We start from the raw sequence: 56,028 nt of genomic DNA, 5'->3' as shown, positions 1-56,028 counted from the left end.
ACCTGCGGCGGCCCCCGTACCGGCGACGGCTATCTGGACAACGTGATCGTCTTCGCCGCGTCGCACACCACGCGTCGCTGACCGGTCGTCACCCGCCTCGGTCCCGGGCCGACGGAACGTACGCCGTGGAGCGTACGGCCTCGGTCCGGGGTCTTCCCCACGGGTAGCCTCGCGCAGCCGGGCGCCAGTAGTACCCCCACCCCCAGGAGAGTGTTGAAACGGTCCCGTGAGAAGGCGGCAGCAGAACTGTTCGCCGCTCTCTACCCGCGCCTGGCCGGCTGGTGCCGCCGTCTGGTTGACGACGACGAGACCGCCCACGAGATCGCCTCGGAGGCGTTCACCCGCCTCTGGGCCCGCTGGACGTCAGTGTCGGAGCCCCGGGGCTTCCTCTACGTCACGGCCGCCAACATCGTCCGCGACCACTGGCGCCGCCTGGAGCGCGAACGCAGGGCCATGCGCCGCGCCACCGTGGAGGCATCCGTCCTCCCGCCCACCGAGCAGAACGACCCGTCGGTCCGTCTGCTCGTCCAGGCGCTCCCCGAACGACTGCGCATACCGACCCTCCTGCACTACTACGCTGACTTGCCGATCCGGGAGGTGGCCGTGCTGACCGGGCGCAAGGAAGGGACCGTCAAGGCCGACCTGCACGCGGCCCGTGAACTGCTCCGCGCCCACCTGAGGAGAAGCCTTGATCGCATTCAGTGACGAGGGTCCGGACTTCGAACCCGAAGACCCCCTCCTCGTCATGCGGCCCCCGCACGAACACCTCGCACCCCCGCCGGGCCGGTACGAGGAGATCCGCCGCGGCGCGACCCGCCGCCGCATCCTGCGCACGGCTGTCGTAGCCAGTGCGACCTGCGCGGTCGCCGCCCTACTCGCCGTGCCCTTCCTGCGCGGCGCACTTCAGGACCCCGCCCCTCGGACGGTCCCCCTCGCTCCGCCCCCCGCGAGCAGCCCCACGACCCGGCCGACCCCGGCCGAGTCCGCCCCCGTGCCTCTCTCCCCACGCCCCGACGCCCGCTCCTCGGCCAGTACGCCGACCGCGCCGGCCCGTCCGCCGGCAGCCACCGCCTCGCCCTCGGCCGTCCCCTCGTCCACTCCTACGGAGCGCCGGCCGTTGCTCCCCACCACCCGCCCGCCCACGGCGGCACCGTCGACCAACCCGACGCGCTCCCGAGCCACGACGTCCGCTGCGAGGTGACCTGCTACTACGGCGCGGGGCGGAGGCTGCCCCACTGTCCGTCACGTCTCACGACGGGCCGGCCGTGACGACCGTGCGCCCCACCGAAACCGTCAGGCCGCTGCGTTCGGCCGAGGTGCCGCGGACAGGCTCTGCTTGACGTACCGGCTGGTCTCGTCCGCGAGGATCTCGGGCCGGCCGGTCTCGATGCCGTGCAGGGCCTAGGCCGCGACGTCGGCGGCGGCGACCTTCTGATCGGCGGGCACACCGGAGGCCATGTCCGTGTCCATGTAGCCGACGTGCAGCGCCGAGACCGCGATGCCGCGGGGCGCCAACTCGTCGCGAACGGCGTCGGTCAGCGCCCAGGAGGCGGCCTTGGACGCGGCGTAGGAGCCGAGCGCTGCCGGGTGGAGCCAGGACAGGACGGACAGGACGTTGAGCACGGCGCCGCCGCCGTTGCCCTCGATGACGGGGACGAAGGACCGGGTCGCGGCGAGCAGGCCGAAGAAGTTGGTCTCCATCTCCCGGCGGACCTCAGCCGTCTCGCCCCCGATCAGCGACGCGCCGGTGGAGATGCCCGCGTTGTTGATCAGCAGTGTCGTGTCGGACGCCGTGCGCGCGGCCTCCCGTATCGAGGCCTCGTCCGTGACGTCCAGCCGCAGCGGGACGGCGCCCGGCACGTCGACCGTCTCGGGGCGTCGGGCCGCGGCGTACACCTTCGCGCCGCGCTCGACGAGCTGGGCCGCCAGGTGTCGCCCCAAGCCTCGGTTGGCGCCGGTGACGACCGCGACCGCGTTCTTCAGTTCCATGCTCGCTCCTGGGTGCGGAGGGCGCCGTCGGCACCCGTTCCGGCAATAGATTATGAGTGAAATCTAAGCACGGGTCTATGATAGATGCCAGTCGACATCCAAACGGGAGGTGTTCATGGGTCGCGTATCGCAGGCGCAGGCGGAGGAGAACCGCAGACGGGTGGTGGAGACCGCGTCCCGGCTGTTCCGGGAGCGGGGTACGCAGGTCAGCGTCGCCGACGTGATGGCGGCGGCCGGTCTGACACACGGCGCCTTCTACAAGCAGTTCGCCTCCAAAGAGGCGCTCGTCGACGAGGTCACCGCCTACGCCTTCGCCGAGCTGGCCCAACGCCACAGTGCTGGGGTTGACCGGTCCGACGGTCAGCGCGCCGCCGCCCAGCAGTCGCTGATCGACACCTACCTCTCCGTCGAGCACCGCGACGATCCGGCGGACGGCTGCCCGGTCGCCGCGCTCGCCACCGACATCGCGCGGGACGGCGGTGGGGACGATGCTCGTCGCGTCTACGCGGAGGGGGTGGCCGAGTTCGCCGATTTCCTGGACGGTCCCGACCAGGATGGCATCCTCCGGCTCTGCACGCTGTTCGGCGCGTTGGTCCTGTCCCGGGCCACCAAGGGTTTCCCGCTCTCCGAGGACATCCTCGCCGCCGCGCACGCGGCCCTGACCGAACCACGCTGATCAAGACGGGAGGCAGGGGTTCTTCGCTTTCGCACAGGTTGGCGTCCCGTTCAGGTGTCGCCCCGGGCGACGGTGTCGGCCGGCCAGTTGGCTGCGCGTCGTCGAGGCGCGGGCCACCCGCGCGGACTGATCGGTCGATGGGCTGGGCGTCATGCCTGCCGGCCCGAACGGCCGGGCCCGTTCTGATGACCGCTCACCGAAGCCGTCCGACTCTCTGCCGGTCACCCGTGTCGCCAGGCCCTACCGCCTTGCGGTTAGCTTGTGCGGACAGGTGGTCAGGTCCGTGGTGGCAGAGGTGTTCGTGGAGAGCGGGAAGTCGGGAGCGGTGTCGCTGCGCGAAAGTGATCCGGCCGAGATCGGCGGTTACCCCCTGGAGGCGCGGCTCGGCTCGGGTGGCATGGGCACGGTCTTCCTGGCCCGTACCGCCTCGGGGCGGCCGGTCGCCGTCAAGCTGATCCACCGGCACTTCGCGGAGGACGACGAGTTCCGCATCCGTTTCCGGCAGGAGGTGGCGGCGGCGCGGCGGGTGAGCGGCGCGTTCACCGCCGCCGTGGTCGACGCCGATCCCGAGGCCGAGCAGCCGTGGATGGCGACGGCCTACATCGAAGGGCGCACGCTCGCCCAGCACTGCGCCGCAGAGGGCCCGTTGAGCGGGGCGAAGCTGCGGAATCTCGCCATCGGGCTGGCCGAGGCGCTGCGCGACATCCACCGGGCCGGTGTCGTCCACCGCGACCTGAAGCCCTCCAACGTCGTCCTCTCACCCGAAGGCCCGCGCGTCATCGACTTCGGCATCTCGCGTGCCGTGGACCAGGAGACGCTCACGATGACGGGGCGGATCATAGGTACGCCGCCCTTCATGTCGCCGGAGCAGTTGCAGTCGCCGCGCGACGTGGGGCCGCGGTCGGACGTCTTCTCGGTGGGCACCCTGCTGGTGTACGCCGCGACGGGCCGCGGGCCCTTCGAAGCCGACAGCCCCTACCTGATGGCCTATCAGGTGGTGCACGAGGAGCCGTCGCTCGGCGCCGTGCCGGAGGCGCTGCGCGCGGTCGTCGAGCCCTGTCTGCACAAGGAACCGGGGGAGCGCCCCTCCTCGGACGAACTCCTCGTGCTGCTGCGGAACCTGCCGGTCGACCTCGGCGGGACCGAGGCGGACGGATTCGGCGCCGTCCGGCCCGGTGACATGGTCACCCAGCACCTCTCCCCGACGCCGGCCACGGCTGCCCCGACCGTCGAACCTGCCGGTCCCGGCGCGGGGAAGACCCTCAGCGGTCGCCGCCTGCGTCACCGATGGCGGCCCGCCCTCGCGGTCGCCGTCGCGGTGGCCGCCATCGGCGGGGCTGTCGCCGCGCTGAACGCGGTCCGCTCCGGGAGCGACGGCGACCAGGGCAGGAGTGTCGCGGCGCCGGGTGCCGCCCTCCCGTACGGCTTCAAGCCCTGGCACAAGGCCGTGCTGGGCGGCCGGGAGGACATCCCGGACGAACTGCGCTGCGTCGCGCGCGGGGACGCGGTGTACTGCGGGGGCGGCGGTGTCGTCGCGGCCCGTCTGCGGGCCCGCGACGGCTCGCGGGTGTGGACCGTGAAGAGTCCGGGCGTCCCTGCCCAGGGCGTGCACCTGGTGGGCGCGACCAGCAACACGGTGCTCGGCTACCGCATCGCCGCCCAGGACGACCCGAAGTCCCCTCTCACCGAGGTGGTGGCCGTCGACGCCAGGACGGGCCGCGAGCTGTGGTCGGTGCCGTCCGGCGCGCAGTCGCAGGCCGTCACGGGCCGGACCCGGGACGCCGTCGTGTTCGGCTCCGACGTGGTGACGGTCGACGGGTCCGACTCCCGCCTGGAGGCGCGGGACACACGCAGCGGTGCGGTCCGCTGGACGACGCCGTTTCCCGCGGGCGCGCAGTGCGCTCCCGTCCCCGCCGGTCCGCGCCTCTTCGCGATGTGCGCGACCGACGAGGAGGTGGACGCCGTGGTGGTGCTGCACCCCACGCTGTACGAGGTCGACCGGGCTACGGGGCGACTGGGCGCGCCTCTCGCGGTCGACGGCCCCGCCGTGCCGATGGGCGTCGCGGGCGGCAGGCTCGTCCTTCTCCGGGAGCACCTGGAGGGAGTCGCGTCGGACGGGTACGACGGGGTGGTGCGGGTCGACCCGGCGGCGCGGAAGGTCACGTACTCCCGGTTGGCCAGGACGTACGCGGGGACACCGGGCATGGCGGACGGCACCGTCTATGTGAGCGGGCAGACCGGTCTGATCACGGCGATCGACCCCTCGACCGGCCGGAGGAGGTGGTCACGCCAGACCGCCGTGGAGGGCACGTCGGGGCCGGTGGCGGGAGGCGGAGCGCTGTACTTCAGCTCGGCCACCGGCCGGGTCGTCGCCCTGTCACCGCACGACGGCACACCCCTGTGGACGACCGGGCCGCACGCCGACGGGCTGACCGGTGAGCAGGGGGCGAGCCCGCGCGTGACCGTCGCCGGACGTGCGGTGATCGTGGCCGCGGCGAACAACACGCTCTTCGCCTTCGACACGCACAAGCCGCCGAAGACGGGCTGACAGCCTGGCCCGCACCGCCTTACGACGCCGGGCGGAGGACGAGCAGCGTGATCTCGCTCGGGGCGAAGACGCGGAACGGCGGGCCCCAGAAGCCCGTGCCACGGCTCGTGTAGAGGCGGGTGCGGGCGCCGTGGTGGGTGAGGCCGGCGAGGGCGGGCTGGTCGAGGCGGACCAGATAATGGAAGGGCCAGATCTGGCCGCCGTGGGTGTGGCCGGAGAGCTGGAGGTCGACGCCGTGGGCCGCCGCGCGGTCGATGAACTTGGGCTGGTGGGCGAGGAGCAGGACGGGGAGGCCGGGGTCGGCGCCGTCCAGGGCTTCGGCGAGGTCCGCGCCATGGCCCGCCAGGCCGGAGGAGTCGGCGGTGACGTCGTCCACGCCCGCCACCACGAGGGTGTCGCCCCCGCGTTCCAGCAGCACATGGCGGTTGCGCAGCGGCTCCCAGCCCAGCTCGTCCATCAGGTCGACCCAACCCTGGGCCTCGCTGTAGTACTCGTGGTTGCCGGTGACGTAGACGCGGGCCCCTGTCGCCTCGACGGTGCCCAGCGGAGCCGCCTGGGCGCGGCGGCGTTCGGCCGTGCCGTCCGCGATGTCGCCGGTGTGGCAGACCAGGTCGGCCTCCAGGGTGTTCACCCTCTCGCAGACCCGTTCCGACCAGCGGGCGCGGTCGAGCGGCCCGTAGTGGGTGTCGGTGATCAGGACCACTCGGGTGCCGTCCAACCCGGCTCCCAGGCGCGGGAGTTCCACGTCCACCCGGCGCACCCGCGGCACACGCCGGGCCTCGGCGTACCCCCAGGCGAGCAGCATGGCGGTCACCCCGAGGACGGCCCAGGTGACGATGCGCGCCCGGTCCTGTCCGTCGCCCACCCCGGCCACGGTCAGGGCGAGCCGCAGCAGGACGCCGAACAGAACGGACCAGGTGAACAGCACCCACATGCTGCCCAGCAGCGTGTCTCCGACGATCGCCGCCCAGTCCTGCTGGCGGCGGCCATGGCCGCGCGCCATCGCCAGCGGCATGCCGATCAGGCCGAGGACGAACAGCGCGGTGCCGGTCAGGGTCACGGGAAGCGGCCAGTGCTGGCCGGTGTACAGGAGCACCCCGCACGGCACGGCCCACAGCAGGACGGGGGCGACCAGGGGGAGGTAGCGCATCATGCGTTGCAGCCGGCCGCGTGGCGCCTCTTGCGCGTCACCGGCGGTGGATGGGGTGCTGCTGGTCTCGGTCACGCTTCCCCTTCGCTCAAGTCTCCCCGTGGAACCCATTGTCCGCCGCCGCGGAACGGGCCGCCCTCCGGGGCTCGGCCGGTCCGTTCCGGGCGATGGCAAGTGAATCAGCGCTTGGCCGGCAGCGACTTCCAGGCCACCGGGAAGTCGAAGTACGTGTTCGGGTACGGCTCCGGCTTGTACGTGTAGTGCCACCACTCCTCGGCCAGGTTCACGAAGCCGAGCTTCTCCAGGGTGTTCTTCAACAGCAGCCGGTTCACACGCTGTTGGCCCTGGATACGCGGGTCCAGGGTGTGGGCGAGCGGGTCGAAGCAGTCGAAGCCGGTGCCCATGTCCAGGGAGTTGTCGGGGAAGCGCTGCTGCTTGGGGGCGAAACAGGGGACGAGGGGCTGGCCGGGGGTGTACGGGCGGGTCGGCCGCGCCGGGAGCCGGACGATCGTCAGGTCCATGGTCGAGCCCCGGCTGTGGCCGGACTTCTCCGCGATGTAGCCGTCGGCGAAGAGCCGGGTCTTGTCGACATTCGGATAGAACTCGGCCTTCATGGCCTCGTCGCCCAAGTCCTCGGCCCAGCGCACGAAGTGGTCGACGGCGCGCTGCGGCCGGTAACAGTCGTACACCTTCAAGCTGTAGCCGTGGCGCAGGAGTTGGCGCTGCGCCTGGTGCAGCGCCTCGGCGGCGGGGCGGGTGAGCACGCAGATCGGCTGGCGGTAGCCGTCGATGCGCTCGCCGACGAAGTTGTGCGGGGTGAAGTAGCGCATCTCCTGGATGATCGTCGGGTCCACCGTACTCAGGGCCACGAAGTCCTTCGGTGCCTTCTGCTCCGGCGTGGCGTGGGCAGTGGCGGAGGCGGCGGTGACGGTCAGCAGGGCGGCTACGGCGGTGATGACACCGCGTGCGGCGCGGGAGAGTTGTGTCATGCCTCCTGCGTCTATCAGGTGTGGACCATGGCGGGGAAGTACCGGTGACCCGCTCGGAGCGGCTTCCGCCAGACCGAGATGTGCTTGGCCGAGGCGTCCGTGAACGGGGTGCCGGTCCAGTCCGCCACCCGCCGCTCCAGGTCCAGCCCGGCGATGCGGGCCATCAGGTCCAGCTCCGCCGGCCAGGCGTAGCGGTGGCGGGAGGCGGAACGGCGGTACCGGCCGTCCTCGCCGTCCCGCGTGAGGTGGTGCGAGACGAGGATCTGGTCCACCAGGTCGAAGGTGTCGAAGCCGATATGGTGCGCCGACACATCGAACGGCACCGCCACCTGTGTGGGCGGCAGCAGCCGCAGCGGAGGCACCCCCAGCTCGATGACGAAGCGGCCACCGGGCGCCAGATGCCGGGCGGCGTTACGGAAGCACTCCACCTGCTCGTCCTGCGTGAGCAGGTTGGAGATCGTGTTGTAGACGAGGTAGACCAGGCTGAACTCGCCCGGCACCACCGTCGTGGCCATGTCCCCGAGCGTGACCGGCAGCGTCTCCTCGTCCACCTTCCGGCGCAGCACCGCCGCCATGTGCGCGGAGAACTCGATCCCCGCCACCGGCACCCCGCGTTCCCGCAACGGCACCGCCACCCGCCCGGTACCGACGGCGAACTCCAGCGCCCGCCCTTCACCGGCAAGTCCGGCGAGGAAGTCGAGGGTCGGACCGAGCACCTCCGCCGAGGACATCTCCGTCTCCTCGGCGTCGTAGCGCTCGGCACTGGCGCGGTCCCACAGCTCGCTGCTCGTCACGGGCGGCCACTCTGCCGGGGGCGGCGGGGGATTGTCGACGCAATAAACAACGCGGCCGCACCCCAGGGGTGCGGCCGCGTCATCAGCGCAGGAGCGTCAGCTCTCCTTGGCTTCCTTCTTCTCGTGCAGCTTCTTGACGCGCGCGGTCTCCTTGCGGACCTCGGCCTGGGTGGCACGCTCCTTCTCCAGCCACTCGGGGCTCTCCTCGCGGAGGTCCTCGATCTGTGCGGTGGTCAGGGGCTCGGTGACGCCGCCGCGAGCGAGGCCCGCGATCGAGATGCCGAGGCGGGCCGCGACCACCGGACGGGGGTGGGGGCCGTTCTGACGCAGCTCGCGCAGCCACTCGGGCGGGTTCGTCTGGAGCTCGTTCAGCTCGGCGCGCGAGACCACACCCTCCTGGAAGGCGGCGGGGGTGGCGGGGAGGTACACACCCAGCTTCTTCGCCGCGGTGGCGGGCTTCATCGTCTGGGGGCTCTGCTGCGAACTCATGAGGTCAAGGGTATCGGCCGTGTGCGTGGCAGCCGACCACGGCCGGTAGCCTGGCCTGGTGACAGGCTCGGAAGAATCACCGTCGTTCCGGCTCGCGTACGTCCCCGGAGTGACGCCCGCCAAATGGGTGCGGATCTGGAACGAGCGCCTGCCCGGCACCCCCCTCGTCCTCACCCAGGTCCCGGCCGCCGAGGCCGACGCCCTGCTGCGCGCGGGAGAGGCGGACGCGGGCTTCGTACGGCTGCCCGTCGACCGCGACTTCTTCAGCGCGATCCCCCTGTACACCGAGGACACGGTGGTCGTCGTTCCCAAGGACCACGTGATCACCGCGGCCGAGGAGGTCACGCTCGCCGACCTCGCCGACGAGGTGCTCTTCCACCCGCTGGACGACGTCTTCGACTGGGACGCCCCGCCCGGTGAGCCCGGCTTCGAGCGGCCCGCCACCACCCCGGACGCCCTGGAACTGGTCGCCGCCGACGTCGGCCTGCTGATCGTCCCGCAGTCCCTCGCGCGTCTCTACCACCGCAAGGACCTCACCTACCGCACGGTCGTCGACGCCCCGCAGTCCCGGATCGCCCTCGCCTGGCCGGAGGAGGCCACCACCGACCGGGTGGAGGACTTCATCGGCATCGTCCGGGGCCGCACCGTCAACAGCACCCGGGGCCGCGCCACGCCCCCGGAGCCCAAGCAGGAGAAGAAGAAGCCCGCCCAGGGCGCCTCCAGGCAGAAGAGCGGCAAGCCCACCGGGCGGCCCGTCCGCGGGCGCTCCGGCGGGCGTCCCGGGAAGCCGCGCCGCAAGTCCTGAGCGCTCACGCCCTGGACGGGGTGCGCTCCGCGGGCTCCGGCGCCGGGCCGTCGCCCATCGGCGGCTCCGGGTGCGCATGCCGTTCCCGCAGGTCGGCGATGGCCAGCACCAGCGCGACCAGGATGATCCCGACCGCCGTGAGCAGGCCCAGCTGCAGCGCCCGCGTGAAGGTGCCGTGATTGGCCAGGTGGGCGAAGTACACCGCGCCCACGGCCGCGATCCCGGCCGCCGAGCCGATGCGCTGGGCCGTCACCAGGATGCCGCCCGCCGCCCCGGCCCGCCGGACGGGGACGCGAGTGAGGGTCAGCGTGGTGTTGGGGGAGATCGTCACCCCGGAGCCCACCCCCGCGAGCAGCAGCGGCAGCGCCGCCACCCAGGCCGCGCCGGGCCCCTGGACGAGTTGTACGGCGCCGATCACGGCGAGCAGGCCCACCGCCACCCCGACCAGCCCGACGACCACCAGCTTGCGGCCGTGCCGCACCACCAGCCGGCCGCCCAGCGCCGCCCCGGCCGCCGAACCGATCGCGAACGGCAGCGAGGCCAGACCCGCCGCGAGCGCGCCGTAGCCGAGGCCGTTCTGCAAGTAGAGGGTGTAGACGAAGAACACCGTGGTGAAGCCGCCGAAGTACACCACGTTCAGCAGCACGCCCAGGGTGAAGGAGCGCAGGGAGAACAGCTCGAGGTCGATCAGCGGATCGTTTCCGCGCTTGCCCTGACGCCGTTCCCACCGCCAGAACGCGGCCAGCAGCAGCGCCGCCACCGGCATCAGGGCCCACTTCGTCCGGCCCGTCCACTGCTGCTCCTGCACCAGCGGCAGCATCAGCGCCAGCACCCCCGCGCCGAGCAGCAGGACGCCCGTGAGGTCCGCGCCCTCCCGCCGCTTCTCCGCCACCGGGGTGCGCGGCAGCAGCCGCAGCGCCGCGCAGAACGCGGCCACGCCGATGGGCAGGTTCACGTAGAACACCCAGCGCCAGCCGTCGTGGACGCCGAACGCCTGGATCAGCAGGCCGCCCGCCGGCGGTCCGACCGCCGTGGAGATCCCGACCACGCTGCCCAGCATGCCGAACGCGCGCGCCCGGTCGGCGCCCTGGAACATCTGCTGGATCAGCCCCGTCGTCTGCGGAGCGACGATGCCCGAGGCCGCGCCCTGCAGCAGCCGGAAGACCACCAGCCAGCCCGAACTCGGTGCCAGCCCGCACGCCACCGAGGTGACCGTGAACAGCGCGAGCCCGAGCAGGAACGCCGCCCGGCGCCCGCGTACGTCGCCGAGCCGGCCCGCCGGGACGAGGACGAGGCCGAAGGTGAGCGCGTAGCCCGACACCACCCAGGACACGTCGGCCGCGTCGGCGCCGAGGCCGCGTTCCATCGAGGGCAGCGCGACGTTCACGATCGAGCTGTCGAGCAGCGTCATGAAGCCCGCCACGAGACAGACCGCGAGCGCCTGCCACCGCCGTCGGTCACCGGCGGCGGCAGGGCGGGTCTGGACTGTAGTCATGGGGTCACGCTATGCAGTGACCGTCACCGCCGCACCACGGGAAACGGGCCGCGTGGGCGCTCAGGGCTTCGCCGCCGACCGGCCCACCGACTCCACCAGGGGCAGCAGCCGGTACGGCACCCGCTCCCGCAGGGCCACCTCGGTCCGGGTGCGCACCACGCCGGGCACGCTGATCAGCTTCTGGATCACGTCCTCCAGATGGGCGTTGTCCCGGCCCACCACCCGCGCCAGCAGGTCCCCGCCGCCCGTGGTCGAGAACGCCTCGACGATCTCAGGAACGGCCGCCAGCGCCTCCCCGACATCGTCCATGTGGCCCTGTGTGACCTCGATGTGCACGAACGCCAGCACGGGGTGGCCGAGCGCGGCGGGGGAGAGGGAGGGGCCCGTGCCGGTGATCACGCCGTCCCGTTCCATCCGGTCCAGCCGGGCCTGGAGGGTGCCGCGCGCGATGCCGAGGAGGCGGGCGTACTCGCGCACGCTGGTGCGCGGCTGCTCCAGCAGCAGGCGCAGGATGCGGGTGTCCAGCTCGTCCACGGCCATCGTGGTTCGGCCTCCTCGCGGTTCGTCGAACAGCGTGACTGTACCAATGGCTCAGTGTCTTCCGGTTCCCGGATGCCGTGCGACCTGGGCCGTTGGTCCGTGAGGTGGCCGGAGCGGTTCGGTTCGTGAGGGCCAATGGCTCAGTGAAAAGGGAGGCAGTTGAGCCAAACGGACTTGGGGTGCTGTCATAGAGGTGTCGATGGCGCTGCGGATTCCGCGGCGCCTTTTTCGTGCGAACGGCCACCAGGGGGCGGACGAGCAGTGCTGAAGAAGGTGTTCATGGCGCCGGACCCGGGGCGGGTGCGGCTGCGCTTCGCCGCGCGGGCCGTGCTCGGTATCGGGCTGGCCGTCCTGGTGTGCGGGCTCGCGGGGCAGTCGCTGCCCGGCATGGTCGCGGGTGGTCTCGCCGCGCTGCTCGCCCTGTTCACCGTCGCCGACGCCACCGTGCGCGGGCAGGCCGTCACCACGGCTCTGCTTCCCGGGGTGGGTGTGCTGGTACTGGCGGGCGCCGCCGAGCTGCACACCTATCCGGTCGCGCGTGACCTGGCGTTCCTCGCGGTCGTCGGCGCGGGGGTGTACGCGCGCCGGTGGGGGCCGCGTGGGCACAGCATCGGGGTGTTCGCCTTCATGATGTTCTTCGTCGGGCAGTTCCTGCACGTCACCCCGGTGCAACTGCCCGAGCTGTACGCCGCCGTCCTGCTGTCCGTGCTCAGCGCTGCCGCGGTGCGCTTCGGGGTCTGGTGTTACGAGCGGGGGCTGCCGGTGCCCGCGGTGCCGGCCCCTCCGGGGGGTACGGGGCTGGCCCGCGTGACCACCCGGCAGGCCGCGCAGGCGGTCGCGGGCGCCGGGTTCGCGCTGGTCCTCGGGCAGGTGCTGTCCGGGCAGCGCTGGTACTGGGCCGTCGGGGCGACCTGGTGGGTCTTCGTCAACACCGCCTCGCGCGGGGAGACGCTGGTACGGGGGTTCCGGCGCGTGCTCGGGACGGTGCTCGGGATCGGGCTGGGGCTGCTGGTGGCGCTGCCGGTGCACGGGGCTGTCGTGCCGTCCGTGGTGCTGGTCGCGGTCGCGGTGTTCGGGATCTTCTACTCGGCCGCGGTTTCCTACACCTGGATGATGCTCTGGGTGACCTTGCTGGCCGAGGTTCTGTACGGGTTGCTCGGCGTGCTCACGCCTTCGCTGCTGGCGCTGCGGGTGGCCGAGACGGCTGTCGGGGCGGTGGGGGCGATGCTGGCCGTGCTGGTGGTGCTGCCGGTGACCACGCATGCCACCACCGATGCGTGGATTCAGCGGGCCTTGCGGTGTGTGCACGCGTGCACTGCTGAGGCGGCGGCGCGGCTTGCGGGTTCCGCTACGGCTGACCCCGCTCCGCGGGTGGCCGAGCTGGAGCAGTTGCTCGGGCGGGTGCGGATGTCGGTCGCGCCGTTGGTGCATCCGTTGAATCCGCTCGTGGGGCGTAAGGGGCGGGCTCTGCGGGTGCTGGCGCTTCTGGACGAGTGCGCGCGGGAGGTTCGGGGGTTGGTGGCTGTCGCCGCTGATCCTGAGGCGTCGCATGATGCTCGGCTGGCTGCTGCCTGCTGGCGGGTGGAGGCGGCTGTCGAGGCGCTCACGGAAGGGGGCTCCGAGCCATTGCACCGGCCCGGTGAGGCTCCGGTGGAGCCGGCGCTGGTCCATCTGCACGGGCTTGAGCACGCGCTGGCCGATCTGGCGGAGCCGCTTCGGGGGGCCGCGGGGGCGGGTCGGCTGGTGGGGGCTTGAGGGTGCGGGCCCGTGGGGCCTGGTCGCGCGGTTCCCCGCGCCCCTGGGTAGGTGCGGCCGGGGGTTACTGGGGTAGTGCGGGTCGGCTGTGGCTTGTCGCGGGGTTCCCCGTGCCCCTGGCTGGGTAGCGCGCAGGGCCCGCTCCGGGGTTGCCGGGGCGGGCCCTTCTCGGTGCTTGGCCTTGTCAGAAGGCTGGGGCGCCCTGGGGCTGCTGGGCGATGCCCAGGGAGGCCGTGTACTTGGCCAGGGCCAGCTTGCCGATGGCCGGGTAGGCGCCGAGGGCCTCGGAGGTGGCGCAGTCGACCTCGGCCGCCGCGGCCGTGAGGAGCGCGGTGTCGATCTCCGGGCCGATCAGGTACGGCGCGAGCGCGAGCTGCTGCGAACCCGAGGCGCGGAGCTGCTCGGCGATGGAGGCGATGGAGCCCTCCTGGTCGAGCGCGGCCGCCATCACCGGCACGGCGAGGCGCGCGGCGAGCAGCATGCCCGTGATGCCGGCGGCCTGCACGGCCTCCTCGCCGCCCACCGACGCCAGGATGATGCCGTCGGCCGCGGTCGCCACCGTGAAGAGGCGGGCGCGGTCGGCACGGGCGAGGCCCGCCTCCGACAGCCGCACGTGCAGCCCCTCCGCGAGCAGCGGGTGCGGGCCGAGGACGTCGGTCAGCTCGGCGGCGACCCGGCTGTCCATCACGGCCTGGCGGGTCTGCCGCAGCAGGGCGTTGTCGGGACCGGCCAGCAGCGGCACGACCACGGCCACCGGCCCGTCCGGCGCCTTCGCGTCGGAACCGGCGGCGACGGCCTGCTCGTGGCGGGCCGTGCGCTCCTCGGCGGCGCGCGCCAGGACGGCGCTCAGGGTCGGGAATTCGTTGTCGTCCCCGTCCAGGTAACCGATCCGCGCGTCGAGGCCGGGCAGCTCGGAGCGGGCGATGCTCACGACCTCCTCGGCGAGGCTGCGCGTGGCGGCGCTGGGCGCACCGGGCACCGCGAGGACGAACGCGGGCGCGTCCTCGGGAGCCACCAGCGGCTCCGGACGGCGGTGCCGTCCGGGCTGGCGGGGTCGCGGCATTCGTACTGGCAGGCCGGACTCGGGTCCAGTGGGGGAGCTCATGGCGCCGCATGTTACTGGTTTCCCGAGCGCCCCTGTTCGGGGAGGGTGCAGGTGAGCGGTATCCGTCCGGTTTTGTCGGATGAGTTGCGTACATGGGGCGGCTGATCCGGTCCCCTATCGGGTAGTTGAGGGATCGGTGGGACGGATTTCCCTTATGTCGCTCTCTTGCGTGCGCCGGATACGCAGAGCAGGCGGGGGTCCTCGGGCCAGATGGCGTCTCCGGCAGCGAGTGCGGCCGCGAGCCGGGCCGAACCGTGCAGGGGATCGCCCTGGGGTGCGGTCTGCCGGGCGTGGGGTGCCTTTTGTGCCAACTCGGCGTGCAGGAAGGAGAGAAGCGGCTCTCCCAACTTCAGGAGGCCGCCGGTGCAGGCGACTTCGGGCTCACCGGCTTCTGGGCACACGGCGGCGACGGACTCGGCCATGTGGCGGGCGGCCGCGCGCAGGATGCCGGTGGCCACGGGGTCGTGCGGGGCGCAGGCGGCGACCTCCGGGGCGAAGGAGGCGAGCACGGCGGCCCGGTCCGGGCGGGGGTAGATGAGGCCCGGTAGCTCCGGCGGCCGCCCGAACCGCTCCCGCGCGCGCTCCAGCAGCGGGGCGGAGCCGCCCGCGCGGTCGTCGTACGCCCGTAGCGCCGCTTCCAGACCTGCGCGCCCGATCCAGGCGCCGCCGCCACAGTCGCCCAGCAGATGACCCCAGCCGTCCGCGCGGCGCCAGGTGGTGAGGTCCGTACCGATGGCGATCAGGCCGGTGCCGGCCGCGAGTACGGCACCCGGACGTGGTCCCAGGGCGCCGATGTACGCGGTGACCGCGTCTGCGGCCAGGGCCACGGTCCGTACGCCCAGCGCGCGGGTCAGCGCGTCGGGCAACTCGGCGCGGAGGGCGTCGCCCAGGGTGGCGAAGCCGGCGGCGCCGATCACGGCCGTGGTCAGCTGGTCCACACCGGCCTTGGCCGCGACGGCGCGTGCCAACGGCAGGACCAGCTCCAGCAGATGGGCCGGGTCGATGCCTCGCTCCCCGGTCCGTACCGGCTGTCCGGACCTGCCCTCCACGGGGGGCGCTCCGTCGTACGACCCTACGGCCACGCGCAGGCCGGAGCCTCCGGAGTCGACCGCGAGGTAGCCGGGGGCGGCCGGGTGAACCGCCTTGCCCTCTGCGAACAATGGGATTCCCCTCTCCTGGCCCAGGCGCGTACGACGGAGGCAGGGTAGCGGGGGAGGGGGCCTGCGCGGGGGCTGATCCACAGCCGTTCGGGTGATGTCGGTGGTGGCCACTAGAGTGACTTGACGTGGCACGACGACCGTTGAACGAACTTGTAGAGGCCGGCTGGGCGAAGGCCCTGGACCCGGTGGCCGACCGCATCACGGCCATGGGGGACTTCCTGCGTGCCGAGGTGGCTGCGGGGCGGACCTATCTGCCGTCCGGGGCGAACGTCCTGCGGGCCTTCCAGCAGCCCTTCGACGATGTGCGGGTCCTGATCGTGGGTCAGGACCCGTATCCCACGCCGGGCATGGCGATCGGGCTGAGCTTCGCGGTGGCGCCGGAGGTGCGGTCGCTGCCGGGCAGCCTGGAGAACATATACCGGGAGCTGAACACCGACCTGGGCCTGCCCCGGCCCTCCAACGGTGACCTGACCCCGTGGACCTCGCAGGGTGTCCTGCTGCTCAACAGGGCCCTCACCACCGCGCCCCGCAAGCCCGGCGCCCATCGCGGCAAGGGCTGGGAAGAGGTCACCGAGCAGGCCATCCGCGCGCTCGCCGCCCGCGGCAAGCCCCTGGTCTCCATCCTCTGGGGCCGCGACGCCCGCAACCTCCGCCCTCTCCTCGGCGACTACCCGGCCATCGAGTCCGCCCACCCCTCACCCATGTCGGCCGACCGCGGCTTCTTCGGCTCGCGTCCGTTCAGCCGGGCCAACGAACTGCTGGCGGACCAGGGCGCGGAGCCGGTGGACTGGCGCCTGCCGTAGGGCGCCGCGAGGTGGGCCGAGGCATCCGCGTCGGCCCACCGGACTTGCTCAAGCGTGGCCCCGCCCGCGGCGCACGCGCTCCTCAGCCCACCACCGCCGCCCGTACGCACAGCACGTCCGGCAGATGGGACGCCAGCTGCTCCCACGTGTCCCCGTCGTCCGCGGACGCGTACACCTCGCCGTTGCGGTTGCCGAAGTACACGCCCGCCGGGTCCGCGTCGTCGGTGCAGAGGGCGTCGCGGAGGACGGTGCCGTAGTGGTCGTCCTGGGGGAGGCCCTGCGAGAGGGGTTCCCAGGACTTGCCGGCGTCGGGGGTGCGGAAGACCCGGCAGCGGCGCTCGGCGGGGACGCGGTCGGAGTCGGCGGTGATGGGGAAGACGTAGGCCGTGCCGCCCCGGTGCGGGTGCGCGGCGATGGCGAAGCCGAAGGTCGAGGGGAGGCCCTCGCCGATGTCGGTCCAGTGGGCGCCCGAGTCGTCGCTGCGGTAGACGCCCCAGTGGTTCTGGAGATACAGGCGGTCGGGGTCGTCCGCGTCCCGGGCGACCTTGTGGACGCACTGGCCGAACTCCGGGTCGGGGTCGGGGAGGAACGCGGCGGAGACCCCGGAGTTCGACGGAGCCCAGCTCTCGCCGCCGTCCGTCGTACGGAAGACCCCGGCCGTGGAGACCGCCACCGTCACCGCGCGCGGATCGCGGGCGTCGGTCAGTACGGTGTGCAGCCCCTCGCCGCCGCCGCCCGGCACCCACTGGGAGCGGGTGGGGTGCTCCCACAGCGGGCGTACCAGGGCGAAGCTCTCGCCGCGGTCCTCGGAGCGGTACAGCGCGGCCGGTTCCGTACCCGCGTACACCACGTCCGGCTCGGCGGCGGCCGGGTGGAGCTGCCAGACGCGTTCCAGTGAGGCGCCGGTGTCCTTGGGGAACCTGACGGCGGGCCGGGCCGGCTCGGTCCAGGTGCGGCCCAGGTCGTCGGAGTGGAACACCGACGGGCCCCAGTGCGCGCTGTCGCCACTGGCCAGCAGGCGGGGTGCGTCACCGCGGGTGTCGATGGCGACCGCGTAGACCGCCTGGGCGTTGAAGCGGGGGCCGTCGTCGAACTCCCAGGCGCCGCCGCGCCGTCGGCCGATGAACAGACCCTTGCGGGTTCCCACGGCGAGCAGTACCTCGGTCATGACGACCACCTCCGGGACCTCGTTGTCCACTGCGCCGCATCGGTGTCGGACGCGGCATCCGCTGATTCCGCCCAGTCTGCACCCCGGCACTGACAGTGACCCTGAGCAACGAGCGCCGGGTGTCCGTATCGGAGGGCGGTCCGGTCTTTCGTCGCGCTCGGGAGGAGGCTGGCCTTGGCGGTGTTCCGTGGTCCGCGTCGGTGGCTCTGGCGGTGGCGGAGGAATCCACTGCGGCGCCGTGCCGACGTGGTGGAGGGGTGGGTACTGGTGGGCGCCTGGCTGCTGACCCTGCTGGCCGGGACGGTCGCGGGGTTCATGGCCGCGCGGACGGTCGAGCGCGACCTCGCCCAGGAACGGGCCGCCACGCATCCGATGGTCGCCTACGTCGTCGCGCACGCCCCCGGCCGCTCCGGCGCCCGCGGCTCCACCGGCGAACGCGTCTGGGCGGAGGTCCGCTGGACCGCCCCGGACGGCGCACTCCGCACCGGCCAGGTCCGCGTCACGCCAGGCGCGGCGACGGGCGTCCCGGTCGCCATCTGGACCGACGGCCACGGCCGCCTGGCCAACCGCCCCGCCACCCCGACCGAGGCCACCGTCCGCGCCGCCTTCATCGGCACCCTGGCCGCCACCGCCGCGGCCGCCGTCCCCTTCGCCGCCGGCCGCCGCCTACTGGCCCGTCTGGAACGCCACCGCCTGTCCCTCTGGGACAGCGAGTGGTCCCGCCTGGGCCCCCAGTGGGGCCGCATGACGGGCTGACGACGCACCCGCGCGGGCGGCCCCCGAACAGCGTTCCTCTGCTGCCGGCGCCTCTCAGACCGGCAGCCCCCGTTCGAGGATCGCCCCCAGATCCGCCCCCGGAGGCAGCGTCCCGAACGAGTGTCCCCAGTCACCCCCCAGCCGCGTCGCGCAGAACGCGTCCGCCACCGCCGGAGGCGCATGACGGACCAACAGCGACGCCTGCAGGGCCAGGGCCATCCGTTCCACCACCCGCCGCGCGCTCAACTGGTCCGCCTCCGCCAGTTCCCGCTTCAGCGAGGTCACCGTCGCGTCCAGGTGGGCATTGGCGCCGCGTGCCAGGGCCAGCTCGCCGAAGAACGACTCCGCGCTCTCCGGTGACCGGCCCAACGCCCGCAGCACGTCCAGGGCGTTGACATTGCCCGAGCCCTCCCAGATGGAGAGGAGGGGGGCCTCGCGGTAGTGGCGGGGCATGCCGGAGTCTTCGACGTAGCCGTTGCCGCCGAGGCATTCGAGGGCTTCCGCGGTGAAGGCCGGGCCCCGCTTGGTGACCCAGTACTTGCCCACGGCGGTGGCGATCCGGCGGAACGCCCGCTCACCCTCGTCGCCGCGCACCGCGCGGTCCGCCGCGCCCGCGAGCCGGAGGGTCAGGGTCGTGGCCGCCTCCGACTCCAGCGCGAGGTCGGCGAGGACGTTCCGCATGAGGGGCTGGTCGAGCAGGCGGGCGCCGAAGGCGCTGCGGTGCCGGGTGTGGTGGCCGGCCTCGACGAGGGTCTTGCGCATCAGGGTGGCCGAGGACATCACACAGTCCAGCCGGGTGCAGTTGACCATCTCGATGATCGTCTTCACCCCGCGCCCCTCCGGCCCGACCAGCCACGCCACCGTACGGTCGAACTCCGGCTCCGAGGACGCGTTGGAGCGGTTGCCGAGCTTGTCCTTGAGGCGCTGGATGCGGAAGGTGTTGCGGGTGCCGTCCGGCAGCACCCGTGGGACCAGGAAGCAGGAGAGCCCGCCCGGCGCCTGCGCCAGCACCAGGAACACGTCGCACATCGGCGCCGAGGTGAACCACTTGTGCCCGCGCAGCGTGTACACGCCGGGCTCGTCCGTCGGGGTGGCCACGGTGGTGTTGGTGCGGACGTCGGAGCCACCCTGCTTCTCGGTCATGCCCATCCCGGCGAGCAGGCCGCGCTTCTCGGTGGGCACGCGCAGCCCCGGCTCGTACTCCCGGCTGGTGAGCAGGGGTTCGTACACCTTGGCGAGGTCCGGCTGGGCGCGCAGGGCGGGGACGGCGGCGTACGTCATCGAGGTCGGGCAGCCGTGCCCCGCCTCGGTGTGCCCCCAGACCAGCCCGCCCGCCGTACGGGCCACGTGCGCGCCGGGGCGGTCCTCCGCCCACGGTGTGCCGGCCAGTCCCTCGGCGACGGCGGTGCGCATCAGGTGGTGCCAGCTCGGGTGGAACTCGACCTCGTCGACGCGGTTGCCGTACCGGTCATGGGTGCGCAGCTCCGGCTCGTGCCGGTTGGCCAGCTCGCCCCACTCCTGTGCCTCGGCGCCGCCCGCCCGCAGCCCCAGCAGCCGGACACCGTCCTCGGCCCACCCGGCGCCCTCCCGGCGCAGCCCCTCCAGCAGGGCGGCGTCGGCGGACGCGTCGTAGGGAGCCAGCGGCGGGGGCTGGTTGGTGACGTCGTGGGTGGCGGGCGGCGGCGACTGCTCGGGCATCGGGACCATACGGCCATGTTGCACTCTCCGTACGGTTGTAGCAATGACGCAACACCGATCGGCGCACGTACAGTACGTCCCCATGCGCATCAACCCGTCGGCCGAGCCGGTGACCAGGCCGTTGTCCGCGCGGTCGGTCGTGCTGAGCCTGCTGCTCGGGGCGCACCCGCCCCGGCTGCCGGTACGGGAACTGGTGCGGCTGGTCGAGCCGTTCGGCGTGGGCGGCTCCACCCTGCGGGCCGCGCTCAGCCGGATGGTGGCGGCGGGCGACCTGCGCCGCACCGACGCCGTGTACGGACTCAGCGACCGTCTGCTGGCCCGGCAGCGCCGCCAGGACGAGGCCGTGGCGCCGCGCACGCGCGCGTGGGACGGCGACTGGGAGATGGTCGTGATCACGGCGACCGGACGTGGCCCGGCCGAGCGCGCCGACCTGCGCGCGCGGCTGAGCGCGCTGCGCCTGGCCGAACTCCGCGAGGGCGTCTGGCTGCGCCCCGCCAACCTCGCCCGGCCGCTGCCCGGGGAGCTGACCGGGGTGGCCCTGACGTACACCGCCCGCCCCGACGAGCCCGCCGCCGCACTGGTGGCCCGCCTGTGGCCCCTGGACACCTGGGCGGCCGAGGCCCGCGCCCTCCTGGGCCGGGCCACCGGCGCCCGCCACCCGGCCGACCGCCTCACCGCCTACGCGGCTGTCGTGCGCCACCTGCTCACCGACCCCGTGCTGCCCGCCTCCCTGCTCCCCGCCGACTGGCCGGGCGGCGCGCTCCGGGTGGCCTACGCCGGGTACCAACGGGAGCTGGCCAACTCCTAGGCAGGGGTTCGGCCGAGTGGCGCGCCCCCGGTGCTTGGCGTCTCCTGGGAGTGGAAGGGGTGACCAGCGTGCGCGTGCTTCCGGGCACCGGGTGGGGCACGGCAGGCGATCTCGCCGGAGGAGAGTCATGGCTGAGCACACGTCGTCGTCGGTCCTCACCGCGCCCCTGCGCGGCGCCGCCTCCGTCCTGAGCAAGGTGCCCGGCGCGTCGATGGTCAACAAGGCGGCCCAGGACACGCTGGACGTGATCGGCGTGGTCTCGCCCCGTGGCCGGCGCCTCGCCGTGTACGCCGGGGCGGGCGTGCTGGGCGTCGCCGGGGTCGTGGAGTGGCCCGTGGCGCTGACCGGAGCCGCCATCGCCTGGCTGACCCAGCCCCGCCCGCCGCTCGTGACCCCGGTGGCCGAGACCACGGAAGTCGTGATCGAGGAGGCCGTGCCCGCGAGCGAGGCCGAGGTGGGCGAGGCGGCCCTGCGGACCGGGCACCACGACGCCCCGGGCCCGGTGAAGGCGACGGACACGGAGTCCGCGCACTCGGAGGCGCACAAGAAGCACGGCAAGAAGTCCGGCAAGCACCCCAAGGGCGTCACCGGCCATCTCGGGCCCACCGCCCGCCCCGAACGCACCAGCCTCTGACGGCCTCGATGGTCCTCAACCTCCTCACCGCCCCGGCCGCCGCCGCCCGCCTGCCCCGGCTCGTCGCGGAGGCCGCCGCCCCCCTGATCGGCGCGGCGGCCGGAGCCGCGGCGGGTACCGCGCGGGCGGGCGTACGCGGCGCGGACGCGGCCGTACGCGTGACCCGCGTCGCCCGCACCGCGCTGCCCGGCGGCCCCGCCCACTGGCGCTCCGGCGCCCGCGTCCACCTCCCGCTGCGCACCGCCGAACCGGACCGGGTGCTGGGCGTGGGCGGCCGCGCCCACCTGGCCCGCCGGATCGCGGCGGCCCTCGCCGACCGGCCCGACGTGCTCCTCGCCTACTGGGACGAGGGCCTGGCCCGCCTCGTCGTGACCCTGGCCGAGGACGCCGTGAGCGACGTGGTCGTGGACCACGCCGCCGAACTCGCCGTACGCGACGGCCTGCTCGTGGCGGGCGGCGACCCCGAGGAGTACGACCACCCCGCCGACCCGGCCGGCGTACGCGCCGCCGCCACCACCCTCGCCGCCGACCTGGCCGGCATCGCCGCCGCCCTCACCGGCTACGCCCTCCGGCTGCCCCCCACGCCCCGCGCGGTCACCGCCTGCGTGACCCTGCTGCGGGAGAACCCCCGGGTCCGCGCCCTGCTGCGCAGCCGGATCGGTGCCGCCCGCATGGACCTCCTGCTGGCCGGCGCCAACGCACTCGCGCACGCCGCCGGGCAGACCCCCACCTCGCTCGTCCTCGACGGCAGCCTCCGCTCCCTCCAGCTCGCCGAGACCGTGGCCCGCGCCGCCGCCTTCGACTCCCTGCACGACGAGCTCTGCGGACCCGAGCGCCTGAGTGTCGCCCCCACCGGCTCCCCGCGCCCCGTGCTGCGCGAGTCCCCGGCGCAGGTGTACGCCGCCCACGCCTCGGCGGGCAGCGTGCTCGGCGCCCTGGCCGCGCTGCTGGTCAAACACGACCTGAATTCCGTTGCCGAGGCCGCCCTCTCCGGTTCGCCCAAGGCCGCCCGGTACGCCCCGGCCGCCTTCCACGCCGTACTCGGCACCGCCCTCGCCCGCGCCGACGTGCTGGTCCGCGACCCGGAACGGCTCAGACAGCTGGAGATGGCCGGAACCCTCCTGCTGCACCCGAGCGCGCTGCGCACCGACGAGGGGCTCCCCGACCCGTGGACCGAGGCCGTGCTCGACGCGGCCCGCCGCGCCCGGCTGCGCGTCGTCCTCGTCGACGACCCGGCGCTGGAGGACTTCAGCGGGCTCGCGGACCAAGTGGTCGACGCCAGAAGACCGTTGGACGACGTCGTACACGCCTTGCGCGGGGAGCTGGACGCCAGGGACGAGGAGGGCGGCGAGGAACGCGTCGTCATCACGGTCGCCCGGCCGCGCGCCCTGGCGGAGACCGACGTACTGGCCGGGCTCGACGCCGCCGACATCGCCGTCGCGCTCACCGACCTGGAGGGCGCCGTCGTCTGGGGCGCCGACATCCTCGCCCCGCACGGCCTGCCCGACGTGTGGCGGCTGCTCACCGCGATCCCGGCCGCCCGGGCGGTCGGCAGCCGGGGCCAGGTCCTGGCCCGCGCCGGCGCCGCGCTCTCCGGGCTGCTGGTGGCCATCGGCGAGGCCCGGCGCGGCCGGGGGCGCCGCTCGGTCCTTCCCGGCATGCGGCACGTCCCCGTCGACACCGGCGCGCTCACCGCGCTGGTGTACGGCGTCTGGGCCGCGTTCCAGGTGGTCGCCGCCCGCGCCCCGCACCCGCGCGCCCGCGTGCGCTGGCACGAACTGGACCCCGACGCGGCGGTGGAACGCCTGGACCGCGAGGCACCCCCCGAGCCGGGCGTGCTGGAACGGGCCGTCACCGAGGCCCGCAGGACGGCCGGCCGGATCGCCCGCGTCCCCGCCCTCGCCCCGGCCCGCTTCACCTGGCAGCTCGGCCGGGCCGTACGCGGCGAGCTGGACGATCCGCTCACCCCGGTGCTGGCCGTCGGCTCCGCCGCCTCCGCGATCCTCGGCTCGGTCGTGGACGCCCTGCTCGTCGTCGGCGCCCTCGACCTGAACGCGCTGGTCGGCGGGGTCCAGCGGCTGCGCGCCGAGCGGGCGCTGTCCGGGCTGCACGCCGAGCAGCAGCGCAAGGCACGGGTCGCGCCCCCGCCGGAGGAGGCGCCCGCGGGCGGCACCCGCACCGTGGACGCCGGACAACTGCTGCCCGGTGACGTGATCGAGCTGCAGGGCGACGACGTGGTCCCCGCCGACGCCCGGCTGCTCCGGCAGGACGGTCTGGAGGTGGACGAGTCGGCGCTGACCGGCGAGTCCCTGCCCGTGCACAAGCACGTGGGGGCCACCCCGCACGCGGCCGTCGCCGACCGGCGCTGCATGGTCTTCGAGGGCACCACCGTCGTCGCCGGCACCGCGCGGGCCGTCGTCGTCGACATCGGCGAGCGCACCGAGGCCGCCCGCGCCGTCCACCTCGCCGCCCGCACGCCCCCGGCGGCCGGGGTGCAGGCCCGTCTCCAAGAACTAACCCGCGAGGCGCTGCCGTTGACGCTGGCGGGTGGCGCCGCCGTGACCGGGCTCGCCCTGCTGCGCGGCACCCCGGTGCGCGAGGCGGTCAGCGGTGGCGTGGCCGTCGCGGTCGCCGCCGTCCCCGAGGGGCTGCCGCTGGTCGCCACCGTCGCCCAGCTCGCCGCGGCCCGGAGACTGAGCCGCGACGGTGTCCTGGTCCGCACCCCGCGCACCCTGGAGGCGCTGGGCCGGGTCGACACCTTCTGCTTCGACAAGACCGGCACCCTCACCGAGAACCGGCTCCGGGTCGTGCGGGTCTCCGACGCCGAGGGCACCGAGTGGGCGGCCGGTGACGCGGGCGAGCCGGGCCCCGCCGCGACCCTGCGCCGCGCCGCACGGGCCTGCCCGCGCGTCAACGGCGGCTCCGGGCGCCCGGTGCACGCCACCGACGAGGCCGTCATCGACGCGGCCGCCCCCGATCCCGGCTGGACCCAGCTCGGCGGCCTCTCCTTCGAGGCCGGGCGGGGGTACGCCGCCGCCGTGGGCCGCGACGGCGACGGCCCCCGCACCCTGGTCGTCAAGGGCGCTCCCGAGACCGTCCTGCCCGGCTGCGCGGACCTCTCCGACCGCGCCCACGACTCGGCCCACTCCCTGGCCGGTGCCGGACTGCGCGTCCTCGCGGTGGCCATGCGGCGCCTCGACGAGGGCGAGACGGAGTCCGACGCCCTCCAAGGGCCGCTGCACGGACTGGAGTTCACCGGTCTGCTCGCCCTCTCCGATGTACCCCGCGAGACCTCGGAGGCGCTGGTGCGCGGTCTCTACGAGGAGGGCGTGCGGCCGGTCATGCTCACCGGTGACCACCCGCAGACCGCCCGCGCCATCGCCCGGGAACTCGGCTGGCCCGAGGACACCGAGGTGGTCACCGGCGACGAACTGGCCGCCGCCGACCGGCGCTCCCGGGCCCGGATGCTGCGGGACGCCGGGGTCGTCGCCCGCGTGGCGCCCGAGCAGAAACTCCAGGTCGTGGAGGCGCTGCGGGACGCCGGGCGGGTGGTCGGCATGGTCGGCGACGGAGCCAACGACGCCGCCGCGATCCGGGCCGCCGACATCGGCGTGGGCATCAGCGCGCGGGGCTCGGCCGCCGCGCGCAACGCCGCCGACATCGTCCTCACCGACGACGACCTGACCGTCCTCATCGACGCCATCGGCGAAGGGCGTTCGCTGTGGCACAGCGTCGCGGACGCCATCGCCATCCTCATCGGCGGCAACGCGGGCGAGGTCGGCTTCGGCATCCTCGGCACCCTGCTGTCCGGCACCGCCCCGCTGTCCACCCGGCAGATGCTGCTGGTCAACCTCTTCACCGACCTCTTCCCGGCCATGGCGGTGGCCGTGACCCCGAAGGACGGCGACGACACCGAGGTACGCAACCGCACCGCCTCCCCGGAGGACGCGGCGGGCGGGGTGCTCGGGGCCCCGCTGATCCGGCAGATCCGGCACCGCGCCCTGACCACCGCGCTGGGCGCCGTCACCGCCTGGCTCATCGGCCGCTTCACCCCCGGCACCGCCCGCCGGGCCAGCACCATGGCGCTGTGCGGCGTCGTCGGCACCCAGCTCGTCCAGACCCTCCTCGACCGCCGGGGCAGCACCCTGGTCCGGGTCACCGCCCTCGGCTCCGCGGCGGTCCTGGTGGCCGTCATCCAGACCCCCGCCGTCAGCCGTCTGGTCGGCTGCACCCCGCTCGGCCCGATCGCCTGGGCGGGCGTCGCCGTGGCCATCGCCGCAGCCCTGGCCGCCCAGCGGACGCTGCCCCGGCTGGAGAAGATCGTCGCGGGACTGGTGCCGGCGGGGGAACCGGCCTAGACGCTCTCCTCGACCGGTGCGGGAGCCTCCTCGGCCTTCCGGCCGGGCAGGTGGTTGAACAGCAGGTTGAGCACGATCGCCGTCAGGCACCCCGCGCTGATGCCGCTGTTCATCACCGTCTGGAACCAGTCCGGGAACCGCGCGTACACCGTCGGCACGCCCACCGGGAGCATCCCGACGGCGACCGAGACCGCGACGACGGTGAGGTTGTGGTTGTCCCGGAAGTCCACGCGGGCCAGGGTGCGCAGGCCGCTCGCCGCGACCGTGCCGAACATGACCAGGCCCGCCCCGCCGAGCACCGGCGCCGGGACGGCGGCCACGACGGCCCCCAGCTTGGGCAGCAGCCCGAGGAGGACGAGAAGGGCACCCGCGGCGGCGACCACCCACCGGCTGCGCACCCGTGTCATGCCGACCAGGCCGACGTTCTGCGCGTACGCGGTGTACGGGAAGGTGTTGAAGACCCCGCCCAGCACGGTCGACAGACCGTCGGCGCGCAGCCCGTCCGCCAGGGAGCGCGGTTCGACCTCGCGGCCGGTGAGCTCGCCCACCGCGATGAGGTCACCGGTGGTCTCCGTCATCGTCACCAGCGCCACCACCAGCATGGACACGATCGCGGACACCCGGAACTCCGGTGCCCCGAAGTGGAACGGGGTGCTGATCCCCACCCAGTCCGCGTCCGCGACCCCGCCGAAGTCTGTGAAGCCGAACGGCACCGCGACGGCCAGACCCACCACGATGCCGGTCAGCACGGCCACCCGGGCCAGGAAGGGCGGGGCGAAGCGCTGCACCACCAGCACCACCAGCAGGACGAACGCGGCCAGCGCCAGATTCCGGGGCGCCCCGAAGTCCTTCGCGCCCGCTCCGCCGGCCGCCCAGTTGCCCGCGACCGGCAGCAGGGAGACCCCGATGATCAGGATGACGGTGCCGGTGACCAGCGGCGGGAAGAACCGCAGCAGCCGGCCGAAGACCGGAGCCAGCAGCATGATCGCCAGCCCCGCGACGATCACCGAGCCGTAGATCGCGGGCAGTCCGCCGCCTGTCGTGCCGATCAGCACCATCGGCGAGACGGCCGCGAAGGTGCAGCCCTGCATGATCGGCAGCCGTACCCCGAACCGCCAGACGCCGACGCACTGGATCAGCGTCGCCACCCCGCACACCAGCAGGTCGGCGGTGATCAGATACGCCAGGTCGGCGGGGGAGAGCCGCATGGCGCCGCCCACGATCAGCGGCACGGCGACGGCGCCCGCGTACATGGCGAGCACATGCTGGAGCCCGAAGGCCGCGAGCTGCCGTACCGGGGGTATCTCGTCGACGGGGTGCACTTCGGCGGTCGTGGCCATGGGGCCTCCTGAGCGGCGGGCGGGGAGCGGCAACCGGACAGCACGAGACCGTAGGCGCCTTGAACAATTTGTTGATTTCCGGTGCGTTGCCGCTGTGTGTCATGCCCATGTGAACGGTGGGGACACCCTCCACCGCGTTACTCCGACCGCGCCGCCGCCCAGAGCGCGTCCCAGTCGGACAGCTTGACCCGGTTCCGGCCCAGGCTCGCGCCCAGTTCCGCCTCGGCCCGCTCGATCGCCAGCCAGCCCCGCCACGCCACCGGGTCGGTGCCCGCAGCCCGCAGCCCCGGCAGCGGGTCCTTGGGCACCACACGGGACTTCAGCGCGGGGACGTCCTCCAGCAGCGAGGTCACCGTCTCCTTGGCACAGGAACGGTTGCTCCCGATGACGCCGGTCGGGCCGCGCTTGATCCACCCGGCCACGTACTCACCCGGCACCGGCACGCCGTCGCTCAGCACCCGGCCCGCCAGATGCGGCACCGTCCCTGTCACCGGGTCGGACGGCAGCCCCTTTGGCGGCATCCCCAGGTAACCCACCGAACGGAGCACCAGCTGCGCGGGGACGTCCTCGAACACGCCCGTGCCCCGCACCCCGCCCTGCCCGTCCGGCGCGGTGCGCTCGAAACGGACCCCGCCCACCCGGCCGTCCGCCTCCAGTACCTCCACCGGACGCAGGAAGAACCGCAGGCGGATCGTCCGGTCGGTGTCCGGGGGAGAGACGGCGGCCCAGTCGCGCAGCACCTCGGCGTTACGCCGCTGGGCGGGCGGCAGCGCCGAGAGGTCCGCGAATCCGGGGTCCAGCGCCAGCTCCGCCGGGTCGACCGAGACGCCGACGCCCGGCAGATGCCCCAGCTCCCTCAGCTCCTTGGTGGTGAACCGCGCCTGCGTGGGCCCGCGCCGTCCGGCCATCAGCACCTCGCCGACCCCGCCCCCGGTCAGCATCTCCAGCGCCGCCTGCGGCATGTCCGTCCCGTGCAGCTCGGCCGCGCCGCGCATCAGCATCCGCGTCACGTCGACGGCCACATTGCCGACTCCGACGACCACCGCCGAGCGCACGTCGCGCAGGAAACCCTCGTCCGCCGCGTCCGGATGCGCGCTGTACCAGGACACGAACTCCGACGCCGACCAGCTCCCCGGCAGTTCCTCGCCCGGAATGCCCAGCGGTCGGCCCGCCGCCGCGCCCACGCAGTACACCACCGCGTGGTACAGCTCCCGCAGCCGCTCCACCGGCACCCCGTCCGGACCGCCGACCCCGACCCCGCCCAGGAACCGGACCCGGTCGTGCTCCAGCACCGTCCGGAGGCTGCCCTGGAGCGACTTGATCTTCTCGTGGTCCGGGGCGACGCCGTACCGCACCAGCCCGAAGGGGGCCGGCAGCCGGTCCAGCACGTCCACGTGCACGTCGGGGTGGCGCTCCACCAGGTTCTGCGCGGTGTAGCACCCGCTCGGTCCGGACCCGACGACGGCGACACGCAGCACGGCGTACTCCTCACCCCGAGGGCATCGGGTGACAGCCCTGACGGCTCCAGCATGGCACCGCGCGGCGGGGTCGGCAGGGAGGGCGCGCTACTCGCCTTCGTCCGGCTGCTTCTCCGTGGCGAAGAAGCGGGACAGGTCGCCCCGGCCGGGCTCGGCGTCCGTGTCGCCGCCCGGTGGCCGGCCCAGCTCCCCGTCGAGCCCGTAGCGCTCGAACAGCTCCGCTCGCAGGACGGGGATCGGCATGGGCACCCCCGGTACCAGTGCGGCGTAGACCGCGCCCATCAGCAGCGCCCGGAGCATCGGGTAGCCGGCCGTGACGTCGGCGGCGCCGCCGCGGGCGATCGTGTCGCCGAGGAGTTCGGAGAGGCGCTGCTGCTCCGGGCACTGTACGAAGCCCTCCTCGTGCAGCAGGCCCGCCATGTGCTGGCGCATGAGCACCGGATGCTCCCGCGCCAGGCCCAGGATCGCGTCGATGGCACGGGCCAGCCGCTCCCGCCCGTCCTCCGTACGCGGCTCCCGCTCCAGCGCCTCCTCCAGCGTGCGATGCATCAGCCGGTGCACGGCGGACTGCACGAGCCGGCGCTTGCCGGGGAAGTAGTACGAGACCAGTCCGCGCGCCGATCCGGCGCGGTCCGCGATGTCGCCGAGGGTCGTCGCCTCGAACCCGCGCTCGTCCACCAGTTCGACCGCTGCCTGCAGGAGCCGCTCGCGCGAACGCCGCCGCAGCTCTTCATTGACCGAGGCGCTGCGCGGGGACATTGTCGAACTCCTGCGTTGACTGGCTGTCAGCCAACTATACTCACGGCATGGGGCACCGCACCGCGCGGGGCCTTTTCAGGGCTGCCGTTCGTCTGAGCGCCGCGGGGGAGCGCCTCAGGCGGGCGGCAGTTCCGCGCTTTCCGGCAGGTCCAGCACGGGCAGCAGGGCGTCCGGGCGTTCACGCACCGGCAGATGGTCCACGAAGTGCACCCGGCAGCCGAGCGCGGCGGCGCCGCCGTCGGCGGCCCTGCTGTCGCCGACCATCAGCGTGTGCTCGGGTTCCACCCCCAACTCGGCGCAGGCGGCGGCGAAGAGTCGGGCGTCGGGCTTGCGCACGCCGTGCTCGTAGGACAGCACGTACGCGTCCACGTACTTGTCGAGCCCGTACTGCCGGAAGACCGGGCGCAGGTCCCAGCCGATGTTGCTGACGATGCCGACGGCGATTCCGCGTCGGCGCAGTTCTTCAAGGACTTGGGGCGCGTCGGGGTACGGGGTCCAGGCGGCGGGAGTCACGGCGCGGTCGTACAGCGCGTCGTGGAGGGCGTCCGCGGGCAGGGGCACCTGCCGGGAGAGGCCGGTGTACGCGGCTCGGTGCGACGCCGCGTCGAGGTCCCGCTCGTCCCAGGCCGCGGCCAGCTCCTCCGGGACGGCGGTCGGTTCGGCACCGCCGGGCAGCGCACCCGCGGTCTCCAACGCGGTCGCCGCTTCGATGAGTTGGGGCTCCGCCATCCGGGTGCCGGTCGCCGCGAGGGTGGCGCGGAGCCAGGACTCGGTGGACTCTATGCGGCACAGCGTGCCCGAGAAGTCGAACAACACAGCGGTCATGGGCGGACCTTACTCCTGTACCCGTGCACCAGCACGGCACCGGCCACCACCAACGCCCCGAACAGCCAGCCCCCGAGCACGTCCGAGAACCAGTGCACGCCCAGCCAGATCCGCGTGAGGCCGACGCCGAGTACGGAGACGAGGGCCACGGCGACCGCGCCGTACCAACGGGGGCCGTGCACACCGTGTTCACGGATCAGCCAGAGGAGCAACCCGCACACCACCGTGGCCGTCATGGCATGGCCGGACGGGAACGCGGCGAACCGCGCGCTGTCCACGGGGTCGGGCCACACCGGGCGCGGCCGCCCGACCCCCGCCTTCACGGCCTGCTGCACCACGGCCGCGACAGCGCAGGTGGCCAGCAGCCACAGTGCCGTCCACCAGGCCGCCCTTCGCCACACCAGCCACAGGGCGACTCCGGCACAGAGCAGCCGCATGGTCACCGGGTCCCAGACCCAGTCGGTCAGTAACCGGAAGACCTGCGTGATGCCCCAGTCACTCACTGCCCAGCGGTGGGTGGTGCGCGCGATGTCCTCGTCCAGGGTGAGGAGGGGGGACCAGTGGGTGGCGACGAGGGCCAGGAGGAGGGCGGAGGGGAGGGCCAGGAGGAGGGTGGTTCGAGGGGATCGGCGGGGCATGGGGGGATCTTCGCCGGTGAGGGGCCGGGGCGGCATCCGACGCGTCGGCGCGGGGGGGTGCCAGACCCTAATGCAACGCCCGCAACCCCGGAACGAAAGCGACGATCACCGGAAGTGCCGGTACCAGGGCGGCCGTTGCCGTCAGGCGGAGGCGCTGGGGGGCCGGAAGGCGGGGCGGGGCCGCGAGGAGGCGGTTGACGCGCTGGGGGAGCTGGGCGTGCGGGGTGGGAGAGGGGCCGAAGACTCCTCGGTCCTCGTTGAGGTCGACCAGGGCGAGGGCGGTGGTGACGCGGCCGAAGCGGCGGGAGGCGGTGTCGTCGGCGGCCAGTTCGACCAGGCGGTGCATCTCGTCGCGGAAGGCGGCGAACACCGGGACCTGGGGGAAGCCGCCGGCCAGGGCGGCGGAGCAGTGCAGCAGCCAGTCGTGGCGGAAGCGGGCGTGGTCCTGTTCGTGGGCGAGCAGGGCGTCCAGGCGGCTGCCCTTGAGGCGGCGGAGCGCGGCCGTGGTGACGACGAGCCGGGGCGTGGCACCGGGGAGCCAGTAGGCGTCCGGGCGGTCGCCCTCCAGGACCACCAGGCGTCCGCCAGGCTCCTCGCCCGGCAACACGGGCGCCCGCCGCAGGAGTTCGGTCCGGCTCACCCGTCGGCGGCGCCGCGCGCGCCGCACCTCGCCGGCCAGCATCGCCAGGGTCCACAGCCCTCCGCAGGCGAGCGTCACGGCGGTCGGCGCCGCCCAGGGACCCGCCGCGCCGAGGGCGTACGCCTCGACGACCCCGTGCGGGGCCCCGCTGAACAGATGCCCGCGCACCTCCTGCCAGGCCGCCGCCGCGCTCAGGGTCATCGACAGCCCGCAGCACAGCAGGACGGCGGCCACCACACACTGCCAGGCCCACAGCGCCACCACCGGCTCCCGGTCCGGCCAGTCGGCCCGGGCCAGCAGGCGCGGGGCGGCGACGGAGGTCAGGATGCCGAGCAGCAGCAGTGCCACGGGGACGTTCATGGGCAGCACCCTATGAGCACCGGACCACTCACCGGCGCCGAAGTGACGCAGGCAACTCCCAAGCGCCGCACGCCGCTTGAGGTGTCACATCGTCAGAAGCATCGCCAGCATGCCTATCCCCATCGACAGCCGGCACACCCGGGACAGCTCGGGCCGGTCGCCCCACCGCACCGAGCCGGGGCCGCCCCGTACGGTCACCGGCACCAGACGGGCGCCGGTCAGCAGGACGTAGCCGGTGAAGTAGAGCAGCAGCGCGCCCGTCAGCCAGGCCGGCCCGGAGCCGCCCCCGTGATGGTGGTGAGCCGGGGCCGCGGCCATCAGTACCGCCATGTACACCATCGCCGTACTGCCCAGCAGGTGGTGCAGATGGTGGGCGCTCTGCCGCGCCGACCACAGCGCGCGGAGCGCGGCCAGCCCGAAGACGGCGGCGTACAGCGGCCACACCCAGCGCGGCGGGGCGAACACCGCGGCCGGTACCGCCATCGCCGCCATCCCGAAGCCCATCAGCGCCTCGCCGCCCGCCGCGCGGCGCTGCTCCTCGACCCCGCTGCGCATCCGCAGCAGGCAGTAGGCGCCGGTCGCCGCGCACAGCGCGACCAGCAGCCAGGCCGGTGACACCGGTCCGTGCACGCGCAACCACCCCCGTTCGACGCCATGTCGAGGGATGCGATGCCCACGCCACGCGCAGCGCACGCGAGCGCAAGGGGGTGTACGGGGAGCGTTCGCCGGAGCACGGCGTGTGATCAGGGCGGATGCCGGACCGCGACAAATCTTTTACTGGTGAAATACCTGTTAAATTATACGTATGAGCAGCCGTCGCCTCCCCCTCACCCAGGCGCTCCGCCTCCAGGGACCCTCCGCCATCTGGTTCAAGCCCGCGCTCAGCGTGGTCGTGTCGACGGCCCCGCCCAACCTCCTCCTGCTGGCTCTCGGCCGCCTCGACCTCGCCCTCTACACGATGGCCGGCTCCCTCTGCGCGCTCTACGGCCACCAGCGCCCCTACGCGGCCCGCGCCCGCGTCCTCACCGGGGTCGTGCTCGGCATGACGGCCGGGCTCGCGGTCGCCCTGCTCGCCTCGGCGCTCGCCCCCGGCCCCGTCGTCCTGGTGCTCGTCGGCGCCCTGCTGGCCGCCGCGCAGAAGACGGTCTGCGAGTCCACCCGCGTCGGACCGCCCGGCAACGTGGTCGTCACCTTCATCAGCTCCGCCGCCCTTTTCATCCCGCAGACCCCCGGCCAGGTCCCCGCCCACCTCGGCCTCACTCTCGCCGCCGGAGCCTGGTCCTGGCTCGTCTGCATGGCCCCCGGAGTGCTCCGACCGCACGGGCCCGAGCGCCGGGCCGTCGCCGCGGCCCTCAACGCGGCCGCCGACCTCGCCGACCAGGGCCACGCGCCCGCCCACCCGGCCCTGCACACCGCCTGGCAGGCCCTCCGTTCCCCCGGCGTCCGCCCCGACACCACCCGGCGAGCCCTGGAGAACCTGCTGCTCAGCGCCGAGACCGCCGACGCCGACCCCGGCCGGCTGCGCGTCTGGGCCCAGGCCTTGCGCGGCACCGGACCGGTACCGCAAGCGGAAACCACCCACCCGGCCGTCCCGTACCCCCGCCACGCCCGCATCCCCTTCAAGCATCTGGCCCCCATAGCCAGCCGCACCGCCCTGGGCTGCGCGCTGGCCGGTCTGGCCGCCCTCTCCCTCGGCGTGGGACGCCCTTACTGGGCCCTGGTCACCGCCGCCTCCCTCTACCAGGCCAACGTCACCCTCACCTGGAACCGGAGCGTCCAGCGCGTCGTGGGCAACCTCCTGGGCGTGCTCCTCTTCGCCGCACTCACCCCGCTGACCCACCTCCACCCCGTCACGCTGGTCCTGTGCTGCCTGGCGTGCAGCTTCGGCGCGGAAGCGCTCATCGCCCGCAACTACTGGCTCGGCTCGGTCTGCGTGACCCCCATGGCCCTGCTCATCACCGAGTTCACCCACCTCCAGGACCCCGGCACGCTGATCACCCAGCGGGTGCTGGACACCCTGGTCGGTGCGCTGGCCGGGCTCGCCGCCGCCGTGCTGGTCACCAACCGGCGGGCCGGCGACCGCGTGCACGACGCCCTGACCGCCGTCGAGAACGCCGGCGCGCACACCGAGCACCTGCTGACCCACCCGGCGCCCCATGCCCTGCCGGCCGCCCGTCGCGCCCTCGCCCTGGCGCTCACCGACCTGCGGGCCACCACCGCCGCCGCGCAGGGGGAGTGGTGGCAGCGGCCCTTCCCCGCGGAACGCCTCGCGCTCGCCGAGCAGGCCGGACACCGTACGCTCGCGGCGGCGGTACGACACCGGGCAGTCGCACCCTTGAAGCAGGACCGACACGGCACCACGGAGGACACGCGGCCATGACGGACACGGGAAACCAGCACCCGAGGACGGACACCGTCGCCTCGGTCGTCCGGCAGTGGCATGCCGTGCACCCCTCGCTGGACACCGGGCCCATGGAGGTCATCGGCCGGATCAACCGCTGCGCCGCCCTCCTCCAGCAGGCCGAGGACGCCCCGCTGCGCCGGGCGGGGCTCAGCCGGGCGGAGTTCGACCTGCTCGGCGCGCTGCGCCGCACCGGGCACGAGCTGACGCCGGGGGAGCTGGCACGGGAGACCTTCTCCTCCGGCGCGGCCGTGACCAAGCGGGTCAAGCAGCTCACCGAGCGCGGACTGGTCGAGCGGCGCGGTGACACCCGTGACCGCCGCGTCTCCCACCTCCGCCTCACCGACGCCGGACGCGACCTGGTGGACGGCATCCTGCCCGAGCAACTCGCCTACGAGGAGGCGGTGTTGTCCGTACTGGCCCCCGCCGGCCAGGAGGAGCTGTCCGGTCTGCTCGCCGGCCTGCTCGACGGACTGGAGGGCCGGCTGGGCGCCCTGCGCGGCTGATGCCGCGGGTCAGATGCCCGGCCGGTACCGCAGTGGATGGTCCGCCGGGATCTCCACCAGCACGATCGGGATGCCGTCGGGGTCGGCGATCCACATCTCGATCAGCCCCCACGGCTCCCGGACCGGCGCCCGCCCGATCTCCACGCCCTCGGCCCGCAGCTCGTCGTGCGCGGCGGCCGCGTCCGGCACCTGGAGCCAGAGCCGCACCGACGGCGCGAGTGGCGTCGACGAGCGCCCGGAGAGTTCGAGGAAGCCGCCGCCCAGGAAGTAGACGGTCCCGCGCTCGGGCCCCTCCCCGAACTCGCGGTATACGGCGAGCCCCAGTTGTCCGCCGTAGAAGGCACGGGAACGCTCGGGGTCCGTGGGGCGGATGAGGGTCCGGCTGCCCAGTACATGCACCATGCGAGCGGAGCCTAGCGCCCGGCTAGGCTCGTCCCTGTTCAGCCGCGCCCCAGATCGGAGTACACCCCATGGACACCCCCTCCGGACCGACGTTCCGCGACGCCACCGACGCCGACGTGGACGACCTCGTCGCGCTCGTCGAGTCGGCGTACCGGGGGGACGCCAGCCGGGCCGGGTGGACCACCGAGGCGGACATCCTGGACGGGCAGCGCACCGATCCCGAGGGCGTGCGCCAGGTCATCAAGACGCCCGACAGCAGGCTGCTCGTGGTGGAGCGGGAGGGCCGGATCGTCGCCTGCTGCCAGCTCGAACACCGGGGCACGCACGCCTACTTCGGCATGTTCGCGGTGAGCCCCACCCTGCAGGGGGCAGGCCTCGGCAAAGCGGTCATGGCGGAGGCGGAGCGGCTGGCGCGGGCCGACTGGGGCGCCACCGAGATGCACATGACGGTGATCTCGGTCCGCGACGACCTGATCGGCTGGTACGAGCGCCGGGGCTATCGCCGTACGGGTGAGACGAGCCCGTTCCCGTACGGCGATGAGCGCTTCGGCATCCCGCGCCGCCCCGACCTGCGCTTCGAACTGCTGGTCAAGTCCCTGGTGTGACGGCGGGGCCGCCTACGCGGTGAAGCGGCCGGTGCGCTTGATGTCCGGGAGGTCGGTGGTCGCGCCGTCCAGCTGGAGGGCGCGCACCAGCCGCAGCTCGTCCTGGGTGTTCACCACCCAGGCGAAGACCCTCAGGCCCGCCGCGCGGGCCTTCTCCACGACCTCCAGCGTCAGCCTGCGGACGTCCAGGCAGAGGGTCGCCGCGCCGACCGCGACCGCGCGGTCCGCCACCTCGGGGCCGTAGTGCTCGGCCACCAGCGCGGTGCGCACCCCCGGCACCAGCCGGGAGATCTCGGCGAGCGCCTCGTCGTGGAAGGAGATGACCTCCACGCGGGAGACAAGGTCGCGCCGGAGCATCACCTCCGCCAGCGCCTTCGCGGCGGCCACGTCCTTGATCTCGGCCTGGATCGGCGCCCGGACCGCGTCCAGCACCTCCTCGAACACCGGCACCCGCTCGCCGAGCCCCGCGTCCAGGGCGCGCAGCTCCGGGAGAGTCTTCTCGGCGATCTGCCCGGTGCCGTCCGTGGTGCGGTCGACATCGGCGTCGTGCATGACGATCAGCGCACCGTCCTTGCTCAGGTGCAGATCGAGTTCGATCAGGTCCAGCCCGGCCTGCTCGGCGGCGGCGAAGGAACGGAGCGTGTTCTCGGGCTCGACACCCATGACCCCACGGTGCCCGATGGTAAGGAAGTTCAAGGTTCAACTCGCTTCCGTCGACGGCGGATCGGCTTTCGCGGACCCGACGGAGTGTCATCGTCCGCACGCCTGGCTCGCAGCCTAACGGCGATGCCCCACCTGGGCGATCGCGTAGTTCCCGGCGCGGCGCCGGCGGCTCTGTGGCCAAAAAGAGATGCTCGGTCACGCACCCGGACCGTCACCACACCGGCAGTGAAAGTGAGCGCGGTCACGGTTTGAGGCGGGAAAAACAGCGGTGACCATGCGGCCGTGCAGAATAATTTCCCGGCCCCCCTCTTGTTCGGCAAAACGGGGTATGCCTACGGTGTCCATACGCGAGGTTCTCCCGTGGAGGATGGGACATGACGGAAATTCTTGTGCAGGCCGGTCCGGAGGGACAGGTTCCTTCGCTGACCAGGGTGGTCGAGCACCCGGCGTGGCCCGTCCTCAAGGCCGCGGTGGAGCAGATTCGGCCATGGCAGTCGAAGGACGGTTCGATCGACTTCACGGCCGAGGGCGCCCCCGAGCGGGCCGAGGCGGGGGCGGCCGTGGGCCGGGTCGTGGACGCGGTGGAGCAGCTCTCCCCGCTGCTCCCGCACGACGCCGAGTACCACCGCGCACTGGTGGCCGACCTGCGCCGCTGGGCCGAGGGCGGCTTCGAGGTGCCGGACTTCCTGGACTCGCTGCTGGCCTTCCAGCCGGCGGCCAACCGTGCCGACGGTCTCCAGCACCTGGTCGTCTTCCCGATGTACACGCAGAACGGCAATCCCGACCGCAATCTCGAGGCGGTCGTGCTGCGCATGGTCTGGCCGGACTGGCTGGCCGAGCTGGAGCGCACCCGGTACGACAACCCGCTGTTCTGCGGCATCACCTTCGAGGACTTCACGGCCGGGTACGACACCAACTCCGCCGTCCTCTTCCCGGAGACCATCGCCGTCCGCGAGGCGCCGGAACGTTTCTCCTGGGGTGGCATCTTCTGCGACCGCGAGGCCGCCCGCTTCCGCCGGGTCACCGACGCCGCGGTCGGCATCCTGGGCCTGGAGCTGCCCGAGGACATCGCCGCGATGGTGCACGACCAGAAGCGCTGCGAAGAGGCGTTCGTGCTCTGGGACATGGTCCACGACCGCACCCACAGCCACGGCGACCTGCCGTTCGACCCGTTCATGATCAAGCAGCGCCAGCCGTTCTGGATGTACGGCCTGGAGGAGCTGCGCTGCGACCTCACCGCCTTCAAGGAGGCCGTGAAGCTGGAGGCGGACGGCGTCCCGCAGGCCCGTGACGTGCAGTACGCCGTGCTCTTCGACCGGATGTTCCGCTTCCCGGTCACCGGCGACCGCGTCCGCAACTACGACGGGCTCGGCGGGCAGCTCCTCTTCGCCTACCTGCACAAGCACGACGTGCTCCGCTGGACCGACAACAGACTCGCCATCGACTGGGAGCGCGCCCCGCAGGTCACCAACCAGCTCTGCGCCGACATCGAGCAGCTCTACCGCGACGGCATCGACCGCCCCAAGCTCGTCCACTGGTTCGCCGGGTACGAACTCGTCGCCTCCTACCTCTCCCCGCACCCGGGCTCCAAGTGGGCCAAGGGCCCCGACGCCCTCGACCTGAGCCTGCCCCCGCGCAAGCTGGTCGACGACGTGCTCCCGGACGAGTTTCCCCTGAGCATGTTCTACGAGGCGCTGGCCAAGAAGCTGAAGAATGTGATCGCCGAGACCAAGGGCATCACGGCGGACGGCGCCGAGCGGATCGCCGCGTGAGCGACCGCCGGGACAAGACGGCAGTGGGAGAAGGGAAGACGATGCAGAACGGGGCTCTTCGGGGCGCGGTGATCGCGGTCGCCGGTGCGGGCGGACCAGCAGGCCGGGCCACCTTGATCAGGCTCGCCGAGGCGGGCGCGACCGTGGTCGGCGCGGACAACGACCCCGCCCGGCTGGCGGAGGCCGTGGACGCGGCCCGCTACGCCAACGGCGGCGCCACGGTCACCGGTGAGACGGTCGACCTGCTCGACCTGGACTCCACCCGTGCCTGGGCCTCCGGCATCGAGAAGGAGTTCGGCCGCGTCGACGGCCTGGTCCACCTGGTCGGCGGCTGGCGCGGCGGCGCCAAGTTCGACGACACCGACCTCGCCGACTGGGACCTGCTGGAGAAACTGCTCGTCCGCACCGTCCAGCACACCTCGCTGGCCTTCTACGACGCCCTTCAGCGCGCCGGTGACGGCCGCTACCTGCTGATCAGCGCCGCCGGCGCGTCCAAGCCGACCGCGGGCAACGCCGCGTACTCCGCCGCCAAGGCCGCGGCCGAGGCGTGGACGCTGGCCATGGCCGACGGCTTCCGCAAGGCGGGGGGCGAGGACGGCCCGAAGGCCGCGGCTGCCATCCTGGTGGTGAAGGCGCTGGTGCACGACGCGATGCGCGCGGAGCGTCCCAACGCGAAGTTCGCGGGCTTCACGGACGTCAAGGAGCTGGCCGAGGCCATCGAGGGCGTCTGGGGCAGGCCCGCCGCCGAACTGAACGGAAACCGTCTGTGGCTGACCGAGAAGCCGTGAACCCTCCCAGGACCGACGCCCGTCGCCACCACGACCCGCAGGTCCGCGGTTTCGCCAGCGACAACTACGCCGGGGCGCACCCCGAGGTGCTCGCCGCCGTGGCCCTGGCCAACGGAGGCCACCAGGTCGCGTACGGCGAGGACGAGTACACCGAGAACCTCCAGCGGATCATCCGCAGCCACTTCGGCGCCACCGCCGAGGCGTTCCCGGTGTTCAACGGCACCGGGGCCAACGTCGTCTCGCTCCAGGCGGTCACCGACCGCTGGGGCGCGGTGATCTGCGCCGAGAGCGCGCACATCAACGTGGACGAGGGCGGTGCGCCCGAGCGGATGGGCGGGCTGAAGCTGCTCACCGTGCCCACCCCCGACGGCAAGCTCACCCCCGAGCTGATCGACCGGCAGGCGTTCGGCTGGGACGACGAGCACCGGGCCATGCCCCAGGTCGTCTCGATCACCCAGTCCACCGAGCTGGGCACCCTCTACACGCCCGACGAGATCCGCGCGATCTGCGAACACGCTCACGCGCGCGGCATGAAGGTGCACCTGGACGGTTCCCGGATATCCAACGCGGCCGCCTCCCTGAACGTCCCCATGCGGGCCTTCACCAACGCGGTCGGCGTCGACATCCTCTCGATGGGCGGGACGAAGAACGGCGCCCTGTTCGGCGAGGCGGTCGTCGTCATCAACCAGGACGCCGTCTCGCACATGAAGCATCTGCGCAAGCTGTCCATGCAGCTCGCGTCCAAGATGCGCTTCGTGTCGGTGCAGCTCGAGGCCCTGTTCGCCAAGGACCTCTGGCTGCGCAACGCCCGCCACGCCAACGAGATGGCCCAGCGGCTCGCCGAGGGCGTCCGCGCGGTGCACGGGGTGGAGATCCTGCACCCGGTGCAGGCCAACGGTGTCTTCGCCCGGCTCCCGCACGACGTGAGCGTCCGGCTGCAGAAGCGGTTCCGCTTCTACTTCTGGGACGAGGCGGCCGGTGACGTCCGCTGGATGTGCGCCTTCGACACCACCGAGGACGACGTCGACACCTTCGTGGCGGCGCTCAAGGAGGAGATGGCCCGCTGAGGGCCTGGCCGGTACATGCGAACGGCCCGGCCGGACGGTGAATCGTCCGGCCGGGCCGTCGTCGTCTCAGATGGCCTCGGCTGCGCGCAGCTGCTCGTTCGTCGGGGCCGTGCCGCCCAGGTGGGCGGGGAGCCACCAGGAGTCCTCGGCGCCCTTCGGGCGGGCCGGGTAGGCGCGCTGGGCGGCGTCCAGCAGCTCCTGGACCCGCTCGCGCAGCCGGCGGGTGATCGCGCCCGCGTACTGCTCGCGCGACGCCTCCAGCGCCTCGCCGACCCGCATGGTGACCGGGGTGTGGCTGCGCTTGAAGTTGCGCGGCTGGCCCTTGGTCCACAGCCGCTGGGTGCCCCACAGCGCCATCGGCACCAGCGGGACGCCCGCCTCCTGGGCCAGGCGCGCGGCACCGGTCTTGAAGCCCTTCAGCGTGAAGGACTGCGAGATCGTCGCCTCGGGGAACACCCCGACGATCTCCCCGGCGCGCAGCGACGCCAGCGCGTGCGCGTACGCCGTCTCGCCCTGCTCGCGGTCGACCGGGATGTGCTTCATGCCGCGCATCAGTGGACCGGACACCTTGTGCCGGAACACCGACTCCTTGGCCATGAAGCGCACCAGGCGCTTCTGCGGCAGCGCGGCCAGGCCGTTGAAGATGAAGTCCAGGTAGCTGATGTGATTGCTCACCAGCACGGCGCCACCGGAGCGCGGGATGTTCTCCGACCCCTGGCAGTCGATCTTGAGGTCCCAGACCTTGAACATCGTCTTGGCGAGACCGACGACGGGACGGTAGACCAGCTCTGCCATAAGCGGGGTGGTCCCTTTCTGCTCTGCTCGGGAAAGGGGCTCCCGGCGGGAAGTTACGGAGCCGTAGGTTTACGGCTCTCGCAGATCGTGCCCCAAGAACGGACGGGTGACCAGTCCTGGTGCCCGGTAACGGCGAGATCCTCGTCACGTCCGCCCTCGATCCACTCTTTCGGAGGCAGGGAATCCATTCGGCCCTCGATGTGCTGGTGTTGAGGACGGATCGGAAGAGCGGCGCCGCGGCGGCGGCAGGGTGGAGGACACAGGTGCGCGGGGCGGACGACGTACGGCGGCTGACGGCGGCCGAACTCGGCGGCGAACCGGGGGAGCGGGCCACCCTCGTGCAGTTCTCCTCCGCCTTCTGCGCGCCCTGCCGGGCCACCCGGCGCACGCTGGCCGAGGTCGCCCGGATGGTGCCCGGCGTCGCACACGTCGAGATCGACGCGGAGGCCCGGCTGGAACTCGTCCGCGAACTCGGCATCGTGAAGACCCCCACCGTGCTCGTCCTCGACGCGGACGGCGCGGTGGTGCGGCGCGCCCAGGGGCAGCCACGCAGGGCCGATGTCATCGCGGCGCTCGGCGAGGCCGTGGGCGGGCGGCACGATGGCTGAGCGCTCCCGGGCGCCCAGGCGGCGACTTGACTGCGCCCGCCGTCTGTCGTCAGCCTGGCCCGGTGCCGATCGAACACCTTCTCGCCGGACAGGTCGTCCCCAGCGGCCCGGTCCGCCTCGGGAGCGCCCGCTGCCGGGGTTGAACAGCACCGGACCCCACCAGCTCGCCCCCGTCAGCAGAAGGACGACCCCATGACGGCCACCTCCGGCCTCGGTTCCCGTCAGCCCGCCTCGCCGGACCTGCTGCGTTCCGTCTTCCGCCGGCACGCGGCGGGTGTCGCGGTGATCACCGCGCGCGGCGAGCACGGCCCGGTCGGCTTCACCGCCACCTCGCTCAGCTCCGTCTCCGCCGAGCCGCCGATGATCTCCTTCGGCATAGGTACCGGTGCGTCGAGCTGGCCCGCCATCGAGCGCACCGACCACGTCGGCGTGCACCTGCTCGCCGAGCACCAGAGCGACCTCGCCGCCACCTTCGCCCGCAGCGGCGCCGACCGCTTCGGGGCGTCCACCGCGTGGCGCGAGGGGCCCGAGCGGGTGCCCGTGCTGGACGACGTGCTCGCCTGGCTGGTCTGCCGGATCGTGGGGCGGGTACCGGCCGGGGACCACCGGATCGTGCTCGCCGAGGTGCTGCTCGGCGACCCGTCCGGCGACGGCCGTCCACTGCTCTATCACCAGGGACGCTTCAACGCCCTGCGGGACTGAGAGGGTTGGGCCCCGGCTCCGTGGAGCCGTCGAGTTCCGGTTACGCTGCGTTGCGAAGGTCACAGTTCAAAGCGCTTGCTTAGCGGGCAGGAACTGGGTGTACTGGCGAGTAATATTTTGGTCGGAGCGCGCGGACGCCCCGACCGCGATCGGCCGCTTGAGGCGCCTATGCTGCACTTCAAGAGGCAGCCCGGAAAAGACGATGCAGTAGGAGAGCCGGCGTGAGCTTGAGGATCGTTGTCACTGTGAAGTACGTGCCCGACGCCACTGGCGACCGGCACTTCGCCGATGACCTGACCGTCGACCGCGACGACGTGGACGGTCTGCTCTCCGAACTCGACGAGTACGCGGTGGAGCAGGCCCTGCAGATCGCGGAGGACGCGGACGACGCCGAGGTCACCGTGCTGACCGTCGGCCCCGAGGACGCGAAGGACGCGCTGCGCAAGGCCCTCTCGATGGGCGCCGACAAGGCGATCCACGTCGAGGACGACGACCTGCACGGCACCGACGTCATGGGCACCTCGCTGGTGCTGGCCAAGGCGATCGAGAAGGCCGGTTACGACCTGGTGATCTCCGGCATGGCCTCCACCGACGGCACCATGGGCGTCGTTCCCGCGCTGGTCGCCGAGCGTCTGGGCGTGCCGCAGGTGACGCTGCTCTCCGAGGTCTCGGTCGAGGACGGCACCGTCAAGGGCCGCCGTGACGGCGACGCCGCCTCCGAGCAGCTCGAGGCCTCCCTGCCGGCCGTGGTCTCCGTGACGGACCAGTCGGGCGAGGCGCGCTACCCGTCGTTCAAGGGCATCATGGCGGCCAAGAAGAAGCCGGTGGAGTCCTGGGACCTGTCCGACCTCGGCATCGAGGCGGAGGAGGTCGGTCTCGAGGGCGCGTGGACCAAGGTCGAGGCCGCGACCGAGCGCCCGGCGCGCACCGCGGGCACGATCGTCAAGGACGAGGGCGAGGGCGGCAAGCAGCTCGCCGAGTACCTCGCGGGCCAGAAGTTCATCTAAGGCTCCGCGCCCAGACCGCCCCTCAACTTCGTTACGCAGGAGAGCAATCCCATGGCTGAAGTCCTCGTCTACGTCGACCACGTGGACGGTGCCGTCCGCAAGCCCACCCTGGAGCTGCTGACGCTGGCCCGCCGCATCGGCGAGCCCGTCGCCGTCGCCCTGGGCAACGGCGCCGCCGACACCGTCGCCGCCCTCGCCGAGCACGGCGCGGTGAAGGTACTCACCGACGACGCGTCCGAGTACGCCGACTACCTGGTCGTCCCCAAGGTCGACGCGCTCCAGGCCGCCGTCGAGGCCGTCTCCCCGGCCGCCGTGCTGGTCCCGTCCTCCGCCGAGGGCAAGGAGATCGCCGCCCGTCTGGCGCTGCGCACCGGCTCCGGTCTGATCACCGACGCCGTCGACCTGGAGGCCGGGGCCGAGGGTCCCGTCGCCACCCAGTCGGTGTTCGCCGCGTCGTACACCACCAAGTCCCAGGTCACCAAGGGCACCCCGGTCATCACGGTCAAGCCGAACTCGGCCGCCGTGGAGGCCGCCCCGGCCGCCGGCGCGGCCGAGGCCCTGTCGGTGACCTTCTCCGACAAGGCGACCGGCACCAAGGTCACCGGCCGCACCCCGCGCGAGTCCACGGGCCGCCCGGAGCTGACCGAGGCCGCGATCGTGGTCTCCGGCGGCCGTGGCGTCAACGGCGCGGAGAACTTCGCGCTGATCGAGGCCCTCGCCGACTCGCTCGGTGCCGCCGTCGGCGCCTCGCGTGCCGCCGTCGACGCCGGCTGGTACCCGCACACCAACCAGGTCGGCCAGACCGGCAAGTCGGTCTCGCCGCAGCTCTACATCGCCAACGGTATCTCCGGTGCGATCCAGCACCGCGCCGGCATGCAGACCTCGAAGACGATCGTCGCGGTCAACAAGGACCCCGAGGCCCCGATCTTCGACCTGGTCGACTACGGCGTGGTCGGCGACCTCTTCGAGGTCGTCCCCCAGCTCACCGAGGAAGTCAAGAACCGCAAGGGCTGACCCCTCCGACGCTGCACGAGGCCCCCGGAACCCACACGGTCCCGGGGGCCTCGCCCTGTTGTTGACCCGCCGGATCGCCCTGGATACCGTCCCTCAACGGTTTGTTGAGGCCGGAGGATGCGGGATGGGTCGGCAGGAGCAAGTGAGGACGAGTCTCGGCGGCGAGGTCGGCAAGGAGGTCGACGGCCTTCTCGCGCCCGTCGACGCCGAGTTGGCGCTCCGGTACCCCGGCGATCCCGGCACGCGCCAGCCCGTGCACACCGTGTACGTGCCCGGTGACGTGTTCGGTGCGGGCACCGTGCGCGAATGGGGCGACCGGGCGCTGGCCGCGCTCGACGAACACGCCCCGGACGCGGGCTCGTTCGCGGCCGTGCTCGGGCTGGACGGGGAACTCGCCGGCCCGGTGTACGAGCGGGTCCGGGCCAAGCTGGAGCGGGAGCCCGTGGAAGACCTGCGGGTCGACTTCGAGGACGGGTACGGGCACCGGCCGGACGCCGAGGAGGACGAGGACGCGGCCCGGGCCGCCCGGCTCCTCGCCAAGGACGCGCCCCCGTACCTCGGTGTGCGGGTGAAGTGCATGGAGGCGGGGGTGCGCGAGCGGGGCATCCGGACGCTCGACGTCTTCCTCACCGGGCTGATGGCGGCAGGCGGCCTGCCCGAGGGGCTGAACCTGACGCTGCCGAAGGTGACGTACGCGGAGCAGGTCGCGGCGTTCGCCCGCGTGCTGGACGCCTTCGAGCGGACGCACGGGCTGAAGTCCGGGCGGCTCGGCTTCGAGATCCAGATCGAGACCAGCCAGGCGATCCTCGCCACGGACGGCACCGCCACGGTCGCCCGCATGATCCAGGCGGCCGGGGGCCGGGCCACCGGACTGCACTACGGCACCTTCGACTACAGCGCCGCCCTAGGGGTCTCCGCCGCCCACCAGGCACCCGACCACCCCGCCGCCGACCACGCCAAGGCGGTGATGCAGGTCGCGGCCGCCGGGACCGGCGTACGCGTCTCGGACGGCTCCACCAACGTGCTGCCGGTCGGCCCGGCCGAGCAGGTCCACGACGCCTGGCGGCTGCACCACCGGCTCACCCGCCGCGCCCTGGCCCGCGCCTATCACCAGGGCTGGGACATGCATCCCGGCCATCTGCCGACCCGGTACGCGGCCGTCTTCGCCTTCTACCGCGAGGGGTTCGCCCGGGCGGCGGCCCGGCTCGCGGCGTACACCGCGCGCACCCGGGGCGATGTGCTGGACGAGCCCGCCACCGCACGGGCGTTGAGCGGCTACCTGCTCAGGGGGCTGCACTGCGGCGCCCTGGACGGCGCGGAGGTGACAGCCGCGAGCGGGCTCGGCCGGGCCGAGCTGGAAGACCTGGCGGCGGCCCGGCCCCGGTAGTGCCCTCAGTCCGCCGGGGGCAGCTCCCCGGAGCCCCGCGTGATCAGGCGGGTCGGCAGTTCGATGCGTTCCGGGGTGCCGGGGGCGCCGTCGAGGCGCTGGAAGAGGCGGTCGGCGGCGGTACGGCCGAGCGCGGCCGCGTCCTGCGCGACCACGGTCACGCCCGGCTGGAGCAGGTCGGCCAGCTCGAAGTCGTCGAACCCGACCAGGGCGACCGGCCGGTCGCGCTCGGCCAGGACCCGGATCACGGTGACCGTCACCCGGTTGTTGCCGGTGAAGACGGCGGTCACCGGGTCGGGCCCGGCGAGCATCTCCTCCGTGGCCCGCCGCACCCGCTCCGGATCGGTCGCGCCCAGCGACATCCAGCCCTCCGCGACCGGTATCCCCGCCTCCTCCATCGCCGCCCGGTAGCCGCGCAGCCGCTCGGCGGCCGTGTGGATGCGGGGCATGTCGCCGATGAAGCCGATCCTGCGGTGGCCGTGCGCGATCAGATGGGCCACCCCGTCACGGGCGCCGCCGAAGTTGTCCGACAGGACCACGTCCGCGTCGATGCCCCCGGCCGGCCGGTCCACGAACACCGTGGCCACGCCCGCCCGGATCTCCGGCTCCAGATAGCGGTGGTCGTCCCCGGCCGGGATCACCACCAGGCCGTCCACCCGCCGCGCGCACAGAGCGAGCGCCAACTCCTGTTCGCGCTCCGGGTCCTCTGCGCTGGACCCGTTGATGAGCAGCGCCCCGTGGGCGCGGGCCACCTCCTCGACGGCACGGCTGAGCGGCCCGTAGAAGGGGTCCGCGAGGTCCTCCAGCACCAGGCCGATGCTCGCCGTACGGCCCTTGCGCAGCACCCGCGCGCTGTCGTTGCGCCGGAAGCCCAGCGCCTCGATCGCTTCCCGGACCCGCCGCTCGGTGTCCGGGGTGACGCCCGCCTCGCCGTTGACCACGCGGGACACCGTCTTCAGGCCGACCCCGGCCCGCGCGGCCACGTCCTTCATGGTGGGCCGGTTGCCGTAACGGCTGCCGTTGGCGCGGTCTGCTCGGCGGGTGGTCTCGGGCACGGTGCGGTGTCCTGTCCTGTTGTCCGGGGGTATCGCGGGGTGGTGCGGGCAATCAAAGGCCGGTACAAGCGTGTGGCGTCGAGCATAGAGCCTGGACAACGTTGTCAGGTGCGCGAGAGACTGTCCACCGCCGTCCCGGCCCGCGCCCCCACCGCGACCAGGCCGGGGAGGCCCACCGGATCACCAGCTACGGCTCGACGGGGAGACCAGACTCAGATGCACACCGACCTCGTGGCGGCCCTGGACATCGGCGGTACCAAGATCGCCGGTGCGCTGGTGGACGGCCATGGCCGGATTCAGGCGCGCACCCAGCTCCCGACGCCCGCGCGACAGGATGGCGAAACGGTCATGCAGGCCGTCGGGCAGGTGCTCGGCGACCTCGCCGCCTCGCCGTTGTGGGGACGCGCCTCCGTGATCGGCATCGGCAGCGCCGGGCCGGTGGACGCCTCGGCGGGCACCGTGAGCCCGGTCAACGTGCCGGGCTGGCGCGGCTTCCCGCTGGTCGAGCGGGTACGCGCGGCCACGGGCGGCCTGCCGGTCGAGCTGATCGGCGACGGGGTCGCCATCACCGCCGCCGAGCACTGGCAGGGCGCCGCGCGCGGCCACGACAACGCCCTGTGCATGGTGGTCTCCACCGGCGTCGGCGGCGGACTGGTCCTCGGCGGCCGGCTGCACCCCGGCCCCACCGGCAACGCCGGTCACATCGGCCACATCAGTGTCGACCTGGACGGCGAACCGTGCCCCTGCGGTGCGCGCGGCTGTGTGGAGGGCCTGGCCAGCGGCCCCAACATCGCCCGCCGCGCCCTGGCCGACGGCTGGCTGCCCGGCCCGGACGGCGACACCTCCGCCGCCGCCGTCGCGCACGCGGCCCGCCGGGGCGACCCGGTCGCCGTGGCCTCCTTCGAGCGGGCCGCGCAGGCCCTCGCGGCCGGGATCGCGGCCACCGCGACCCTGGTCGAGATCGACATCGCGGTGATCGGCGGCGGCGTCGGCAAGGCGGGCGACGTGCTGTTCGCCCCGCTGCGCAAGGCCCTCGCGGACTACGCCACCCTCTCCTTCGTCCAGCGGCTCACCGTGGTCCCCGCCCAGATGGGCACCGACGCCGGGCTGGTCGGGGCGGCGGCCGCCGCGCTGGCCCTCAGGCCGGACACCACCGCCGCCGGAGTCTGACAGCCGCGCGTGGCCACGGGGCGGCACCCCCGTGGCCACGGCCGGTTCAGCAGCTCAGCCGGGCGTCCGCCCAGTCCGCGTGGTCGGAGTCGATGCCGTCGCCCCCGTCGGTGACGACCAGCCGCACCACCTGCGCGCCGGTGACCTCGGCGGTGAGCGGCCGGGCGGGGTCGGCGTTGGTCAGCACGCCCGTCGAGGCGGCCTTCACCCCGTCCGCCCAGACCTCGAACGACACGCTGCCCTTCGCGCCCTTCTCGTCGTCCACGCCCACCTGGGCGGTGACCTTCGAGCAGTGCCGCCCGGCGTAGTAGGCGACCTCACTGGCCGCGTGCACCCCGAGCCCCTTGGCGTACACCGTGGAGCCGACGGTGAGCGGGGAGCCGTCGCCCGCCGCGTCCTCCCCGTTGCTGGTGTCCCGCTCCACCGGCCCCCACCCGCTGACGGCGGACAGCCACGGCAGATCACTCAGGTACGAGGACCCGGCAGGCGGCGGCACCACCACGGACGCGGTCACCGGCAGCTCACTGGTGACCCGCTCCCCGGCCGGCGAGCGGTACCGCACGCGCAGGGAGAAGGCGTACGACCCCACCGGCGTCCCCTGCGGCGCCGTCACCCGCCAACGGGTGCGCAGGGAAGCCCCGCCCGGCAGGCCGGCCGCCGTGGCCGGGGACACGGCGCGTACGGTCCAGCCGTCCGGGCCGGTCAGCGCGGCCGAGACCTCGCGGGCCGGGGTGCGGCCCAGGTCGGTGACGCTGGTGGTGAGTGTGGCCGGGGTGTCCCGCTCGATGAACGGGGCTTCGTCCAGGCCGAGTTCGACGGCCGGCGGATGCTCGGCCCAGTGGCCGTCGGCCGACACCCGGAGCAGGACGGTGCCGTGGGCCGGGACGGTGGCCGCGATGGTGCCCGCCGTGTTGGCGTCCCGGTGCTGCCAGAGGTCCCGCTGGGTGTAGCCGGGGGCGCGGGGCAGGCCCACGGCGGCGGCGGTGGTGGCGACGCGCTGCGCGGTCCCGGTCTCGTTGAACAGGGCGACCGCGCGGCTGCCGTCCGCCATCTCCTTGGCGACCACCCAGCGCCCGCCCGCGCTGGAGACCACCGTGCCCTGCCGGCCCAGCGGGTCCTGGTCGACCGCGATGACCTCCTTGTTGCCCAGGATGTCCAGGGTGGCGGGGGACGCGGTGCGCAGGTCGGTGCCGATGAGCAGCGGGGCCGCCATGACCGCCCAGAGCGAGAAGTGGGAGCGGTACTCGGTGTCGGTCATCCCGCCGTTGCCGACCTCCAGCATGTCGGGGTCGTTCCAGTGGCCCGGACCGGCGTACGGGGCGAGGGGGAGGTTCTGCTTGAGGATGGAGAGCATCGAGCCCCAGTTGTCGCTGATGTCCCCGGTGGTGCGCCAGAGCTGGCCCACGTCGGCGGCCCACTCCCAGGGCTTGTTCTCGCCCCACTCGCAGATGCTGTAGACGATGGGCCGTCCGGTGGCCCGCAGGGCGTCGCGCATGGTGCGGTAGCGCTGCCGAGCGTCCACGCCCTGGTTGTTGCAGTTGTCGTACTTCAGGTAGTCCACGCCCCAGTCGGCGAACTGCCGGGCGTCGCTCTCCTCGTGGCCCAGCGCGCCGGGGAAGCCCGCGCCGTCGCAGGTCTTGGTGCCCGCGCTGGTGTAGATACCGAGCTTCAGACCCTTGGCGTGGACGTAGTCCGCGACCGCCGTGATGCCGTGCGGGAAGCGGGCCGGGTCCGGCACCAGCCTGCCGTCGGCGTCGCGCTGGGGGAGCGCCCAGCAGTCGTCGAGATTGACGTACTGGTACCCGGCGTCCTTGAGGCCCTTGGACACGAAGAGGTCGGCGATGCCCTTGACCATGTCCTCGTTGAACTCGGCCCGGCAGTGCGTGGAGTTCCAGTTGTTGAAGCCCATCGGCGGGGTGGGCGCCAGGCCCTCGGCAGGCGCCGCGGGAGGGGGCGCGGCCGTGGCCGGGGCGGCGACACCGCCCGCGCTCAGCAGCGCCGTCAGGAACAAGGCGGCTGCTCGGATGCGGTGCGTGCGGGGACGAGGGTGACGCATCGTCGACGTTCCTCCGGCTCGCGGCAGACAGGGACGGGCACCGGTGCGCGATCACGGTAGAACGTGTCCGACTCTGTTGGAAGGGGTGGGACAGCGGCGTTCGATCCTGTTGCTTCGGCTGGCCGAAATACGTACAGCGTGACCCCTCGGGCCGTCCGGCAGTTGATCACGGCATGAAGAAGCGCAGCATGCTCGCCATCGCCAGCCTCGCCACCGGATTCGTGGTGGCCGGCCTCACTCCGTCCCACGCCGCCGAGAACGCCGGGCTGAGCGACCTCAAGGTGGACGACACCCTGAGCACCGTCGACCACATCGTGAGCCAGGACAGCTTCGACGTGGACGAGGGCGCGCTCGGCCGGTAACGGCCGGAACCGACCGTCGGCACGGTGCCGGGGACCCCGCCCCAGGGGCCCCGGCACCGTGCTGTGCGCCCTCAACTGCGCGTGGTTTCCGTGCCAGGGTGGAACGGGCAAGCCCCAGGGGGCCAACAGAAGAGGGGGAACCGTGACCGTCGTCTGGATCAACGGCGCGTTCGGTGCGGGCAAGACCACCACCGCACGGGAATTGATCGAACTGATCCCGAACAGCACGCTCTTCGACCCCGAGCTGATCGGCGCGGAGCTCCTGCGCCTGCTGCCGGCCAAGCGCCTCGCCGAGGTCGACGACTTCCAGGACCTGCCGATCTGGCGCCGTCTGGTGATCGACACCGCCGCCGCGCTCCTCGCCGAGATGGGCGGGACCCTGGTGGTCCCCATGACCCTGCTGCGCCAGGAGTACCGCGACGAGATATTCGGCGGCCTCGCCGCCCGCCGGATCTCCGTGCGCCATCTGCTGCTCACCCCGGCCGAAACGATTTTGCGCCAGCGCATCGCCGGACGGGAGCCCTCGCCGGGCGTGCCCGACGCCGAGATGCGCGAGCGGCAGTGGGCCTACGACCACATCGAGCCCTACCGCGCGGCCCTCGCGTCCTGGCTCACGGCCGACGCGTACCCCATCGACACCAGCGGACTCACGCCGTACCAGAGCGCCGTCCGGATCACCGAGGCCGTGGGGAGCGGGGCGGCCCGGCCGTGCGAGATCGTGCAGACACCCGAGCCGGCCGGGGAGACCCTGGCCGCCGGGGTGCTGCTCTTCGACGCGGAGGACCGGGTGCTGCTGGTCGATCCGACCTACAAGCCGGGGTGGGAGTTCCCCGGCGGGGTGGTCGAGCGGGGGGAGGCCCCGGCCCGCGCCGGGATGCGGGAGGTCGCCGAGGAGGTCGGGATCCGGCTGCGGGAGGTGCCCCGCCTGCTGGTGGTCGACTGGGAGCGGCCCGCCCCGCCCGGCCACGGCGGCCTCCGGCTGCTCTTCGACGGCGGCCGGCTCGGCCCCGACGAGGCCGCCGGAGTACTGCTGCCCGGACCGGAGTTGCGTGCCTGGCGCTTCGCCACCGAACGCGAGGCCGCCACCATGCTCCCGCCCGTCCGCTACGAGCGCCTCCGCTGGGCCCTCAGAGCCCGGGAACGCGGCGCCGCGCTGTACCTGGAGGCGGGCGTCCCGGTCGGCTGAGCGGGGTGCGACGACGGTGCGCCCCCGCCCCGACGGGAACGCACCGTCGCCGACTTGTTCAGTTCGCCGCGTAGTTGTTCAGGAACAGGGCCTCCGCGACCGAGAGGCGCTCCAGTTCCCCGGGGGAGACGCTCTCGTTGACCGCGTGGATCTGGGCCTCCGGCTCGCTCAGGCCGATGAGCAGGATCTCGGCCTCGGGGTAGAGCCCGGCGAGGGTGTTGCAGAGCGGGATCGAGCCGCCCTGGCCCGCGTACTGCATGGTCTCGCCCGGGTAGGCGACCGCCATCGCGTCGGCCATCGCCTGGTAGGCGGGGCTCGTGGTGTCGGCGCGGAACGGCTGGCCCTGGCCGACGTGCTCGATGCTCACCCGCGCGCCCCACGGCGCATGGGTCTCCAGGTGGGCGGTGAGCAGCTTGGTCGCCTCGGCGGCGTCCACGCCCGGCGGCACCCGGAGGCTGATCTGCGCGCGGGCGCTGGACTGCACGGACGGGGTGGCGCCCACGACCGGCGGGCAGTCGATGCCGATGACGGTCACGGCCGGCCGCGCCCACAGGCGGTCGGCCACCGTGCCGTCACCGATCAGCCCGACGCCGTCCAGCACCTTGGCGTCCGAGCGGAACTGCTCCTCGCCGTACTCCAGGCCCTCCCAGCGGGCGTCGGCCGTCAGACCGTCCACCGTCGTCGAACCGTCCTCGGCGCGCAGCGAGTCCAGCAGGCGGATCAGCGCGGCGAGCGCGTCCGGGGCGGCGCCGCCGAACTGGCCCGAGTGCAGGTTCCCGGCCAGGGTGTCGACCTGGACCCGGAGCATCGTCATACCGCGCAGGGTGGTGGTCGCCGTCGGCAGGCCCACCCGGAAGTTGCCAGTGTCGCCGATCACGATGGTGTCCGCCGACAGCAGCTCCGGGTGCGCCTCCGCGTACCGCTCCAGGCCGCCCGTCCCCTGCTCCTCGGAGCCCTCCGCGATGACCTTGACGTGCACCGGCACCCCGCCGTTCGCCTTCAGCGCGCGCAGCGCCAGCAGGTGCATGATCAGGCCGCCCTTGCAGTCGGCCGCGCCGCGCCCGTACCAGCGGCCGTCCCGCTCGGTCAGCTCGAACGGGGGCGTGGTCCAGCCGGCCTCGTCCAGCGGGGGCTGCACGTCGTAGTGGGCGTAGAGCAGCACGGTCTTCGCGCCCTCGGGGCCGGGCAGGTAGCCGTACACCGACTGGGTGCCGTCGGGGGTGTCCAGAAGTGCCACGTCGGTGAAGCCGTCGGCGGTGAGCGCGTCCACGATCCAGTTCGCGGCGCCCTCGCTCTCGCTCCGCGGGAACTGCTCGAAGTCCGCCACCGACCTGAAGGCGACCAGCTCGGTCAGCTCCGCCTTGGCGCGGGGCATCAGCGAGGCGACGGTCTCGGCGACCGGATTCGACGACATGGGCACGACTCCTCGTGGGTTACGACGTTGAACTGCTGGAATACACCGATCCTCCCACAGCGGCCCACGCCGGGGACCGGCCGTAGGATGCGTGGGACATGGGGGTCCCCCGCCCCGTGTCAGCGGTGCACCGGGGGAGCGGCAGCGGCTTGATCGGAGCGATGGACCATCGTGAGCGGCGAGAACACTTCGGCGGAGGATGAGCGGCGGGTCTGGGACGTCGTCGTGGTCGGCGCGGGACCCGCGGGCGCCTCGGCGGCCTACGCGGCGGCCGTCGCCGGCCGCCGGGTGCTGATCCTGGAGAAGGCGGAACTGCCCCGCTACAAGACGTGCGGCGGCGGCATCATCGGCCCCTCCCGTGACGCGCTCCCGCCCGGTTTCGAACTCCCCTTCAAGGACCGGGTGCACGCGGTCACCTTCTCCCACAACGGCCGTTTCGCCCGGACCCGCCGCTCCCGGCAGATGCTGTTCGGGCTGATCAACCGGCCCGAGTTCGACCAGCGCCTGGTGGAGCACGCCCAGAAGGCGGGCGCGGAGGTGCGCACCGGCGTCACCGTGCAGCGCGTGGAGCAGCACGGCTCGGCCGTCCCCGACCGGCGCACCGTCGCCGTGGTCCTGCAGAACGGCGAGACGGTACTGGCCCACGCGGTCGTCGGCGCCGACGGCAGCGCCAGCCGGATAGGGGCCCATGTCGGGGTCAAGCTCGACCAGGTCGACCTCGGTCTGGAGGCCGAGATCCCGGTGCCGGACACCGTCGCCGAGGACTGGAAGGGCCGCGTCCTCATCGACTGGGGCCCGCTGCCCGGCAGTTACGGCTGGGTCTTCCCCAAGGGCGACACGCTCACCGTCGGTGTGATCTCCGCGCGGGGTGAAGGAGCGGCCACCAAGCGGTACTTGGAGGACTTCATCGCCCGGCTGGGTCTCGCCGGCTTCGAACCGAGCATCTCCTCCGGGCACTTGACCCGCTGCCGTGCCGACGACTCGCCGCTCTCCCGCGGCCGGGTGCTGGTCTGCGGGGACGCGGCCGGACTGCTGGAGCCCTGGACCCGTGAGGGCATCTCCTTCGCACTGCGCTCCGGGCGCCTGGCGGGGGAGTGGGCGGTACGGATCGCCGAGGCCCACGACGCGGTCGACACCCGTCGGCAGGCCCTGAACTACGCCTTCGCCATCAAGGCGGGGCTCGGCGTGGAGATGAGTGTCGGCAAGCGGCTGCTGGCCGCCTTCGAGCGCCGTCCCGGTGTCTTCCACGCCGGAATCACCGGGTTCCGGCCCGCGTGGAAGGCGTTCCGGGACATCACCACCGGCGCGACGACGCTGGGGGAGATGGTCAGGTCCCGTCCGCTGGCCCAGCGGGCGTTGGCCGCGCTGGACCGGGGGCGGAGCGCGCCGGACGTCCCGGCCGAACAGCCGGAGCAGCCCGAACGGGGGGACACCGTCAGTCCGTGACGGTGAGCACCGTCAGTCGGTGACGGTGATCCGGAACACCGGGTGGTCGGAGGCGGCCGCGAGGATCTCCGCGTCGGAGCTGCTCGCGGTCACCCCGGCGAAGTACTTGTCGACCTGCCAGCCCCAGCGCTCCAGGTAGGTCCGCAGGATCGGGAGCTTCTCGTCGTCGGGCAGCTCCACCGCGCGGAACGGCCGCACCTTCCGGCCGACCCGCAGCTCACCGCCGTGCGCCGCGCGCATGTTGCGCACCCACTGGGAGTGGCCGCGCGCCGAGACGAGGTACTGCCGGCCCTCGCAGGTGTGCGGGTTGACCGGGATGCGCTGCATCTCGCCGCTCTTGCGGCCGCGCACCGACAGCTCCGCGCTGCCCGCGAGGCTGACACCGAGACGGGCGAGCTTGCCGACCAGTCCGTTGAACCACGTACCGAGCGGGCTTGCCTTCAGGTAGTACGGCGCGGACGACATGACGACCCCCAGGGGTTCGGGAGAGCGGTGCTCTCGCTTCTGGTGTCCAGTCTGCCGAGATCGGTGCTCTCATGCAAGAGCAGTGCTCTGCTTTGTGTGCAGTGCTCCGTCGCGTGGCACACTGACCCGCATGAGCACCGCAGAGGGCGCCCGCGCGCGGGCCAGGACCGAGGTCACCGCGGCCATCAAGGACGAGGCCCGCAGACAGCTCGCCGCCGAGGGCGCGGCCAAGCTCTCGCTGCGCGCCGTGGCCCGCGAGCTGGGCATGGTGTCCTCCGCGCTCTACCGGTACTTCCCGAGCCGCGACGACCTGCTGACCGCGCTGATCATCGATGCCTACGATTCGCTGGGCGAGGCGGTGGAAACCGCCCACGCGGCTGTCCCGGCGGGGGAGTTCCTGCGCCGCTGGACGGTCGCCTGCGAGGCGGTACGCGTATGGGCGCTGGCCCACCCGCACGAGTACGCCCTGATCTACGGCTCGCCCGTACCCGGATACGCCGCCCCCGCCACCACCATCCCGTCCGCCGCGCGGGTCGCCATGGTGCTGATCGGTGTCGTCCGCGACGCCGACCGGGGGCCCGGCCTCCCCGGGCTGTCGCTCCCCGCCGAGCTGCGGTGCGAGGCCGAGCGCATGGCGGCCGAGATCGCTCCTGAGCTGCCGGTGGAGGCCGCGCCCGCCATGGTCGCCGCCTGGGCGGAGTTGTTCGGGCTGGTCGGCTTCGAGTTGTTCGGGCAGTTCGAGCAGGTGGTGCTCGACCGCGAGCGCTTCTTCCGGCACGCGGTGACCCGGCTCGGTGCGAGCGTGGGCCTGCCCGCCTGATCCGCGGGGCTCAGACGGCCAGCACCCGCACGCCCGCCTCCTCGAACCGGCGCACCGTCTCCGGGGCGACCGAGGTGTCCGTCACCAGGGTGGTGACCGTCTCCGGGCCGCAGATCCGGGCGAACGCCCGCCGCTCCAGCTTGCTGGAGTCGGCCGCGACCACCACCCGCTCCGCGCGCTCGCACAGCAGCCGGTTGACCGCCGCCTCCGACTCGTCGTGCGCCGCCGCACCGTGCACCGGGTCGAAGGCGCCCACCCCGAGCACCGCCACGTCCAGCGTGACCCCGCCGAGCACCCCGTCCGCGAGCGGCCCGACCAGCTCGAACGACTGCGGACGCGCGACCCCGCCGGTCACCACGATCTTGAACTGCGGCCGTACGGCGAGTTCCCCCGCGATGTTGAGCGCGTTGGTGACCACGGTCAACGCGGGCGAGCCGGCGGCCAGATCGGGACGCACGGCCAGTGCGCGGGCCACCTCCGTGGTCGTCGTGCCCCCGGTCAGCCCCACCGCCTCGCCCGGCGCCACCAGATCCGCCACCGCCGCCGCGATCCGCTGCTTCTCGGAGGCGTGCCGGGC

At 73.3% G+C, this 56,028-nt stretch carries 52 protein-coding genes and 1 pseudogene (2 of these 53 cut by a window edge); 27 read left to right on the top strand and 26 right to left on the bottom strand.

The window, feature by feature from the left end:
* Nucleotides 1–81: the end of a class F sortase gene (locus E5082_RS10105; protein ID WP_135790943.1), read on the top strand. The gene continues 540 nt to the left of window position 1, outside the view; 81 of the gene's 621 nt are visible here — the last part of the coding sequence; its start codon lies off the left edge, out of view; it ends in the stop codon at nucleotides 79–81.
* Between the two features lie 132 nt (nucleotides 82–213).
* A complete protein-coding gene (locus E5082_RS10100; RefSeq protein WP_135790942.1) occupies nucleotides 214–705 on the top strand; it encodes an RNA polymerase sigma factor in 492 nt (163 codons plus the stop codon).
* A gap of 588 nt (nucleotides 706–1,293) precedes the next feature.
* Here the strand turns inward: E5082_RS10100 and E5082_RS10090 are convergent.
* Nucleotides 1,294–1,989: pseudogene (locus E5082_RS10090) on the bottom strand (SDR family oxidoreductase).
* 115 nt (nucleotides 1,990–2,104) lie between these two features.
* Between E5082_RS10090 and E5082_RS10085 the strand changes: the two are divergent.
* Both E5082_RS10085 and E5082_RS10080 read left to right on the top strand, forming a co-directional pair.
* Nucleotides 2,105–2,665: a TetR/AcrR family transcriptional regulator gene (locus E5082_RS10085; RefSeq protein WP_135790941.1), complete on the top strand. Its 561-nt coding sequence runs from the start codon at nucleotides 2,105–2,107 to the stop codon at nucleotides 2,663–2,665.
* Nucleotides 2,666–2,990: 325 nt separating this feature from the next.
* Nucleotides 2,991–5,213 (top strand): serine/threonine-protein kinase, encoded by a 2,223-nt coding sequence (locus E5082_RS10080; protein ID WP_135791214.1) that lies wholly within the window; start codon nucleotides 2,991–2,993, stop codon nucleotides 5,211–5,213.
* 19 nt (nucleotides 5,214–5,232) lie between these two features.
* Here the strand turns inward: E5082_RS10080 and E5082_RS10075 are convergent, their stop codons facing one another.
* The 4 genes from E5082_RS10075 to E5082_RS10060 all read right to left on the bottom strand — a co-directional run bounded on the left by E5082_RS10075 (nucleotide 5,233) and on the right by E5082_RS10060 (nucleotide 8,635).
* Nucleotides 5,233–6,438: a metallophosphoesterase gene (locus E5082_RS10075; protein ID WP_190045236.1), complete on the bottom strand. Its 1,206-nt coding sequence runs from the start codon at nucleotides 6,436–6,438 to the stop codon at nucleotides 5,233–5,235.
* Between the two features lie 104 nt (nucleotides 6,439–6,542).
* Entirely contained in the window at nucleotides 6,543–7,352 is an 810-nt protein-coding gene (locus E5082_RS10070; protein WP_135790939.1) for a M15 family metallopeptidase, read from the bottom strand.
* A gap of 14 nt (nucleotides 7,353–7,366) precedes the next feature.
* On the bottom strand, nucleotides 7,367–8,146 hold the full coding sequence (locus E5082_RS10065) for a class I SAM-dependent DNA methyltransferase (RefSeq protein ID WP_135790938.1): 780 nt from the start codon (nucleotides 8,144–8,146) through the stop codon (nucleotides 7,367–7,369).
* A 96-nt stretch (nucleotides 8,147–8,242) separates the two neighbouring features.
* Nucleotides 8,243–8,635, bottom strand: coding sequence for a DUF5997 family protein (locus E5082_RS10060; protein ID WP_086696474.1), 393 nt, complete (start codon nucleotides 8,633–8,635; stop codon nucleotides 8,243–8,245).
* Nucleotides 8,636–8,693: 58 nt separating this feature from the next.
* On the opposite strand from E5082_RS10060, the gene E5082_RS10055 reads away from it, so the two are divergent.
* Entirely contained in the window at nucleotides 8,694–9,440 is a 747-nt protein-coding gene (locus E5082_RS10055; RefSeq protein ID WP_135790937.1) for a LysR family substrate-binding domain-containing protein, read from the top strand.
* A gap of 4 nt (nucleotides 9,441–9,444) precedes the next feature.
* Here the strand turns inward: E5082_RS10055 and E5082_RS10050 are convergent, their stop codons facing one another.
* On the bottom strand, nucleotides 9,445–10,935 hold the full coding sequence (locus E5082_RS10050; RefSeq protein ID WP_135790936.1) for an MFS transporter: 1,491 nt from the start codon (nucleotides 10,933–10,935) through the stop codon (nucleotides 9,445–9,447).
* A gap of 60 nt (nucleotides 10,936–10,995) precedes the next feature.
* A complete protein-coding gene (locus E5082_RS10045; RefSeq protein WP_030803612.1) occupies nucleotides 10,996–11,475 on the bottom strand; it encodes an Lrp/AsnC family transcriptional regulator in 480 nt (159 codons plus the stop codon).
* Nucleotides 11,476–11,736: 261 nt separating this feature from the next.
* Between E5082_RS10045 and E5082_RS10040 the strand changes: the two genes are divergently transcribed.
* Entirely contained in the window at nucleotides 11,737–13,230 is a 1,494-nt protein-coding gene (locus tag E5082_RS10040; protein ID WP_135790935.1) for an FUSC family protein, read from the top strand.
* A 184-nt stretch (nucleotides 13,231–13,414) separates the two neighbouring features.
* On the opposite strand, the gene E5082_RS10035 is transcribed toward E5082_RS10040, so the two are convergent.
* Entirely contained in the window at nucleotides 13,415–14,335 is a 921-nt protein-coding gene (locus E5082_RS10035; RefSeq protein ID WP_135790934.1) for a sirohydrochlorin chelatase, read from the bottom strand.
* Nucleotides 14,336–14,487: 152 nt separating this feature from the next.
* The gene (locus tag E5082_RS10030) at nucleotides 14,488–15,495 is read right to left on the bottom strand and encodes an N-acetylglucosamine kinase (protein WP_135790933.1); all 1,008 of its coding nucleotides are present in this window, start codon (nucleotides 15,493–15,495) and stop codon (nucleotides 14,488–14,490) included.
* 125 nt (nucleotides 15,496–15,620) lie between these two features.
* On the opposite strand from E5082_RS10030, the gene E5082_RS10025 reads away from it, so the two are divergent.
* Nucleotides 15,621–16,298: a uracil-DNA glycosylase gene (locus E5082_RS10025; RefSeq protein ID WP_135790932.1), complete on the top strand. Its 678-nt coding sequence runs from the start codon at nucleotides 15,621–15,623 to the stop codon at nucleotides 16,296–16,298.
* Nucleotides 16,299–16,380: 82 nt separating this feature from the next.
* On the opposite strand, the gene E5082_RS10020 is transcribed toward E5082_RS10025, so the two are convergent.
* Nucleotides 16,381–17,466: a WD40/YVTN/BNR-like repeat-containing protein gene (locus E5082_RS10020; protein ID WP_135790931.1), complete on the bottom strand. Its 1,086-nt coding sequence runs from the start codon at nucleotides 17,464–17,466 to the stop codon at nucleotides 16,381–16,383.
* A 174-nt stretch (nucleotides 17,467–17,640) separates the two neighbouring features.
* Here E5082_RS10020 and E5082_RS10015 point away from each other — a divergent pair, with 174 nt between their 5' ends.
* Nucleotides 17,641–18,222: an Rv1733c family protein gene (locus E5082_RS10015; protein WP_135790930.1), complete on the top strand. Its 582-nt coding sequence runs from the start codon at nucleotides 17,641–17,643 to the stop codon at nucleotides 18,220–18,222.
* A 54-nt stretch (nucleotides 18,223–18,276) separates the two neighbouring features.
* Here E5082_RS10015 and E5082_RS10010 read toward each other — a convergent pair whose 3' ends face one another.
* Nucleotides 18,277–19,929, bottom strand: coding sequence for a DNA alkylation response protein (locus tag E5082_RS10010; protein WP_135790929.1), 1,653 nt, complete (start codon nucleotides 19,927–19,929; stop codon nucleotides 18,277–18,279).
* Between the two features lie 73 nt (nucleotides 19,930–20,002).
* Here E5082_RS10010 and E5082_RS10005 point away from each other — a divergent pair, with 73 nt between their 5' ends.
* The 3 genes from E5082_RS10005 to E5082_RS09995 all read left to right on the top strand — a co-directional run bounded on the left by E5082_RS10005 (nucleotide 20,003) and on the right by E5082_RS09995 (nucleotide 25,720).
* Complete coding sequence (locus tag E5082_RS10005; RefSeq protein WP_135790928.1) at nucleotides 20,003–20,728, top strand: PaaX family transcriptional regulator C-terminal domain-containing protein; 726 nt, start codon at nucleotides 20,003–20,005, stop codon at nucleotides 20,726–20,728.
* 127 nt (nucleotides 20,729–20,855) lie between these two features.
* Nucleotides 20,856–21,362, top strand: a complete 507-nt coding sequence (locus E5082_RS10000) for a hypothetical protein (RefSeq protein WP_135790927.1) — start codon at nucleotides 20,856–20,858, stop codon at nucleotides 21,360–21,362.
* 8 nt (nucleotides 21,363–21,370) lie between these two features.
* Nucleotides 21,371–25,720 carry a cation-translocating P-type ATPase gene (locus E5082_RS09995; RefSeq protein ID WP_135790926.1) on the top strand — a complete coding sequence of 1,450 codons (4,350 nt, stop codon included), beginning with the start codon at nucleotides 21,371–21,373 and terminating at the stop codon, nucleotides 25,718–25,720.
* Here the strand turns inward: E5082_RS09995 and E5082_RS09990 are convergent.
* From E5082_RS09990 to E5082_RS09960, 7 genes are all read right to left on the bottom strand, one after another.
* Nucleotides 25,717–27,060: a nucleobase:cation symporter-2 family protein gene (locus E5082_RS09990; protein WP_135790925.1), complete on the bottom strand. Its 1,344-nt coding sequence runs from the start codon at nucleotides 27,058–27,060 to the stop codon at nucleotides 25,717–25,719. The genes E5082_RS09995 and E5082_RS09990 overlap by 4 nt on opposite strands.
* Before the next feature lie 137 nt (nucleotides 27,061–27,197).
* Entirely contained in the window at nucleotides 27,198–28,538 is a 1,341-nt protein-coding gene (locus tag E5082_RS09985; RefSeq protein ID WP_135790924.1) for an NAD(P)-binding protein, read from the bottom strand.
* Nucleotides 28,539–28,625: 87 nt separating this feature from the next.
* The gene (locus tag E5082_RS09980) at nucleotides 28,626–29,297 is read right to left on the bottom strand and encodes a TetR/AcrR family transcriptional regulator (RefSeq protein ID WP_135790923.1); all 672 of its coding nucleotides are present in this window, start codon (nucleotides 29,295–29,297) and stop codon (nucleotides 28,626–28,628) included.
* A 114-nt stretch (nucleotides 29,298–29,411) separates the two neighbouring features.
* The gene (locus tag E5082_RS09975) at nucleotides 29,412–30,122 is read right to left on the bottom strand and encodes an HAD family hydrolase (protein WP_135790922.1); all 711 of its coding nucleotides are present in this window, start codon (nucleotides 30,120–30,122) and stop codon (nucleotides 29,412–29,414) included.
* Nucleotides 30,119–30,760: a phosphatase PAP2 family protein gene (locus tag E5082_RS09970; RefSeq protein ID WP_229918786.1), complete on the bottom strand. Its 642-nt coding sequence runs from the start codon at nucleotides 30,758–30,760 to the stop codon at nucleotides 30,119–30,121. Before E5082_RS09970 ends, E5082_RS09975 begins: the two co-directional genes overlap by 4 nt.
* A 67-nt stretch (nucleotides 30,761–30,827) precedes the next feature.
* Nucleotides 30,828–31,760: a M56 family metallopeptidase gene (locus E5082_RS09965; RefSeq protein ID WP_135790920.1), complete on the bottom strand. Its 933-nt coding sequence runs from the start codon at nucleotides 31,758–31,760 to the stop codon at nucleotides 30,828–30,830.
* A gap of 84 nt (nucleotides 31,761–31,844) precedes the next feature.
* The gene (locus tag E5082_RS09960) at nucleotides 31,845–32,390 is read right to left on the bottom strand and encodes a DUF5134 domain-containing protein (RefSeq protein WP_135790919.1); all 546 of its coding nucleotides are present in this window, start codon (nucleotides 32,388–32,390) and stop codon (nucleotides 31,845–31,847) included.
* Nucleotides 32,391–32,565: 175 nt separating this feature from the next.
* Here E5082_RS09960 and E5082_RS09955 point away from each other — a divergent pair, with 175 nt between their 5' ends.
* Nucleotides 32,566–34,140 (top strand): FUSC family protein, encoded by a 1,575-nt coding sequence (locus E5082_RS09955; RefSeq protein WP_190045235.1) that lies wholly within the window; start codon nucleotides 32,566–32,568, stop codon nucleotides 34,138–34,140.
* A complete protein-coding gene (locus E5082_RS09950; RefSeq protein WP_135790917.1) occupies nucleotides 34,137–34,667 on the top strand; it encodes a MarR family winged helix-turn-helix transcriptional regulator in 531 nt (176 codons plus the stop codon). Before E5082_RS09955 ends, E5082_RS09950 begins: the two co-directional genes overlap by 4 nt.
* 9 nt (nucleotides 34,668–34,676) lie before the next feature.
* Here E5082_RS09950 and E5082_RS09945 read toward each other — a convergent pair whose 3' ends face one another.
* Nucleotides 34,677–35,069 carry a VOC family protein gene (locus E5082_RS09945; RefSeq protein WP_135790916.1) on the bottom strand — a complete coding sequence of 131 codons (393 nt, stop codon included), beginning with the start codon at nucleotides 35,067–35,069 and terminating at the stop codon, nucleotides 34,677–34,679.
* Between the two features lie 68 nt (nucleotides 35,070–35,137).
* On the opposite strand from E5082_RS09945, the gene E5082_RS09940 reads away from it, so the two are divergent.
* Entirely contained in the window at nucleotides 35,138–35,674 is a 537-nt protein-coding gene (locus tag E5082_RS09940) for a GNAT family N-acetyltransferase (RefSeq protein ID WP_135790915.1), read from the top strand.
* Between the two features lie 12 nt (nucleotides 35,675–35,686).
* Here the strand turns inward: E5082_RS09940 and E5082_RS09935 are convergent, their stop codons facing one another.
* A complete protein-coding gene (locus E5082_RS09935; protein ID WP_135790914.1) occupies nucleotides 35,687–36,370 on the bottom strand; it encodes a glycerophosphodiester phosphodiesterase in 684 nt (227 codons plus the stop codon).
* Between the two features lie 341 nt (nucleotides 36,371–36,711).
* Between E5082_RS09935 and E5082_RS09930 the strand changes: the two genes are divergently transcribed.
* The 3 genes from E5082_RS09930 to E5082_RS09920 are packed head-to-tail and all read left to right on the top strand — an operon-like array spanning nucleotide 36,712 to nucleotide 39,964.
* Entirely contained in the window at nucleotides 36,712–38,109 is a 1,398-nt protein-coding gene (locus tag E5082_RS09930; RefSeq protein ID WP_135790913.1) for a DUF6421 family protein, read from the top strand.
* Between the two features lie 41 nt (nucleotides 38,110–38,150).
* Entirely contained in the window at nucleotides 38,151–38,897 is a 747-nt protein-coding gene (locus E5082_RS09925) for an SDR family oxidoreductase (RefSeq protein WP_135791213.1), read from the top strand.
* Nucleotides 38,894–39,964 (top strand): threonine aldolase family protein, encoded by a 1,071-nt coding sequence (locus E5082_RS09920; RefSeq protein ID WP_135790912.1) that lies wholly within the window; start codon nucleotides 38,894–38,896, stop codon nucleotides 39,962–39,964. The genes E5082_RS09925 and E5082_RS09920 overlap by 4 nt, the downstream gene beginning before the upstream one ends.
* Before the next feature lie 66 nt (nucleotides 39,965–40,030).
* Here E5082_RS09920 and E5082_RS09915 read toward each other — a convergent pair whose 3' ends face one another.
* A complete protein-coding gene (locus tag E5082_RS09915; protein WP_135790911.1) occupies nucleotides 40,031–40,759 on the bottom strand; it encodes a lysophospholipid acyltransferase family protein in 729 nt (242 codons plus the stop codon).
* A 203-nt stretch (nucleotides 40,760–40,962) separates the two neighbouring features.
* Between E5082_RS09915 and E5082_RS09910 the strand changes: the two genes are divergently transcribed.
* From E5082_RS09910 to E5082_RS09890, 5 genes are all read left to right on the top strand, one after another.
* Nucleotides 40,963–41,367, top strand: coding sequence for a TlpA family protein disulfide reductase (locus E5082_RS09910; RefSeq protein ID WP_229918802.1), 405 nt, complete (start codon nucleotides 40,963–40,965; stop codon nucleotides 41,365–41,367).
* Nucleotides 41,368–41,559: 192 nt separating this feature from the next.
* Nucleotides 41,560–42,069, top strand: a complete 510-nt coding sequence (locus E5082_RS09905; protein ID WP_135790909.1) for a flavin reductase family protein — start codon at nucleotides 41,560–41,562, stop codon at nucleotides 42,067–42,069.
* A gap of 221 nt (nucleotides 42,070–42,290) precedes the next feature.
* Nucleotides 42,291–43,076 carry an electron transfer flavoprotein subunit beta/FixA family protein gene (locus tag E5082_RS09900; protein ID WP_135790908.1) on the top strand — a complete coding sequence of 262 codons (786 nt, stop codon included), beginning with the start codon at nucleotides 42,291–42,293 and terminating at the stop codon, nucleotides 43,074–43,076.
* Between the two features lie 51 nt (nucleotides 43,077–43,127).
* Entirely contained in the window at nucleotides 43,128–44,090 is a 963-nt protein-coding gene (locus tag E5082_RS09895) for an electron transfer flavoprotein subunit alpha/FixB family protein (RefSeq protein WP_135790907.1), read from the top strand.
* Nucleotides 44,091–44,214: 124 nt separating this feature from the next.
* Nucleotides 44,215–45,477: a DUF6986 family protein gene (locus tag E5082_RS09890; RefSeq protein WP_135790906.1), complete on the top strand. Its 1,263-nt coding sequence runs from the start codon at nucleotides 44,215–44,217 to the stop codon at nucleotides 45,475–45,477.
* 5 nt (nucleotides 45,478–45,482) lie between these two features.
* On the opposite strand, the gene E5082_RS09885 is transcribed toward E5082_RS09890, so the two are convergent.
* The gene (locus tag E5082_RS09885) at nucleotides 45,483–46,532 is read right to left on the bottom strand and encodes a LacI family DNA-binding transcriptional regulator (protein ID WP_135790905.1); all 1,050 of its coding nucleotides are present in this window, start codon (nucleotides 46,530–46,532) and stop codon (nucleotides 45,483–45,485) included.
* Between the two features lie 216 nt (nucleotides 46,533–46,748).
* Here E5082_RS09885 and E5082_RS09880 point away from each other — a divergent pair, with 216 nt between their 5' ends.
* Nucleotides 46,749–47,702 carry an ROK family protein gene (locus E5082_RS09880; RefSeq protein ID WP_135790904.1) on the top strand — a complete coding sequence of 318 codons (954 nt, stop codon included), beginning with the start codon at nucleotides 46,749–46,751 and terminating at the stop codon, nucleotides 47,700–47,702.
* 46 nt (nucleotides 47,703–47,748) lie between these two features.
* Here E5082_RS09880 and E5082_RS09875 read toward each other — a convergent pair whose 3' ends face one another.
* Nucleotides 47,749–49,758: an NPCBM/NEW2 domain-containing protein gene (locus E5082_RS09875; protein WP_135790903.1), complete on the bottom strand. Its 2,010-nt coding sequence runs from the start codon at nucleotides 49,756–49,758 to the stop codon at nucleotides 47,749–47,751.
* A 173-nt stretch (nucleotides 49,759–49,931) separates the two neighbouring features.
* On the opposite strand from E5082_RS09875, the gene E5082_RS09870 reads away from it, so the two are divergent.
* A complete protein-coding gene (locus tag E5082_RS09870; RefSeq protein WP_135790902.1) occupies nucleotides 49,932–50,120 on the top strand; it encodes a hypothetical protein in 189 nt (62 codons plus the stop codon).
* 142 nt (nucleotides 50,121–50,262) lie between these two features.
* A complete protein-coding gene (locus tag E5082_RS09865; protein WP_135790901.1) occupies nucleotides 50,263–51,306 on the top strand; it encodes an NUDIX hydrolase in 1,044 nt (347 codons plus the stop codon).
* Nucleotides 51,307–51,364: 58 nt separating this feature from the next.
* On the opposite strand, the gene E5082_RS09860 is transcribed toward E5082_RS09865, so the two are convergent.
* Nucleotides 51,365–52,720, bottom strand: coding sequence for a dipeptidase (locus E5082_RS09860; RefSeq protein ID WP_135790900.1), 1,356 nt, complete (start codon nucleotides 52,718–52,720; stop codon nucleotides 51,365–51,367).
* Nucleotides 52,721–52,891: 171 nt separating this feature from the next.
* Between E5082_RS09860 and E5082_RS09855 the strand changes: the two genes are divergently transcribed.
* Nucleotides 52,892–54,166, top strand: a complete 1,275-nt coding sequence (locus E5082_RS09855; protein ID WP_135790899.1) for a geranylgeranyl reductase family protein — start codon at nucleotides 52,892–52,894, stop codon at nucleotides 54,164–54,166.
* Between the two features lie 12 nt (nucleotides 54,167–54,178).
* Here E5082_RS09855 and E5082_RS09850 read toward each other — a convergent pair whose 3' ends face one another.
* Nucleotides 54,179–54,631: a nitroreductase/quinone reductase family protein gene (locus E5082_RS09850; RefSeq protein WP_135790898.1), complete on the bottom strand. Its 453-nt coding sequence runs from the start codon at nucleotides 54,629–54,631 to the stop codon at nucleotides 54,179–54,181.
* 130 nt (nucleotides 54,632–54,761) lie between these two features.
* Between E5082_RS09850 and E5082_RS09845 the strand changes: the two genes are divergently transcribed.
* On the top strand, nucleotides 54,762–55,451 hold the full coding sequence (locus E5082_RS09845; RefSeq protein ID WP_135790897.1) for a TetR/AcrR family transcriptional regulator: 690 nt from the start codon (nucleotides 54,762–54,764) through the stop codon (nucleotides 55,449–55,451).
* A gap of 10 nt (nucleotides 55,452–55,461) precedes the next feature.
* Here E5082_RS09845 and E5082_RS09840 read toward each other — a convergent pair whose 3' ends face one another.
* Nucleotides 55,462–56,028, bottom strand: the 3' portion of a protein-coding gene (locus tag E5082_RS09840) for a DeoR/GlpR family DNA-binding transcription regulator (RefSeq protein WP_135790896.1). It continues 213 nt past the right edge of the window; the window shows 567 of its 780 coding nt (coding positions 214–780); its start codon lies off the right edge, out of view; it ends in the stop codon at nucleotides 55,462–55,464.

The organism is Streptomyces griseoluteus, assembly GCF_004784465.1.
Classification (GTDB): domain Bacteria; phylum Actinomycetota; class Actinomycetes; order Streptomycetales; family Streptomycetaceae; genus Streptomyces; species Streptomyces griseoluteus.
The sequence above is the reverse complement of the archived record's forward strand: the minus strand, read 5'-3'. Positions and strand labels throughout refer to the sequence as shown.

Coding starts and splice junctions, on each gene's coding strand:
- E5082_RS10085 (WP_135790941.1), top strand. CDS start 2,105: ATGGGTCGCGTATCGCAGGCGCAGGCGGAGGAGAACCGCAGACGGGTG.
- E5082_RS10070 (WP_135790939.1), bottom strand. CDS start 7,352: ATGACACAACTCTCCCGCGCCGCACGCGGTGTCATCACCGCCGTAGCC.
- E5082_RS10060 (WP_086696474.1), bottom strand. CDS start 8,635: ATGAGTTCGCAGCAGAGCCCCCAGACGATGAAGCCCGCCACCGCGGCG.
- E5082_RS10050 (WP_135790936.1), bottom strand. CDS start 10,935: ATGACTACAGTCCAGACCCGCCCTGCCGCCGCCGGTGACCGACGGCGG.
- E5082_RS10045 (WP_030803612.1), bottom strand. CDS start 11,475: ATGGCCGTGGACGAGCTGGACACCCGCATCCTGCGCCTGCTGCTGGAG.
- E5082_RS10035 (WP_135790934.1), bottom strand. CDS start 14,335: ATGAGCTCCCCCACTGGACCCGAGTCCGGCCTGCCAGTACGAATGCCG.
- E5082_RS10020 (WP_135790931.1), bottom strand. CDS start 17,466: ATGACCGAGGTACTGCTCGCCGTGGGAACCCGCAAGGGTCTGTTCATC.
- E5082_RS10010 (WP_135790929.1), bottom strand. CDS start 19,929: ATGGTCCCGATGCCCGAGCAGTCGCCGCCGCCCGCCACCCACGACGTC.
- E5082_RS10005 (WP_135790928.1), top strand. CDS start 20,003: ATGCGCATCAACCCGTCGGCCGAGCCGGTGACCAGGCCGTTGTCCGCG.
- E5082_RS10000 (WP_135790927.1), top strand. CDS start 20,856: ATGGCTGAGCACACGTCGTCGTCGGTCCTCACCGCGCCCCTGCGCGGC.
- E5082_RS09995 (WP_135790926.1), top strand. CDS start 21,371: ATGGTCCTCAACCTCCTCACCGCCCCGGCCGCCGCCGCCCGCCTGCCC.
- E5082_RS09990 (WP_135790925.1), bottom strand. CDS start 27,060: ATGGCCACGACCGCCGAAGTGCACCCCGTCGACGAGATACCCCCGGTA.
- E5082_RS09980 (WP_135790923.1), bottom strand. CDS start 29,297: ATGTCCCCGCGCAGCGCCTCGGTCAATGAAGAGCTGCGGCGGCGTTCG.
- E5082_RS09975 (WP_135790922.1), bottom strand. CDS start 30,122: ATGACCGCTGTGTTGTTCGACTTCTCGGGCACGCTGTGCCGCATAGAG.
- E5082_RS09970 (WP_229918786.1), bottom strand. CDS start 30,760: ATGCCCCGCCGATCCCCTCGAACCACCCTCCTCCTGGCCCTCCCCTCC.
- E5082_RS09965 (WP_135790920.1), bottom strand. CDS start 31,760: ATGAACGTCCCCGTGGCACTGCTGCTGCTCGGCATCCTGACCTCCGTC.
- E5082_RS09955 (WP_190045235.1), top strand. CDS start 32,566: ATGAGCAGCCGTCGCCTCCCCCTCACCCAGGCGCTCCGCCTCCAGGGA.
- E5082_RS09950 (WP_135790917.1), top strand. CDS start 34,137: ATGACGGACACGGGAAACCAGCACCCGAGGACGGACACCGTCGCCTCG.
- E5082_RS09945 (WP_135790916.1), bottom strand. CDS start 35,069: ATGGTGCATGTACTGGGCAGCCGGACCCTCATCCGCCCCACGGACCCC.
- E5082_RS09940 (WP_135790915.1), top strand. CDS start 35,138: ATGGACACCCCCTCCGGACCGACGTTCCGCGACGCCACCGACGCCGAC.
- E5082_RS09930 (WP_135790913.1), top strand. CDS start 36,712: ATGACGGAAATTCTTGTGCAGGCCGGTCCGGAGGGACAGGTTCCTTCG.
- E5082_RS09925 (WP_135791213.1), top strand. CDS start 38,151: ATGCAGAACGGGGCTCTTCGGGGCGCGGTGATCGCGGTCGCCGGTGCG.
- E5082_RS09915 (WP_135790911.1), bottom strand. CDS start 40,759: ATGGCAGAGCTGGTCTACCGTCCCGTCGTCGGTCTCGCCAAGACGATG.
- E5082_RS09905 (WP_135790909.1), top strand. CDS start 41,560: ATGACGGCCACCTCCGGCCTCGGTTCCCGTCAGCCCGCCTCGCCGGAC.
- E5082_RS09895 (WP_135790907.1), top strand. CDS start 43,128: ATGGCTGAAGTCCTCGTCTACGTCGACCACGTGGACGGTGCCGTCCGC.
- E5082_RS09890 (WP_135790906.1), top strand. CDS start 44,215: ATGGGTCGGCAGGAGCAAGTGAGGACGAGTCTCGGCGGCGAGGTCGGC.
- E5082_RS09880 (WP_135790904.1), top strand. CDS start 46,749: ATGCACACCGACCTCGTGGCGGCCCTGGACATCGGCGGTACCAAGATC.
- E5082_RS09875 (WP_135790903.1), bottom strand. CDS start 49,758: ATGCGTCACCCTCGTCCCCGCACGCACCGCATCCGAGCAGCCGCCTTG.
- E5082_RS09870 (WP_135790902.1), top strand. CDS start 49,932: ATGAAGAAGCGCAGCATGCTCGCCATCGCCAGCCTCGCCACCGGATTC.
- E5082_RS09860 (WP_135790900.1), bottom strand. CDS start 52,720: ATGTCGTCGAATCCGGTCGCCGAGACCGTCGCCTCGCTGATGCCCCGC.
- E5082_RS09850 (WP_135790898.1), bottom strand. CDS start 54,631: ATGTCGTCCGCGCCGTACTACCTGAAGGCAAGCCCGCTCGGTACGTGG.
- E5082_RS09845 (WP_135790897.1), top strand. CDS start 54,762: ATGAGCACCGCAGAGGGCGCCCGCGCGCGGGCCAGGACCGAGGTCACC.